Below are 46086 nucleotides of genomic sequence, written 5' to 3' on the forward strand. Positions count from 1 at the left end.
AGGAGTTTGGACCGTGTCTCAGTTCCAATGTGGGGGACCTTCCTCTCAGAACCCCTATCCATCGTTGGCTAGGTGGGCCGTTACCCCGCCTACTACCTAATGGAACGCATCCCCATCGTTTACCGATAAATCTTTAATGGTATTACCATGCAATCTTACCATACCATCGGGTATTAATCTTTCTTTCGAAAGGCTATCCCCGAGTAAACGGAAGGTTGGATACGCGTTACTCACCCGTGCGCCGGTCGCCGGCAATTGAAGCAAGCTTCAATCCCGCTGCCCCTCGACTTGCATGTGTTAAGCCTGTAGCTAGCGTTCATCCTGAGCCAGGATCAAACTCTTCATTGTAAAATATCTTGTACATCCCTTAAGGATGCGTTCTTGTCTCTGTTCAGGATACCGTATCTTTATTATATAATTGACGGTTTATTCTTATTTTTCATCACACCATATATATATGTGACGCTTGTACTACATTCTGTTTGTTTATTTAAAATCTTTCAAAGAACTTCTTGTTTAGCAACCGTATCATTTTCGATTGCGGGTGCAAAGGTACGCACTTTTTTCATTCCCGCAATACCTGACACAACTTTTTTTTCAAAAAAATCACTACATCATAGCTAACTTGCTGTTTTTCAGCATAAAATAAACATAATATTTTTTCATATATGTTTCACAATTGATAAAAACATTAATAATATACACATTATTCTATATTTATAGGGGAAACAGATGTAGTGAAGATTAATGAAATGAAATATCGTATATAAAAAAAGAATCGCTATCTATAATATGGTAATACAAACTTACAGTTACACGTTCGTGTAACGAGCGTAACACATACGTATAACGAGTGAAACACGAACGAGAAACGAGTGTAACACGAACGTGTTACGACAAATATATAAAGACGATCTGAAAATCATTACTGTTTTCTAATTTAATTTTCTTAAAATATTTTGAATAGTATTTTTTAACTCTATGTATATACAATTATCAATAGAAATACTTAATTTTGAAAATACGAACTTTAAAACTATAGACATTATGAATACTAATCCTGTTTTCAATCTGAACATTCCTACCAAACTGATGTTCGGATGTGGCGAAATAAAGAATCTTGCAACTGAGCAACTTCCAGGAAAGAAAGCCATGATTGTAATCTCAGCAGGTTCATCAATGCGCAAATACGGTTATTTAGACAAGGTCATAGAACTGCTTAAAGAAAACGATGTGGATTCAATAGTATATGACAAGATACTTCCAAATCCAATAAAAGATCACGTAATGGAAGGTGCAGCTATATGCCGCGAAATGAAATGTGACATGCTCATCGGACTTGGAGGCGGCAGTTCCATCGATTCAGCTAAAGCCATAGCAGTAATGGCATGCAACGACGGAGATTATTGGGACTACATTCATGGAGGCTCAGGTAAAGGGCGTCCGGTTAAAGGTGCTTTACCAATCATAGCTATACCTACAACTGCCGGTACAGGCACAGAAGTAGATCCATGGACAGTTATCACAAATACTGAAAAAACAGAAAAAATTGGTTTCGGATGCCAGTATACTTTCCCTAAATTATCAATTGTTGATCCGGAAATGATGCTTACAGTTCCCCCACAGCTGACTGCATATCAGGGATTTGACGCATTCTTCCATGCTTCAGAAGGATTCATTGCCAACTGCGCTACACCAATAAGCGATTTATTTGCACTCGAAGCAGTTAGACTTCTTTATAAATACTTGCCTGTAGCTGTTAAAGACGGCCGTAACCTGAAAGCAAGAGCTAAAGTTGCTTGGGGAAGTACACTTGCAGGACTTGTAGAAGCTACATCATGTTGCGTATCACAACATTCATTGGAACATGCCATGAGCGCAAAATATCCTGAACTGCCTCACGGAGCGGGACTTATCGCACTGAGCGAAGCTTACTTCGAAACATTCAAAAATGACTGTATGAAACGATACATGAAGATGTCAGAAGTTATGACACAGAAGAAGAGCAACAGACCTAGCGATTTCCTGGAAGCCCTTGCACTGATGAAAAAAGAATGCGGAATGGATAATCTCAAGCTTAGCGACTGGGGTATGAAAGAAGAAGACCTGCCGGAAATGGTCAGCAATGCCAGAGACATGGCCGGAGGATTTTACCGCTTCGATGTAAGACCTCTTACGGACGAAGAAGTCTTGGAAATCTACAAAAAGTCATATAAATAAAAACATTCATAATATCTCCAATACCAAATACGGAATTGGAGATATTTTTCATTATACAGGTAAAAAGATACATATCATAACATAAAATAATGGACTCACTAAAAATCAATAAAGTGCAGATCAGAAATCTGCAAATCGAAGATTATGACCAGTTGGCACAATCTTTCACACGCGTTTATACAGACGGTAGTGACGTTTTCTGGACACACAAACAGATTGAAAAACTTATAAAAATTTTTCCGGAAGGACAAATTGTAACTGTAGTGGACGAAAAGATTGTGGGATGTGCACTGTCTATCATAGTAAACTATGACGACGTGAAGAATGACCACACTTATGCTCAAGTAACTGGAAAAGAAACGTTCAACACCCACAATCCTAAAGGAAACATCCTTTATGGTATCGAAGTTTTCATACATCCACAATACAGAGGGTTGCGTCTGGCACGACGTATGTACGAATATCGCAAGGAATTGTGCGAGGAACTGAACCTGAAAGCCATCATGTTTGGCGGCAGAATACCTAACTATCACAAATATGCCGACAAGATGCGTCCTAAGGAATACATAGACAAGGTAAGACAAAAAGAAATCTATGACCCTGTACTGACATTCCAGTTATCAAACGATTTCCACGTACGCAAAGTTATGCGTAACTATCTTCCAAATGATGAGGAATCAAGACACTATGCATGTCTGCTGCAATGGGACAATATCTATTATCAGCCGCCTACACAGGAATATATCAGTCCAAAGACTTCAGTGCGTGTGGGACTGGTGCAATGGCAGATGCGTTCATACAACACACTTGACGATTTGTTCGAACAGGTAGAATTCTTTGTTGACGCTGTATCCGACTACAAGAGTGACTTCATTCTTTTCCCTGAATACTTCAACGCTCCATTAATGGCACATTTCAACAATGAGGCCGAATCGGAAGCAATACGTGGTCTTGCCGCTTATACCGACGAAATACGCGAACGCTTTATAAAACTGGCTATCAGCTATAATATCAATATCATCACAGGAAGTATGCCTCAGATAAAAGAGGACGGACGACTGTATAATGTAGGGTTTCTGTGCCGACGTGACGGTACGACAGAAATGTACGAAAAAATCCACGTCACTCCGGATGAGACAAAGAGCTGGGGACTTACCGGAGGACGTTCCATCAAGACATTTGAAACCGACTGTGCGAAAATCGGTGTACTGATATGTTACGATGTAGAATTCCCTGAACTATCGCGTATTATGGCAGATCAGGGTATGCAGATTCTATTCGTTCCTTTCATGACCGACACACAGAACGCATATAGCCGAGTTAAAGTATGTGCTCATGCCAGAGCAATAGAAAACGAATGTTTCGTCGTAATAGCGGGAAGCGTTGGAAACCTGCCGCGTGTGCATAACATGGACATACAGTATGCACAATCTGGAGTTTTCACTCCTTGTGACTTCACATTCCCTACCGACGGAAAACGTGCAGAAGCCACTCCAAACACAGAAATGATTCTCGTATCTGATGTAGATCTTGATCTATTGAATGAGCTACATACCTACGGTAGCGTAAGAAACCTGAAAGACAGACGAAATGATCTGTATGAAGTAAAAGTTAAGAAGTGAACTTAACAAAGAAACGTTATAATCGCCTGATTATAACGTTTCTTTATTTTTATTTTTGAGATAACTCTTCTAGAGTTTTACCCTCATAATTACAAATAGCTTTCTTATATACCATAGGAATAGGTATTGGCTCTTTAGTTGCAACGTCATAACCTACAAGCACTGTACGACACTGACATTTCATTACACCACTAGCCTTGTTCACAGCACGCTGTAGTAATGTCAGACTTTTATTTCCAAGATGAACCACCGTAGTTTCAATAATAAGTTCATCAGAGAAGAATACAGGTGCCATAAAATCAGCATTTATATTGGCCACTACTACTCCAAACTTGTTCCAATCATGCAAATCACCAAAGACATCCTTAAAATATGTAGTCTTTGCAAGATCGTACAAAGAAAAATACACCGAGTTGTTCATGTGTCCAAACTGATCAACATCACTAAACCGAATTTGAGCCGGTATTACATGCTTAAAAAAGACTTCATCTTCCATACAAATATTCTTATTTGGTTTATTGCTCAAATATAATTCTTTTTTTTGTCATTCGTCTACTAATTGACGGAAATATTAGTAATTTTGCCGTCAATAAAATAAATATGCAATAAAATAAAACAACATGGAAAATAAATTCAGTAGAGAAACTCTGTGCGTACAGGCCGGATGGCAGCCTAAAAAGGGTGAACCTAGAGTATTGCCTATATATCAGTCGACAACTTTCAAGTATGAAACAAGCGAGCAAATGGCCCGTCTTTTCGACCTCGAAGAATCAGGATATTTCTATACAAGACTTCAGAATCCAACAAACGACGCAGTGGCTTCGAAGATTGCAGCCCTAGAAGGAGGTGTAGGCGCCATGCTTACTTCTTCAGGACAGGCAGCCAACTTCTATGCCGTATTCAATATCTGCGAGGCTGGCGACCATTTTGTATGTTCGTCTACTATCTATGGCGGAACATTCAATCTTTTTGCCGTAACAATGAAGAAACTCGGTATAGAATGTACCTTCGTTGATGCCGATGCAAGCGAAGAAGAAATATCAAAAGCTTTCCGTCCTAACACGAAGTGTCTGTTCGGCGAGACTATATCGAATCCAAGTATCAATGTGCTGGATATTGAAAAATTTGCACGCATTGCCCATAGCCATGGGGTACCTTTGATAGTAGACAATACTTTTGCCACTCCTATCAACTGCCGCCCATTCGAATGGGGAGCAGACATAGTTACTCACTCCACCACCAAATACATGGACGGACACGCTACATGTGTGGGAGGAGCCGTAGTGGACAGCGGAAACTTCGACTGGGAAGCAAACGCCGACAAATTCCCTGGACTTACAAAACCAGACGAATCTTACCACGGACTTGTTTATACAAAAGCATTCGGTAAAATGGCATATATCACAAAGGCTACAGTTCAGCTGATGCGTGACCTGGGTTCAATACAATCACCAGAAAATGCATTCCTGCTTAATTTAGGATTGGAGACTCTGCATCTGCGTATGCCTCGCCACTGCGAGAACGCTCAGAAAATAGCTGAATGGCTTGAAGTTAACCCGAAGGTAAAATGGGTTAACTATTGCGGCCTGAAGAGTAGCAAATATTATGAATTAAGTCAGAAATATATGCCTAACGGTTCATGTGGAGTGATTGCTTTCGGGCTGAACGGCAGTCGTGAGGAAGCTATAGAATTCATGGACAACCTGAAGATGATCTGTATCGTTACACACGTGGCAGATGCACGTACATGTGTGCTTCATCCTGCAAGTCATACACACCGTCAGTTAAGCGATGAACAGCTGATTGAAGCTGGTGTGGCTCCTGACCTGATACGTCTTTCTGTCGGTATAGAAAATGTAAATGATATTATAGCCGACCTGGAACAGGCTATGGAAAAGGTAAAATAAACCATTTTTAAAAAGCACTTCCCTGTTTGTACAATCAAAAGTACCTACAGGGAAGTTATACATGATTAAGAGTATTACAAATTAACCGTATCAGAACATTTTCTTTTCCGCACAACAGATAAACTCATCTGCAGCCATATCCTTATAATAATAAACCTCAGTAACAGGCTGATAGATATAAGACGAGAACTGGTACAACTGTACCGCGGCAAACTTCCTGTCGTGAGAATACATATAATCCATCCTTATACCTCCGGTATTACCACTTTTAACAGTCTTCTCTCCGGAAAAATCAGAACTTTCCAAAACCGACTTCAAACTGCGGAAATCTGCAGCTTCATAAAACTCACTTTTCACAGATATACGGCTGTCGGTAGGTGTATAGAACCAACTGTGGCTTTTCCAAAACAAGCGGAATACTCCAAGCAAAAGACACGCTGCTCCAATCGTCATTACGAGCATACTTAATGAAGATGATTCGTTTTCTTCAATTATTGAAAAATAAAAAGCTATTCCCCCTATCAATATCAATATGACGGAAAGTATGATAGAACGTACATCAGTACGGCGGGAAACATGTTCGTGGAGATTTGTAAACAATGAATTTGAGTCCATAATTGTAATTTGTCTGTTTTTCTTTTAAATAAATACTAATGATAATAAAAAGCGATAAGGCAAAAGCCTGGCTATGGGATTGCGAGAAACATTCCCAAAAACTTAATAAAAAGACAAATTAGCGGACTAAATAACAATACGGCACAACTGATACAGATACCTGACGTGGCTACCGGTCATGCCCACTCGGAACTTGTTTGAATTTAAGAACTCATTTATAAAACTCTGATGCTGAATATATTCAGCTATCATGCGAACTGCATATCTTGCCCACAGTACAGAAATGTTGTATATCTGCCTGGCAGTCAGTTTCACCATCACACGGACATTCAATGCCAGACTTCCCAACTGGCTGACATCCGCAGCCAACATTTCCGACCGACTATCATCATAGTCGGACAACAGAAACGTATACATATCCTTATACTCTCTGGTATTATCACCTGCTTCATCTACAACAATACTTACTTCTGTATCGTTGGCAGATGTAAAACATGCCGCAATGGAGAAAATAATTCCCCAAAGAACCAGAACAGATATGTGTAAAAGATTTCTCAAAAAACCGTTTTTTTTAATTTTACCGCTGTAAAGGTAAGAAAAGATTGGATTCAAAACAAAAAAATCTCCATAACGACCTAAAAAGGTGAAATGGAGACCTATGTCTTTGGCGGATTATAATTATCAATCTTCTACAACCTGGAAATCTTCCTTACCAACTCCGCAAACCGGGCAAACCCAATCTTCAGGGATATCTTCGAATGCTGTTCCTGGAGCTATTCCGTTATCTGGATCACCTGTTTCTGGATCATAAACCCAATCACATACTGTGCAAATGTACTTTTTCATAATGCTTTCTAATTTTAAAATAAATGTTAGTCTATTGTTTCAATATTAATTACAGAACAAATGTAAATATAAAATTGTTCACATCATAATCTATCGAGCAATATTTTTCTCAAATTTTCCATACCCTCTGATGCTCCTTTTGATATTACATTGATTTTACGGTTAGAAGATATGTTGACAGGGTTCGGATCTATGAGATAAACAGGCACATTACCACCTACATAATTCAGCAGTCCTGCAGCCGGATATACATTCATCGAAGTTCCGATAATGACAAATATATCAGCCTTCTCCACATAATCGATAGCTGTTTCTATCATAGGTACAGCCTCACCAAACCATACGATAAAAGGTCGGAGCTGCGAACCATCGCCGGCCAGGTCGCCAATTTTCACATCATAACATTCAGGAGATAATTCCTTTATATATTTAGGGTTATTAGGCTCACGGCTTGATGTAACCTTGGTTAGCTCACCATGCAAGTGAATGACTTTTGTACTTCCAGCGCGTTCGTGCAGATTATCGACATTCTGCGTAACAACAGTAATATCGAAATATTTTTCCAATTCCGCCAGAATACGATGTCCCATGTTAGGTCCGACATTTAACAGTTGCTTACGCCTCTCATTATAAAAATCAATGACAAGCTTAGGATTGGCAGCATATCCTTCAGGGGTGGCTACCTGCTCCACAGGATATTTTTCCCACAAACCTCCGGAATCGCGGAAAGTACTTATACCGCTTTCCGCACTCATTCCTGCACCTGTCAATACTACTATTTTTTTCATACTTATATGTACTATTTATACGTTTCCGATACAAAAATAAGAAAAATTATCACTCAAAACACCTCTGTTTCAAAGAAAAAAGATACCTTTGCCATCCGAATAATCAATATAATAATATATAATAAAATTCATGGATAAATTCAGTTATGCCATTGGTCTAGGAATTGGCCAAAACTTGTGGAGCATGGGTGCCCGCAACATTCAGGTAGAAGATTTCGCACAGGCTATCAAAGATGTGCTTGAAGGAAACAAAACAGCCATCACTCACGATGAAGCACGCGAAATAGTAAACAAGTTTTTCACTGAACTTGAAGAAAAGGTAAATTCTGAAAATATAGAAAAAGGAAAAGCCTTCCTTGAAGAAAACAAGAAAAAAGAAAACATCGTCACTCTTCCTAGCGGACTTCAGTATGAAGTTATCACTGAAGGCAACGGAAAGAAACCTAAAGCTACTGACCGCGTACGCTGCCACTACGAAGGAACTCTTATTGACGGTACAATGTTCGACAGTTCTATCAAGCGCGGCGAACCTGCAGTATTCGGTGTAAACCAGGTTATCCAGGGATGGGTAGAAGCTTTGCAACTCATGTCTGAAGGTTCAAAATGGAGACTTTATATTCCTTCTGAACTAGGTTACGGCGCACACGGAGCAGGCGAAATGATTCCTCCTCACAGCACACTTATTTTCGAAGTGGAACTTATAGAGGTTCTTTAATGTTCTGAAACAAATAACTAAAATATTAATATCTTAAAATTATCAGAAAGAAAAAAAATGAAAAAAGGTACAGCTTTAATGGTATTGGCTGCTGCAGCAGGACTTGCTTCATGCGGTCAAAGCGGTACTCCTAAAGCAAACATGAAAAGTGACGTTGACACTCTTTCATATATGGTAGGAGTAAGTAATTCTCAAGGTTTAAAAGATTATGTCGTAGGTCGTCTTGGTGTTGACACTACTTATATGGCAGACTTCGTGAGAGGTATCAAAGAAGGTATGAAAAATACTTCTGCAAAAGAAAAAGCTTATATGGCAGGTATGCAGATCGGCCAGCAGGTTAGCGGCGATATGTACGAAGCTATCAACAACCAGTTGTTTGCTGGCGATTCTACAACAACAATGAGCAAAGAAAACTTCCTTGCAGGTTTCATTGCAGCAGTAGAAGAAAACAGCCTAGTAACTGCAGATTCAGCTTCAGTATACGTACGTACTAAATCTGAAGAAATAAAGACTAAAGCTCTTGAAGCTAAATATGGCGAATACAAGAAGGAAAACGAAGAATTCCTTGCAAACAACAAGAGCAAAGACGGTATCAAGGTTACTGAAAGCGGACTTCAGTACAGAATCATCAAAGAAGGTAAAGGTGAAATCCCTACTAAGACTTCACGCGTAAAGGTTCACTACAAAGGTACAATGATCGACGGAACTGAATTCGACAGCTCATACGAACGTAAAGAACCTACTACATTCCGTGCAGACCAGGTTATCAAGGGTTGGACAGAAGCTCTTACTATGATGCCTGTAGGTTCTAAATGGGAACTTTACATCCCACAGGAACTTGGATACGGTTCTCGTGAAGCTGGAAAAATCAAACCTTTCTCTACTTTGATTTTCGAAGTTGAACTTATCAGCATTGAGAAATAATTTATTTCTGTAACTGACATAAAAAATCCGGCAGATGATTTTTCTACCGGATTTTTTTATACTCAATTTTATCAGGCTTTCTTTTCCTTGATATCTGTGTGGGCTTCAACTACATTCACTACATAATCACCAAGTTTTTCGCACTCGGCAATAATATCCATGTAGTGAACTCCCATCTGATAGTCATATTCCTTATTATTCACATCTACAACATTCTGACCTTTCAGAGTATTGCGATAATTATTTATTTCATTCTCCAGATTGAATGAGCAGTTCACGTCAATAGTATGATGCGTATCTTCCACCAGCTTTATCATCTGTGTTAAAGCCTGGTCAGTAAGCTGCATCATCTGATGTATATGGTCGTATTGCGCACTGGTAAAATCGTCGTTTCCACGGTTCTTGCGGTTAATGGTACGGGCTATATTATAGCAACTGTCGCCAATACTTTCAATTTCCGTTACCTCACGAAGCATTCCACGTATCTGAACCTTACTTTCAGAACTCAATCTTCCTTCGGATACCTGATTAAGATATTTAGCAATCTCCAGCTCCATATTGTCACTGATATTCTCATACTTCTCTATTCGGCTGAAAAGTTTGTTGAATTCCGATTCATTCTTCACATGAAGCAAGTCGCGTACCATACCGAACATTCTCTGTATGCGTTCAGCAAAAAGATTGATTTCCTTTCTTGCCTGAAGAATTGAAAGTTCGGCTGTAGAAAGCATACCTCCTGAAATAAACTGCAGACGGTATTCTTCCTCCTGCTCTTTCTGAGGAATAATGCTGCATACTGTTTTCTCGATAAACTTGACAAACCATATAAGTATCAGAACATTACAGATATTGAAACAAGTATGGAATGCCGAAAGCTTGAACGAAACAGCCACTCCACCGGCTTCGGAGACATTCATTAAATCGGAAACAATCCATTCCACCATAGAAAGGAACGGTTTGAACAGGATAAGTACCCACACCACACCAAAAATATTAAACATAAGGTGAGCCATGGCAGCTCTTCTTGCCTGAGTATTTGCTGTCAGAGCGGCAAGATTGGCAGTTATGGTAGTTCCAATATTCTCTCCCAACACAAGCGCTGCACCAAGTTCAAAACTAATCCATCCGTTGGCACACATAATCAATGTTATTGCCATAGTGGCTGCCGATGCCTGGACTATCATTGTAAGTACGGTACCTATAAGCACAAACAATAATACTGACACGAATCCCATGTCGGTATAGTTCTGTACGAAAGCAAGCATGTCAGGATTATGACTTAAATCAGGTGCATTGGTCTTCAGCAGGTTAAGTCCCATAAAGAGGAAAGCGAAACCAAAAATAAACTCCCCTACCGACTTACGTGAACTTTTCTGAGAAAACAGCAAAGGAATACCGAAAGCTAGCAGAGGAAGTGAAAAGGCTGATATATCGACCTTGAAACCCAAAGCAGATATAATCCATGCAGTGACTGTAGTACCTATATTGGCACCCATAATGACACCAATAGACTGGGCCAGTTCAAGAAGACCCGCATTAACAAAACTGACAACCATGACCGTGGTAGCAGAGGATGACTGTATCAATGCCGTGATAAGCATACCAGTCAGGACTCCTGTAACACGATTGGTTGTCATCGCCGTTAAAATACTTCGCAGACGGTCGCCCGCAAACTTCTGTAAACCTTCGCTCATAATCTTCATTCCGTAAAGAAACAAAGCGAGAGAGCCAAGCAATTTTAAAAAATCATAAAAAGAATATTCCATCTGTTATTATTTAGGTAAGATATAGACAATCTGAATATAATTGAGTAAATTGACTGCCGGTTAATCCATTCAGTAATACATATTACAATTATGTTACAAATATATTGCAAAAACAATAAAGAAACAAGAGAATTTCCAGAAGGAACTTCTCTTATAGAGATTTATAATCAACTTGGATTGAATATGCCATACGGTCCGGTAAGCGCCAAAGTAAACAATAAAGTGGAAAATCTCAATTTCAGAGTATACTACAACAAGGATATAGAATTTCTCGACATCACCAGCGCCTCAGGAATGAGAACATACGTACGTTCACTGTGCTTCATACTGGTAAAAGCTGTCGACGACCTGTACCCGTGCGGAACAATTTCTCTTGAACATCCGGTATCAAAAGGCTATTTCTGCAAACTGCATATTGACAGGACAATCGGGCTGGACGATGTGTCACGCATTAAGAAAAGAATGCAGGAAATCATTAATGATGATTTACCTATAACACGATACGAACAACGTACAGAAGAGGTAATAAAGATATTCCAGGAAAGAGGTATGACGGACAAGGTAAAACTTCTGTCTACTTCAGGACAGCTGTATTCATTCTACTATAAGCTTGGTGAAACATTGGATTGCTATTACAGCAGCCTTGTACCAAGCACAGGATACATCAAAAAGTTCGATATAGTGAAATATTATGACGGGTTGCTGCTGCAGATACCAAATAGAAACAACCCTGATAAAATAGAAGAACTTATCAAACAGGAAAAGATGCTTGAAGTTTTCCAGGAACATCACCGATGGAATGAAATTCTTGGAATAAGCACAGTGGGAGATTTCAACATAGCCTGCAATGAAGGTCATGCAATAGACCTCATCAATGTGTCCGAAGCGCTTCAGGAAAGGAAAATCGTGAAAATAGCAGATGAAATATCTGCCCGCCAGACCGGAGATAACAGAATAAAGATAATTCTGATTTCAGGACCTTCGTCTTCCGGAAAGACCACATTCAGCAAGCGACTGAGCATACAGCTGATGACAAACGGACTGAAACCATATCCTATATCACTGGATGATTATTTCGTGAACAGAGACAACACTCCGCTTGACGAAAACGGTAACCATGATTTTGAATCTCTTTACGCTGTCGACCTTCCTTTCTTCAAGAAACAGCTTGACACACTGCTCCAGGGGGGCGAAGTGGAACTTCCCAAATTCAATTTCACAAGCGGAATGAGGGAAAGCAGCGGTACGAAATTCAGATTGGAGGACAATATGATTCTAATCCTTGAGGGAATACATGCCTTAAACCCTGAACTGACACCTAATATTCCTGCCGACAATAAATATAAGATTTACGTATCGGCACTTACCACAATATTACTGGACAAACATAATTATATACCGACAACAGACAACAGACTCTTACGCCGAATAATACGCGACTATAAATACAGAGGAAGTTCCGCAGAAGCCACAATATCCCGCTGGCCTAGCGTGCGGGCAGGCGAGGAAAAATGGATTTTCCCATATCAGGAGAATGCAGATGCCATGTTCAACTCTGCACTGCTGTTTGAACTCGCGGTAATCAAAGACCATATTGAACCTATTCTGAGAAAAGTACCGAACAGTAGTCCGGAATATTCGGAAGCCCACAGACTACTGCACTTCCTGAGCTACTTTGTATCTATACGTGACACAGAGTTACCTCCTACATCATTGTTAAGAGAATTCCTTGGAGGAAGTAGTTTTGAATACTAAAAGAAGAAACTGACACAAACACATATTTTATAAATAATATAGAAACTCATAATATATGACAAATTATATATACTTGATATTCTTAATTATTTTGTTACCGGCGCATGGTGCAGCCCAGAATAATGAGACAGAGCCAATAAGTATAAAAAATGATTCGGCTTACAACGCCAAACCTGAAAATTTCTCAAGCCGTACCGATTCATTAAGTACCCCACTCGTAGCGCCAATAATGCAAGCCGGAATGTATCCATCATTCAGCATGTACGGAATCAGTCCGTTTTCTTACAGTTATGCCAATTGGGAACTCCACAAAGGGTTCAACGCTTCTCTGGGCATGCACGTTACGTTCAGTCCGTCAAAATACGCCCCATCAGGAGTAGGATTCGGACAGGATGCGGCATTCATGTATGCTGTGCCTGTAAACAACAGATTCAGCGTAGCTGCAGGACTATACGCTACAAACATGGACTGGGGATTCATCAACTATAAAAATGTAGGAATAGCCGGAGTTGCCGCATTCAAACTCAACGACAGAATTACACTCTATGGATATGGAAACAAGTCGCTCATGCCTCAACGTTCCCCACTCTATTATCCGCTACCAAACTTCTCGCCTGACAAACTGGGAGGAATGATAAATTTCAAAATAGGCGAAAGCTCATCTATCAGTTTTGGAGTGGAAGGCATAAAAGGTTACGGACCATACTATTGGTAACACTGTACGAACATATTTTCTGGTGCTGACCATAGTCGGCACCACTGCCGACCATGGTGGGAAGCATTGCCGACTATGGTCGGCAGCTCTGCCTACTACAGTCAGCACCAAAGAATGTCAGAGCTTCTGCACAATTCTATTGACAAACCTTGTCACAGGATAGGATAAAAAATCCTAACTTTGCACCCGGTAAAGAAATTTCGAAAATATATGTCACAAAAAGTAACTGCTACTGAACTAGGAACCGAACCTATCGGTAAACTTCTTATGCAATATGCCGTACCGGCAATTATTGCAATGACTGCATCATCACTCTACAACATGGTGGACAGTATCTTCATCGGCCACGGTGTAGGTCCGATGGCCATCTCCGGTCTTGCCATAACATTTCCACTGATGAACCTTGCTGCAGCATTCGGCTCATTAGTTGGTGTAGGTGCCTCAACACTAGTCTCCGTCAAATTGGGACAGAAAGATTACTCATCTGCACAACACATTCTGGGAAACGTTGTTTCGCTTAACGTAATCATGGGTATATTGTTTACGATAATCACACTGATATTCCTCGACCCTATATTGTATTTCTTCGGAGCAAGTGAAGCCACTATTCCATACGCACGCGATTATATGGTGATAATCCTCCTGGGAAATGCCATCACACATCTTTATCTCGGACTGAACTCAGTTCTCCGCTCGGCAGGTCATCCGCAAAAAGCTATGCTGGCAACCATACTGACCGTTATCATCAACACCATACTGGACCCTCTGTTCATTTATGGTTTCAACATGGGTATAAAAGGAGCCGCAATAGCAACAATACTGGCTCAGATTATCTCATTGATATGGCTTATAAAGATATTCAGCAACAAGAATGAACTGCTGCATTTCAAAAGAGGTATCTACCGCCTTCATGGCAATCTGGTATCCAATATAATAGGAATAGGCATGGCTCCGTTCCTTATGAATCTTGCATCATGTTTCATTGTCATCCTTATCAACAAAGGACTGAAACTATATGACGGCGACCTTGCCATAGGAGCATTCGGAATAGTGAACAGAATAGTCTTCCTGTTCGTAATGATTGTCATGGGCCTCAATCAGGGAATGCAACCTATAGCCGGATATAACTTCGGCGCACAACAGTACCACCGTGTAAACCACGTCATGAAACTGACCGTCATTGCAGCCACCATAATAACAACTTCCGGATTTATTGTAGGCGAATTCATTCCAAAACTTGCCGTATCAGCCTTCACTACAGACGAGACTCTGATAAACCTTTCTGCAAACGGATTAAGAATAGTGGTTATGTTCTTCCCTATCATAGGTTTCCAGATGGTTACATCCAATTTCTTCCAGAGTATCGGTATGGCACGCAAGGCTATCATTCTGTCATTGAGCCGTCAGGTTCTGATACTTATACCATGTCTGTTCATACTGCCTCTGTTCTTCGGCTCGCACGGAGTGTGGATAAGCATGCCGATATCCGACCTTGCAGCAAGTGTACTGGCTGCAATAATGCTTTACAGGCAGTTCAACAAATTCAGGAAGCACAGTGCTTAAGTTAACGTAAATACATTTTGAATTTTGATTCATAAGAATTATATTTGTGGAAAGAGTGCGACAAATTTAAAATCTTACAACCATGAAAGATAATTTTGTAATAAACCTCGGACGTCAGCTAGGTAGCGGCGGAAGGGAAATAGGCGAAAAACTGGCAAAAGAACTAAATATAGCTTTCTACGACAAGGAACTGATAAATCTGGCATCAAAAGAGAGCGGACTGTGTCGCGAATTCTTCGAACAGGCAGACGAGAAAGCATCCAAGACCATACTTGGAGGATTATTCGGCTCAAGATTTCCTTTCCTTACTGAAGGGGCTTATCCATATAATTCATACCTCAGCAATGATTCTCTGTTCAAGATTCAAAGTGATGTGATAAGAGACCTGGCAGAAAAGCAGTCATGTCTTTTCGTAGGACGTTGTGCCGACTACATTCTGCGCGACCATCCACGATGTGCAAATGTCTTTATATCATCATCTCCAGAAGCACGAATAGAACGCCTTATGGCAACTTTGGAAATATCTGCCGAAGAAGCAGAAGAGCTTATGGAAAAAGCAGACAAGAAGCGTTCTTCATATTATAACTACTACAGCTACAAGACATGGGGTGCTGCAGCAACCTATCATCTCTGCGTCGATTCTTCCGTACTTGGTATAGACGGTACAGTAGAATTTGTAAAAGGATTCGTCACAAAAAAATTAGGCCTATAATACAAACTCCAAGACGATACACGGATAATTTTCAGATATACATTCACAGTCAGCCATAAAGTATTTATTGCTCTATGGCTGATTTTTTATTGTCCGCCACTCCTTTCTCATACAGGTTTGGCGAAGTTCCGGTAATCTGTCTGAACACACGGTTGAAATTATTAGGTGTACTGAATCCTGTCTCGTATGCAATCTGCTGCATTGTTTTTCCGCCATCCGAAAACAATTCTATCGCCCTGTTTACCCTATGCCTGTTAATAAACGAATTAAATCTGATACCTGAATCATGAAGCAAACGGCTCAAATTCCTAACAGAAATATTGAATTCAGCCGCCACATGCTCAATCTTCAGATTCCTGAAAGCGTGTTCCCTCATATAGCATAATACGGGATATAGCCTATGGTCATTAGGTATAGACATTGTTTTCAACAGAAAATCCACTTTATAGCTCAATATCGGCAGAAGATTGAAAAAACTGATTGCAAAATCAAACATTATCTGGAAATATCAAAACTCAGCAATCAGAAATACGTTTATGAAAACAATATCAGCCAGACCAAACTCCTGGTAAAGGATATGCAGGCAGCATATAAGCAGGGAACAGCACTGAAAAGCGACATTACACGCTATGAGCTGCAACACTGTATAACATCGACTGGCTTGGAGCTGCACTATGGGTAGTATTTCTATTCTCAGTGGTATTTATATGTATATACGGTGAATACTATGACTGGTTCGACAGCTCTGAAATTCGTGCATGTGCCGTGATTGCAGTAATATGTCTGCTGATGAACTTCAACCGCATGCAGACTCTGAAGCGTCCATACATAGAGCCGGAGGTGTTTACATATTCCAAGTTCCCTATCATACTGTTGTTGTTCCTGGTGCTCTGTATATATCTTACTACGTCTACCGTATTACAAACACTCTTCATGAGTTCTATTCTGAAATACGATACACTTAATTCCGTATCGCTCAAATAGAAAGTCTATACTTCCCTAATTTCATCCGTGGTATAGGATATGGAATGCTTTACATCTCATTGACCATATTTATAGCTGTCAGTGTTCCGTTCAAGCACTTCTTCCAGGCACTATGCGTACTCAGTTTCATAAGAACAAGTATAGCTACCCCACTAGGGACAGCACTCCTGAATAGAGCAATGAGATATCTTGAGCAAGACAATATAGCCACAATAAGCCGAAACATGGACCAGGTACGCGCATGGTCAGAAAGCATTCCGATGAATACCCTCTATAATCTGATAAAGACACAGACTACACTGACCAGCCTTAAGGAACTTTTCGGATGGGTATGTATACAGGGCACAATTTTCCTGATTATAATAATGAGCTACCGTCTGTGGCGCGACCGCGAAGAGACATTCCGTCATCCGGTACACAAAGCTATGAATTTCCACAGAAAGGTTAAGACCAGAATGCGGAAAGGATACAAGACAGTTGAAAACCAATAACCATAAATTTTAAACAGTGTTTAAATAGTATTTAAACACTGTTTAAACGATATTAAAAAAGGTTGCCTAAGAAAAAATCTTAAACAACCTTACAGAATTATTTATAAGTTATGAATCATTGTTTCATCAAATACTCCTTGAAAGAAGCGAAATCCTTGCTCATAGGCACGCTGAGTTTCTTTCCGCGCATAAACTCCTGAAGTTTCTCAGGAATCTTCACTTCTGCACCAATAATGTTCTGCACAGTTTGAAGAAATTTTGCAGGATGGGCAGTTTCCAGGAATACACCTGTTTCACCCGGCTGCAAGTCTTCTGCCAATGCACGATATCCGCATGCTCCATGAGGGTCGAGCAGATAGCCTGTTTCCTCATAAACCTTCTGCACAGTCTCACTTATCTGTTCGTCAGTATAAGTTTCGCCAGAGATTTCTGCAGCTATCGCATCATGACTTCCACCGTATAGGTCAAGAATACGTGCAAAGTTACTTGGATCGCCAACATCCATCGCATTTGCGATAGTAGCTATGGAAGGACGTGGATTATATTCTCCTGTCTTCAGATATTGATAGAAGATGTCGTTACGGTTATTGGCTGCAATGAAACGTTTGATAGGCAATCCCATCTTCTTTCCGAACAGTCCGGCTGTGATGTTTCCGAAATTACCGCTTGGAACACAAACAACAAGATTGTCAGCCAGTCCCTGTTTCTTCATCTGTGCGTATGCATAGAAATAATAGAATGACTGAGGAAGGAAGCGTGCCACATTGATAGAGTTGGCAGAAGTGAGCTGCATGTGAGCATTAAGTTCCTTGTCCATAAATGCATTCTTCACCAAAGCCTGACAGTCATCGAATGTACCGTCCACCTCGATTGCAGTAATATTCTTTCCGAGGGTAGTGAACTGTTTTTCCTGAATTTCGCTCACTTTACCTTTAGGATACAGTACATAAACATGGATACCTTCTACTCCTAGGAAACCATTTGCCACAGCACTACCTGTATCACCTGATGTAGCTACAAGCACGTTTACCTCCTTCTTGCCTTCCTTACGGATGAAATATCCCAAAAGTCGTGCCATGAAACGTCCGCCAACATCCTTGAATGCCAAAGTAGGACCATGGAAAAGTTCCAGTGAATAAATATTGTCTTTAACCTTTACGGCAGGAACATCAAAGTTCAATGTATCATAAACAATGTGTTTCAAAGTCTCTGCAGGAACATCCTCACCGAAGAAAGCGTCAGCCACACGGTAGGCTATTTCCTGAAACGAAAGGTTTTCTATCTCGTCAAAGAATGATTTTGGCAAAGGCTTTATCTCGTAAGGCATGTACAGACCTTTGTCCGATGCCAGACCTTTTACCACTGCTTCTTCCAGCGATGCGTCCGAAGCCTGTTTGTTTGTACTGTAATATTTCATAACACTAACTTGTTTTTCATTTATCATTATTCATAAATTCATTCATAAACTCGTCCCTTTCCATTGTACCATACACTCCGGATTTGCAGGAAATCTCATCGTATGTCTGTACGCTGTCAGGCTCAATGCCCGGATAATAGATCAGGAAAGGAACAGGCTCATTGGTATGAGTGCGATGCTCGCATGGTGTAGGATGGTCAGGAAGTACGGCAATAGCGACAGGCTCATCCCAGTCCTTTACAGCCTCATATATCGGACCTACCGCACGTTTATCCAGATTTTCTATAGTCTGAAGTTTTAAATTCACATCTCCTTCATGTCCGGCTTCATCGCTTGCCTCAATATGCAGATAAACAAAATCATCCGTCTTCAAGGCCTCGATTGCAGCAGCTGCCTTTCCTTCATAATTAGTATTATAAAGTCCTGTAGCACCTTCCACATCTATACATCTCAATCCGGCATAACGTCCGATACCACGAATAAGATCTACAGCGGTTATCACAGAACCTTTCTTTATCTGAGGATATTTCTGTGACAATGGTTCCATCTTAGGTCTGTAGCCAGGACTCCATGGCCAGATACTGTTGGCAGGATCCTTGCCTTCAGCTATACGTTTCAGATTAACCGGATGAGATGCCAGCAGTTCCTGAGATTTAAGAATAAGTGCATTCAGCAAATCTGCTGTTTCCTGAGCCTCCGGACATTCAGCCTTAATCATATTAGGGCGGAACGGCTGCATAGGAATGTCATGAGGCGGAACGCAATGAAGATGCTTGTTACCGCCTTTTATTACCAGAAGATGACGGTACTGAACACCTGTATAGAAATGTATCCTGTCAGTACCAAGTCGTTCTTCAAGGAATTTAATAAGTTCGTCAGCCTCTTCCGTCGTGATATGTCCTGCCGAATGATTTTTAAGAGTTTCTCCTTCCACACATATAATATTGCAACGCATAGCCATATCTCCCGGCTCAAGGTCAACACCGATGCTTGCAGCTTCAAGCACTCCGCGTCCCTCATACACCGTAGGCAAGTCATATCCCATTACCGACATGTTTGCAACCTCGCTGCCGGGATGAAAACCGTCGGCTACTGTCTTCAGCATACCGGTACGTCCCATAGCTGCAAGCTTATCCATATATGGAGTCTTTGCGTATTGCAATAAAGTCTTATCCCCAAGGGCAGGTACGGACCAGTCCGCCATACCATCACCCAGAATTATTATGTGTTTCATATTGTCCAGTTGTATTTATATATTCGCTATACTCATGATGTCGGCAAATACACCCGCTGCCGTAACACTTGCTCCGGCACCATATCCCTGAATGAGCATAGGATATTCATTATATCGTTCAGTAGTAATAAGTATAATATTGTTTGTTCCCTCAAGATTATAGAAAGGATGATTAGCGCCAACTTCCTGAAGAGAAACACTACCCTTTCCGTTTTCAAGTTTGGCAACAAATCTCCATCTCTTGTTGTTTGCTTCAAGCTCTTTACGTTTAGCCTCGAAATCAGCATCCAGCTTGCTGATGTTCTTCCAGAAATCATCAATAGTGCCTTCGAAGAACTCATCAGGTATAAAAAGATTTTTCTCCACATCTTCCTGATTGAGTCTATATCCAGCCTCGCGTGCAAGAATAACCAGCTTTCTGATAACATCTTTTCCGCTAAGGTCTATTCTTGGATCAGGTTCTGAATATCCGCCTTCCTTGGCCAGACGTATAGTCTCGCTCAAAGGAACGTCACTGCTCAACTTATTGAAAATGAAATTCAATGTACCGCTCACTACAGCTTCGATTCTCAGAATCTTGTCACCGCTATTGATAAGGTCATTTATGGTATTGATTACCGGAAGACCTGCTCCCACATTTGTCTCAAACAGGAATTTAACACCACGCTGACGGGCTATCTGCTTCAGTTCTTCATAAATTTCATATTCAGAAGATGCCGCAATCTTATTGGCAGCCACAACAGCTATATTATGACTAAGGAAATCCTTATACAGACCAGCTATGGCAGGGCTTGCAGTACAATCGACAAACACCGAATTGAATATATTCATACCTATAATCTCATCGTGAAGCACCTGCGGTGATGAAGGAATACCATTCTCCTCAAGTTCCTTACGGTAATTCTCAAGGTCTATACCTCGACGTGTGAAATATGCCTGATGTCCGTTTGCTATACCTACAACTCTCAGACGCAAACCACGTTCCTTCATAAGTTTTTCCTGCTGACCGTGAATCTGCTCAATCAGACTGTTTCCTACCGTACCAATACCGCATATGAAAAGATTCAGTACCTGGTACTCAGACAAGAAAAAAGAATCATGGATTACGTTAAGCGTCTTACGTAATGACTCAGCCTCTACAACAAAAGATATATTGGTTTCCGAAGCACCCTGAGCACAAGCTATCACGTTGATACCGTTACGTCCCAGAGTACCGAACAGCTTACCGGCGATACCAGGAGTATGTTTCATGTTCTCACCGACAATAGCAACTGTCGCCAGATTGCCTTCTGCCATCATAGGCGAAATCTCACCCATTTCTATTTCCTTGGCAAACTCGGCATTAAGCACTTCGCAAGCCAACGCAGCATCCTCATTTCGTACACCAATTGAAGTAGAGTTTTCAGACGATGCCTGTGACACAAGGAACACACTGATACCGTTTTCGGCCAAAGTCTTGAATATACGGTGGTTAACACCAATCACGCCCACCATACCAAGACCTGTCATTGTTATAAGACAAGTATCATTGATAGACGAAATACCCTTGATAGGTTTTGATGAATGATCAGAGTCCTGTTTGATGATAGTACCAGGAGCTTGCGGATTGAAAGTATTCTTAATAAGTACCGGTATATTCTTATGACACACAGGATATATTGTAGGAGGATATACAACCTTTGCACCAAAGTTACAAAGCTCCATAGCTTCGACATAACTCAGTTCATTTATAGGATATGCAGTACTGATTACACGTGGGTCGGCAGTCATAAATCCGTCAACGTCTGTCCATATTTCCAGAATATCGGCATCAAGCGCTGCGGCAATAATGGCAGCTGTATAGTCCGAACCGCCACGGCCCAAGTTAGTTACTTCACCGGTATTCTTGTCAGTAGAAATAAATCCGGGAACAAGCGAAACTTTTGGAAGCTCCACGAAAGCCTCCCTTACCAGACTGTTTGTAAGTTCGGAATCAAGGATATGTTTGTTATGCTTTTTCTCTGTCTTGATAAATTTACGAGAATCAAACCATACGGCACCTTCAATCAGAGTGGCAACTATTATGGATGACAAACGTTCGCCATAGCTTACAATGGTAGCCGAAGTCTTTGGAGACAAATCTCTGATAAGGAAAATACCCTGGAATATGTCTTTCAGTTCGCTCAACAATTCGTTCACCCTGTCAAGGAGGATTTCCCTGTCTTTTCCAGCAGGAATAACAGTGTAAACCATTTCAATATGACGGTTCACTATTTCCTTCATTTCCCTTTCGTATGCCGAATCTCCTTCCGATGCCATTTGAGATGTTTTTATCAGCTTGTCGGTTATACCTCCCAATGCCGATACAACAACTATGACTTTATCATCTATAGCCTCGACAATCTTTTTAACACTTAACATGCTATTGACAGAACCTACAGATGTTCCGCCGAATTTCAATACTTTCATACCTTTGAGATTATTGAATAGGTTTCATTGTACGCCTCCAGGCAGTACAAAAAAAATAAATGATTAAAACTTGAATAAAAAAAGAAGAAAATGCTTACGTCCGTAAGCGTGTATCACGTAGAAACACATTATATATATACTCAACCCCGAGGGGTCATCCCAGTACCACATGATGTGACGATCATACGCCCCATTCCTGATGTTGTGATATTGTTATAATGTGTAGTCATTTAGATTGAAATGTTTGTTAAAAGTTTTATCGTTGGCAAATATAAGAACATTTTTCTACAATCAAACACTAAAAGAGATTTTTTTTGCATAAAATCCCCATTTTTTGTGACAAAATAGATAAACAAACATCTTTATATACAAAAAAGGAAGATATACATAACTCATAAATCTTCCCAACTGTTATATTTTTTGTTTAAAATAATATCACAAAAAAAATGACAGTTCATTTTAATCAAAGCAACAAAGCGTTTCGATTAAAACGAACTGTCATTTTTTTATGTATGAATTATTGTTTAGAATGCGTATTCTATGCCAATAGAAATAGCTTCACCATCAACAAATGCTCCAAATCCATTGTTTGAACTATAGCCACGATAATCCTGACGGAATCCGGCGAAACCAACCTTAGTTATAAAGCTGAAATTGTCATTAAGCTTTACAGCCAAACCCGGTTTTACTCCAAGCTCAAAACCTGCATCAGCATCTCTATGAGCAACTTTATTTACAGAAACACCAAACCCCATATCGAGGAACAAACGTACCATATTGTTTTCATAATAAGAGAAACGTGCATATGGTGCGATTGCAAAAGCTGTTGTTGAAGGGCCTTCGCCTCCAGCAACATCAAGTATCAACTGTCCGCCAACAGCCCACCTTTCATTAAGTTCGTATCCGAAGTCAGGACTGATAGAGAATGATGTTCTCTCTGTATCAGTATTTCTCCACAAACTGATTCCACCACCGATGTACATTTCCTGTGCGTATGCAGTAAGCACTGCAAACATCACGAATAAAGTCATTAATACTTTTTTCATAACTCTCATTTTTTAGTTGTTAAACCATTCAGTTTTTATTTTAAGGTCAAATTTCGGAAATTTATGTTATAACCAACACTTATTTCCAAAGAAATTTAACCATAACCTTAATAATAGAACAGTTTATCCGTTTTTATGACGGTTTGCTCTGCGTCGGCGTATTTCTGCCTTCATCTTTGCTGCACCGGAATTATGAAGTCCGGTGATATATGTTTTCTTCTTTGCCTTAGTCTTTACCTTCTCTTCCTTTTTGGGTCCAGGTGACTTGGCTCCTTTGAAAACAATTCCTTCTGTCAATATCTTTTCTATATCCATAACCTAATATTTATAAAATATATAACCAGTAAAAAGTATTAAATGTTCATTATTAGCTAAAATAAATAATTTCAATATCAGTAGCATCAGCAAATTCTTTCATGAGGTCTACCATAAATCCTACAGCGTCATCAAGTCCCTCTCTGCCGCTATAGGCATTCATTATAGTTAGCAGATGTGTCGTTTCGGCTGTTATTTTTGTACGCTCATTATCACTAGTAGGGGTTCCAACTCCTCCTACAGAATCACGATAAACAGGCATTCCTTCTATATTTAACTCACCACGACCTATACCTTCGTAAGGCTCGCCTGCCTTACCTATGCCCAGAACGAGTTCATCACCATGAATTTTATCCAAATCGAATCCCCCGATGGAGTGTCCGCAGTTTATGGATGCCAGATTGATAAGATCCACCAATGTATCTATCTGATACAATGGTATGCCACGAAGTATACGGCGGCACAAAGCCTCTGACGAAGGCCTATATCGGCTGGGATCTTTTCCACATTTCTTGTATGCCTGACGGGTGGCCTGTATTGACGGCATATCCTTTATGGAATCGGTAGTATACTTTGAACGGTAAAGCTCTGTAAACTCATCAATACGTTTCCATAACTCTTCATTATACCCTGAATTCTTTACATTGGCAAATACAGCAGCGCCCTGAAATTCGGGCCAAGCCTGCCTAAGATCATCGGAAACTGATATTTTAATTTTTCTATTTTCCATAATTACTTTAGATACTGTTTAATTTTACCTGTTAAACGTTATACTGAAAGTGTATTCCGCCTTAATCAACCCTTCAGCATTATCCCCGAGATTATTCTTCCAGAATTTATACCCAATCGACGTGCAGAAAAAAAGTCTTCACATTCTGTGTATGTACATATTCCACTAACTTCGATTTTGTCAGGGTTTACTCCGACAGATACAAGCTGCTGCCTGTTAGCCTCCCAAAGATCAATATGCCATTTTGAATATCTGCGGGCAATAATATCCATATTAAAACCTGCATCCTTGAAAGTCTGGTATACCTCGTCGCCTACTTCGAAAGACTGTAGCGAAATTCCAGGGCCAATGACAGCCACTACATCCTGCATCCTGGTTCCGTATGCAGACCGCATCTGTTTCAGAGTTTTCTCTACGATACGTGCCACAGTACCGCGCCAACCGGCATGTATGGCAGCTACTGCCTTATTACGCACATCATAGCAAAGCACTGGAATACAATCGGCTGTGGAAACACAGACACATACTCCTGGAATATTTGTCATTACAGCATCTACACCTTCAAGCAAATCCTTTCGTACGACCTCATCAGCATGAAGGAATACATCGTTTATCATGCGGATTTCAGTGGAATGTATCTGATGCGGAACAACCAATAACTTAGGTCGGAACGGCATTATCTCAGCCAGCAATTCCCTGTTTCTTTCCACATTTTCCGGACAGTCTCCACAATAATGGTTACAGTTGAACGATGAATATTGTCCTGAACTGTATCCGCCATGGCGTGTGGTAGAGAAACAAAAAATGTCAGCATACGATTTGTTTAAACCGTACACCAACATTCTATTATCTTTTGAAAATAAGTTATTCATTATTTTTCCGGTTCTTCATCCCAGTCGTCTTCTTCGTATTCATACTCGAAATCATCTTCGTCCACTTCCTCATATTCGTATTCGAAGTCTTCATCCTCACCCATATCCTGAAGCTCCTGCTGAAGTTTTGAAACATCTTTCGAACGGTGTACAATGGCATCACGTCTCACAGACTCAAGCTGATTGCTTTCCTTATTGAGTTCAGCCCAAAGAATGTCCTTAAGCTGCTGTATTCCCATATTTGCAACGGAAGATATAAATATGTGCGGAATACCTTCAGGCAATGTAGGTTCAAGCATACTGATAAGCTCATCGTCAAGCATATCGCATTTGGTAATAGCCAGTACACGCTGCTTGTCAAGCATCTCAGGATTAAACGTAGCCAGCTCGTTGAGCAGGATCTCGTATTCCTTGCGGATATCGTCTGTATCGCCCGGAACCATAAACAGCAACAGTGAATTGCGCTCTATGTGACGAAGGAAACGTAGTCCGAGTCCCTTACCCTCACTTGCTCCTTCTATAATACCCGGAATGTCTGCCATTACGAATGACTTTCCATCGCGATATGACACGATTCCCAGGTTAGGTTCAAGTGTAGTAAACGGATAGTTGGCTATTTTAGGACGTGCAGCCGAAACTGTAGAAAGCAAAGTAGACTTACCCGCATTAGGGAAACCTACAAGACCTACGTCTGCCAACAGTTTAAGTTCGAGTATGACTGTCATTTCCTGCATAGGTTCACCAGGCTGTGCAAATCGCGGTGCCTGACGTGTAGCGGTACGGAAGTGCCAGTTGCCCAAGCCTCCGCGTCCACCCTTAAGCAGGATTACTTCCTGACCGTGGTCTGTTATGTCGCATACATACTCTCCGGTCTCAGCATTGTAGACCACTGTACCGCACGGCACTTCTATCACTTTATCTGCACCGTCCTTACCGAAACTCTTGTTTTTCGAGCCATTTCCTCCATGTTCGGCAAACACGTGGCGTTCATACTTAAGGTGAAGCAACGTCCAGTAATTGCGGTTACCACGCAGAATTACATGACCTCCTCTACCACCGTCGCCCCCGTCCGGACCACCGTTTGGAATGTATTTCTCACGGCGCATGTGTACCGAGCCACGACCTCCCTTACCGGAGCGGCAGTAGATTTTTACATAATCAACAAAATTCGATTCAGCCATAATTTCTTTAAGAAGTTATAGAAAGTTTGATTGGGAAGTTAGAAAAGTTGGGAATTTAAGAAGTTAAAGGAGCCTGACTGTGAATTGACTCCTTTAACTTTCCATATAATTAAAGTTTATCTATTGCAGAGCAGATGTCAGCAAAGATACTGTCCATAGTACCAAGACCGTTGATGTGCTGATATTTGCCATCGTTCTTGTACCAATCGATAAGTGGAGCTGTCTGAGAGTGATAAACCACAAGACGTTTCTTGATTGTTTCTTCATTGTCATCAGCACGTCCTGATTCCTGACCACGCTTGATAAGACGAGTCATAAGTTCATCTTCCGGAACTTCAAGGTCTAGCATGATAGAAACTTCCTGGCCACGAACCTTAAGCATTTCCTTAAGAGCTTCTGCCTGAGCGATAGTACGTGGGAAACCGTCGAAGATTACACCTTTGCTGTCCTTAAAGCTGTCGAATACGCTTGCAAGGATGTCTATCATCAATGCGTCAGGAATAAGCTGACCATTGTCAATATAACCTTTTGCAGTTTTACCAAGTTCAGTACCGTTCTTGATTTCGGCACGCAAAACGTCGCCTGTTGAGATGTGGTTCAAACCATACTTTTCTACTATACGTGCACTCTGAGTTCCTTTACCTGAACCCGGTGCTCCAAAAATTACGATGTTCAACATTTTTATTCTAGTTTTTGAGTTTATAAGTTTTCTAAGTTAGTTCACTATTCATTCACCACTGTGTATATGTCACGGTAGTTACGTCCTTTTCCGTCGTAATCCAGACCATATCCCACGATAAAATCGTTTGGAATATTCATGGCAACATAGTCAATATCTAGTTTAACCTGGAGTTTGTCAGGCTTTACAAGCAATGTGGCGATACGTATTTCTTTAGGATTGCGTGCACGAAGTGTCTCTACAAGACGTTCCATTGTAAAACCGGTATCTATTATGTCTTCCACTATCACAACTGTCCTACCCGTAATATCCTCATTCAGACCGACCAGTTCCTTTACTTTTCCTGTTGAAGATGTCCCCTGATAAGAAGCAAGCTTTACGAAAGATATTTCGCATGGCATATTGATGCGCTTCATCAAATCGGCCGTAAACATAAACGATCCATTCAGTACACTGAGAAACAATGGATTGGTTCCTGCCAAATCACGGTTTATTTCATCGGCCACACGCGATACTTCTTTCAATATCTTATCCTCTGTAATAAATGTAGTAAACGACTTGTCTTTTATCTGAATAGTACTCATACAATTATGCAAGTTTAAATTGCGGGCAAATTTACGCAATTTCTGACAAATGACAACACTACGTTTTAAGTATTTAAGTATATTTTGAAGATTAAATAGCGAAAAGTTCATATGTTTTTACTACTTTTACCAACAAAATTCCATTTTAAGAAGTAATGAAAATTTTAAGTTGCGCACAACAAAAAGAAGCCGATGCTTATACGATAGAGCACGATTCAATATTATCCATCAATCTTATGGAAAAAGCTGCAAGCATGATTACAGATGCGATATGCAGAAGATGGAACAAATCACACAGAATAGTAGTTTTTGCAGGTCCCGGGAACAATGGAGGTGATGCAGTGGCAGTGGCACGTATGCTTCACCTGAAAAATTATCAGGTCCAGGTAATACTGTTCAACATTAAAGGAAATCTTTCGGATGATTGCCTTACCAACATCAAGCGCCTGCAGGAATGCGGATTCACAAACTACACAGAAGTCAGCACACAATTCGATCCTCCCAAACTTACTGCCGACGATATTGTAATAGACGGACTATTCGGTACAGGACTAAACAATCCATTAAGTGGTGGTTTCGCAGCCGTAGTACAATATATCAATGCTTCGGCAGCAAAGGTTGTCTCCATAGATATACCTTCAGGAATGATGGGTGAAGACAATACAAGAAACATCCGTCAGAATATCATAAAAGCCGATCTGACACTTACAATCAATCTTCCTAAACTATCTTTTCTTTTTGCAGAAAACGAAGACCTTGTCGGAGAAATAGAAGTGCTTGATATTGGTATCAGCAAAGAATTCGAAAAAGAGGCAGAAAGCAAAAATTTCATAACAGAGGAGAATGAAATTACAGGAATTATAAAACCAAGAAAGAAATTTTCTCACAAAGGCAATTACGGACACTCTCTAATTATAGCAGGTTCATATGGAATGGGAGGAGCTGCTGTACTGGCAGCCAAAAGCTGCATAAGAAGCGGAGTCGGACTGCTTACATTACACACACCAGTGTGCAATCATAATTTACTTCAGACATGCGTACCGGAGGCTATGACCCAGGACGACATGGATGACAGATACTTTGCCGAAGTTACAGATCTTGACAACTATCAGGCACTTGGAATAGGTCCTGGACTTGGACAGGAAGAATTTACTGCCCAGGCTATCATCAACCAATTGAGGGAATGCTATATTCCTGCAGTAATAGATGCAGATGCCATAAACGCATTGAGTACATACAGAAATCAGCTGAACTGCGTTCCGAAGGGATCTATAATTACACCTCACGTTAAGGAACTGGAAAGACTTGTAGGAAGATGCAGTAACAGTTATGAAAGAATACAGAAAGCAAAAGACCTTGCGTCATACATGCAGATATATATAGTACTGAAAGGAGCATGGACTGTGATTATAACTCCGGACGGAGAATGCCATTTCAATCCTACAGGCAATCCAGGTATGGCTACAGGCGGAAGCGGTGACGTACTTACCGGTATTCTTACTTCACTACTGGCACAAGGATATGCCACTAAGGACGCATGTCTGCTTGGAGTTTATCTTCACGGACTGGCAGGTGACATTGCAGCAGAGAATATCGGAGAAATAAGTATGAATGCTTCGGACATCATAACTGCCCTACCGGAGGCTTGGAAACAACTAACGAACAAGAAACAAACAAAATAATACTTTAAAGCTTATGAGCAAAAAAGGAATTATAGCTATGGCTATGCTGGCAGCAACTTATTGGACAGCAAACGCACAGAGTGTAGATTATTACATACCGGGAGAAGGTGAAGGTATAGCATACTTCCTGCCTAAAACAGCTGTAGAAGTTAATGTAATCGCTACGAGAGTAAAATATACTCCGGGAGACTTCTGTCAATATGCCAACAGATATTTAAGAATCAATAATGTGACGTCAGAGCCATCCACAGACTGGGAAATTAAAAAGATAGAGGTACGTACAATTGGAGTTCCAGACTCAACAAAAGCCTACATTATTAAATTAAGCGACAAAAGCGTAATGTCCGACATCGAAGTGAATGATAACGGTATAATAAAAGCTATCAACACTTCTGCTCCCAAAACAGTCAGTGCCGATTATATATTGGAGAAATCACAACCATCGGAAGACGGAAGGAAATACATGACAGAAGAAATTCTTTCTGCCGGTTCTACTGCAAAAATGGCTGAACTTACAGCTAAGGAAATTTACAACATCAGAGAAAGCAAAAACCTTATATTGCGAGGACAAGCGGACACAATGCCTAAGGACGGAGCTTCGTTGAAGCTTATTATGGACAATCTTGACAAACAGGAAAAGGCTCTTACAGAAATGTTCACAGGTAAAAAAGTTACAGAAGACAAGCTCTTCACAGCTGTAATAACCCCTGAAAATAATATAACAGAAGGTACGGTTCTAAGATTTTCAAAAAAACTCGGCATATTATCCTCCGATAATCTTGCAGGCGAACCTATATATATAAAGGTAGAAAGTCTGTCTCCAATGCAAATAACAGCACAAAGTGAAGATAACGACAAGAAAAAGAAAAAGGCACCAAAAGGGATACTATACAATATTCCTGGCAAGGGTAGTGTAACAATAACATTTAAAGGAAAATCCATTTTTGAAGACAATAATCTGATGTTTGCACAATTCGGTAATACAGAACTTCTGGTTGATGACCTTTTCAATAAGAAAGTAAGTACACGTGTTATTTTCGATACTGTTACAGGAGGTATAAAAAAGATAGACAAAGATTAATATAAAAGAGAAAATATTTGTTTTTTAGAAAAAAAACTATAACTTTGTCAAAGTATGATTGATTAAAACAAACTCTTTTATTAATTATGAAAAAGCTGAAAATTAAAGTGGCATGTGCTTTACTAGGTGGAAGCCTGCTATTCTCTTCTTGCATCGGTTCTTTTGCTTTATGGAACAATTTAAAAGACTGGAATCAAGGAATTGGAAACAAATTTGTTAACGAGTTAGTATTTTTGGCATTTAACATAATCCCTGTTTATGGTGTGGCATACTTTGCTGACGTTGTAGTTCTCAACTCCATCGAATTCTGGAGTGGTTCAAATCCTCTGGCTGATGTAGGAACCACAAAAACCGTAAAAGGCGAAAATGGCGAATACCTAATCAGAACGAACGAAAACGGATACAGCATCACAAAAAAAGGAGATGATGTTTCTATAGATTTGGTTTATAATCAGGAAAACCGTACATGGAACGCTTCTTGCGACGGTGAGTCATACGAACTTATGACTATGAACGAAGATGGAACAATAACAGTGAAACTGCAGGATGGAAATACTGTAACAGTTCTTCCTGACCAGCAGGGTTTGGCTTCAATTCGCGCTATCAGCGGCTCACAAACAGGTCTGTTTACAGCTGCTAGATAATATATAACCTGATTGATACACAAAAACATTCAGGCATCATAAAAAAAGTGTTTTTTATGATGCCTTTTTTATGTTTAGGCACAATTTAAATAGTGTTTAAACGGTTTTTAAATTGTGTTTAAACGGTTTTGCAAAAGCGTTGCAAAATGCAGTTCTTCGTATCTTTATCTGATTGTGTATACAAAGCTGACCATTGCGTATGGCTTAAGCACATTGCTGTTTATATAGTCGTAATAGTTGCTTCCGGTGCTGTGTGTGAAAGCCTGGTTCTGCTTCAGAATATCGAAGGCCTCAACCTTTATTTCCGCCGCATTGTTCTTCAGGAACTTCTTTCCCAATGATACGTTCCATAGGAAATAATCTTCATTGCCTGTATCAAGTCCCGTATAACCTATATAATTGAATGTACTGCGGAGTGTAAGTCCCCAGAAGAATGTCCAACCCAACTTGGCTGCGGCATTATGCGTGATATAATCACCCGTTCCGCTTGCTGTATTGAGAGAGCTGAATATCTTGTTTATCCCCGCCGAATAGGAAGCCGTAAAGTCGAGATTCTGACTTATATTACTACCTATAATCACTTTCGGAATGATGTTCAGTTCATTTGTCTTACTCTTCTCACCATTGAAGATAGTCGGTACATTAGAGTAGTTTGCCGATACACTGAAATTGATGTTACTGCGAATCAGGTCGAACGGGAAACCGTATGTGAGCATCGACTGCAGACTGTAATATCCGTCCATATTGACAGGCTTGGTAAATTGCGAGCCTTTATTCAGAGTAACATTGTCTGAAATCTGTATATCCTCTTTAGCGATAAATGTACTGTCCGCCACATAGCCTAATTTAGCTGTTCCTCCAATCATTGCAATAAATGTCTGTCCTGATTTCGTTGTACGGATGTATCTGAGGTTCGCTGTATGGGATATCTGCTGGTCCAAATCCGGATTACCTGTTGAAAGGAATAAAGGATTTGAGTTATCTATTACACTCTGAAGATCTGTAACCGATGGTGACGATGAGCTGCTTCTGTATCTCAGCATAAACGAATTGGTTCTGTCGAGCGAATATCTTAAATTGAAAGAAGGCAGGAATGAAAAATAGTTATTGTTCATTCTGTCTGGATTAGGGTATACAAGGTCACCCGACAATTCAGACCACTGTACATCTGCACCAATCATTGCATTCAGCTTTCCGGCATGATAACGAAGTCCTACATTTCCGGCATGAGTTGTATATCCCGTCTGGTAAACACTTGACAGACTCTCATCCAGCTGGTCATACAGATCTGTTACTGATGATTTCATATATGTTTTCTTGTCAGAATCTGAATCAGAATATGAGAACTTGTATCCCAACTGCAACTGCATATTATCAGTCAGTTTTTCAGTATAACTGAGGTTTGAGCGCAAACTGTACTGCTTGCTCATTGTATTCTTGTACTGGCTGTACTCCTCTGTCTGCGGTGTACCGGACAGCATGTTCAAAGTATTCAGATAGTCTGTATAAGTACCTCCGTCTGTATTACTCATCTTACCGTTCAGCATGAGCGACAATGTTCTTCCATCCGTCGGGAAACGGTGACGCAATATGATGTCTGCGCCCAGGTTATATGCATCTGTAGCGCTATTCGAGCTTGTATGTGTCTCGGCATCAGTCTGTCCGCTAACCATATTCTGTCCGTCCAGCAATGATATATTGTCATTATTCTGGAAGCTCACTGTAGGGCGGAACTGGAGTGATGTCCTGTCCGAAATCTTGTAATCAAGTTTCATATTGAAACGGTGGTTCCAGTTCTCCATTGTCCGTTCCTGATATTCGTCGTATGTCATACCCGGAAGCACAGATTCAAAATATTCGCGCTCGGTCTGTTGCGTATGTCACCCCGATGACATAACTGTCGTACGAAACAGATGTGAATGTAAATTTACCGTCCATGTCTGTTGAAGTGTATTTCTTCGCATCCTTATCCGAAGAAGGTGCTATACTTACCGTAGCCGAAGGCAGCGGTTCGCCGGTATTCTTGTCCGTCACGGTTCCGCTCACCGTAACCCTCCCCTGTGCCACCAACATAAGCGGCAATAACAATAAAGCAATAGATGTAAAAAGTTTCAGTTTCATATAATGTTAAATTTTTCGTTTCTGAGACAAAGCTACTCAAACTTTTAACACAAAAATCAGCTCCAGAAGCATGTAGTGGCGAACGACACACTTCAAGTGGCAAACGACAAAAAGCGTTTTTTTAACATTTCATTTATTCGCTTTTTCGGCTTATTTATTTTACATTTGCACTATAACTCTATACGATATGAACAACAAGTACTTACCCATAGGCATAGACCTATTCTTCTGTATCATTCTGCTGCCTGCCATGATGATGATGCTCCCGGTTGATAAATGGCTGGAAAGCAATTCACTCTTCGTTATCACTCTGATAGTATGGCTTTACGCCGTATATTTCTGCATCAAGCAAATCAGTGTCCCCATGGCACTGAAAGACAGAAAACATCTGCTCATAGCAATAGCCGTCCTTCTAGGTACGATATTCATAACATGGCTCATCACCCAGTATCAGATGGATTTCCCATTCCGTGGTCACAAGCCCAAAATGGAAAAGATAATTCGAAAGACTATGAGCCTAAGCAGAATAAAGCAACATCAGCAAGCCACATGGTTCATGTATCTCGTAACGATATGCTTCAGTATAGCAGTCGGTCTCCTTACAGAACTGTACAAGCAGATTATGGCACGACAGGCCAGTGAGTTCGAGAAGAAGAAAGCCGAACTGGCACTATACAAGGCTCAGATAAATCCGCATTTCCTTTTCAACACTCTGAACACCCTCTACGGACTGATGATAACCCAAAGCCAGAAGGCAGAAAGTGCTTTCATACAGTTCATAGAACTGATAAAATATATGTACACCAAGGCAACGAAAGATACCGTAAGCATTGACGAGGAGGCAGAATATATCAGTCAGTACATAGAACTCCAAAAGAACCGTATAGACGAAAACCGTACCCACATCTACTATTCGTATTCAGCCGACGAGTCAGCAAAGAATACCAAGATAGCACCGATGATACTTATATCGTTCATCGAAAACGCACTTAAATACGGTGCGTCGTCACACATAGAAAGCGATATCATAATAAGCCTTAAGGTAAACAACGACACACTGACGCTATTCACAGAAAACCATACAGTGAACCCCAAACCAGAAAACAAAGAACCGGGAATTGGTATCGCCAACTGCAAGAAAAGGCTTGAACTCCTGTATCCCGGAAAACATAACCTTGAGATAAGTAATACTAACGGTATTTTCACCGTAAACCTTATCATAAAACTGAAATGACAATGAAGTGTATAGCAATAGACGACGAGCCTGTAGCTCTTAGCATCATAGAACAGTTCTGCAAGCGTTGCTCTGACCTTGATGTAGCGACATATACAGACCCTGTGATAGGACTGGAAAAAGTAAAATCACAAAAGCCGGACATCGTTTTTCTGGATATAGAAATGGGAGGAATAAACGGCATCGACATAGCACGCGAACTTCCGGCAGGCATATATCTGATATTCACCACCGCATACGCCGAATATGCCGTTGACGGATTCGAGCTGAACGCCATCGACTACCTGCACAAGCCATTTTCATACTCACGCTTCGAGAAGGCTATAGAACGGGTACGCAGGATGAAGAAACTGGAAAGTCTTTCCGCCACGCCCGTACTTACGGAAGAGGAAGAAATAACCCTGAAAGTGGAATACAAGAACGTGAAAATAAAAATAGCCTCGATAGAATATATCGAAGCTATGGACAATTATATCAAAATCTATCTTACAGACGATGACAAGCCAGTACTATCGCAAACGAGCATGAAATCCATCATGGAAATGCTGCCTGATGACAGATTCATGCGCGTGCACAAATCATATATCATACCGCTGCACAAAGTGGCAAACTACACCCGCCGCCAGCTGACCCTCTATCATAGTGCCGTAGAGATTCCTATAGGCCGTGTGTATGCCGACGAGTTCATAAACCGATTGGGGGAAATGAAAGAATAGCATCATTTCTTTCGTGCGGCAATAGAAAGTATCACTCCAAGCAGTACTCCCAAAAGTGCGGCAAAGAGTACACGCATCTCGCCCGGAAGAAGAAAAGTTATTGTATGCGCAGGAAACCAGAACAGCGGTATCGTCTTCTTAAATACAAATCCCCACTGGACCTTCCAGTTCAGGTTCTGCATTATCTCGCCCATCTTTATCGGAGTGAACAGCCCACTCAAAGTCCCGCCATTGTTCATTATATGCGTATCGGTTATTTTATGAAGTGTCATAAACACCGGCGCGAATATGGAATTAAGTACCACGGAAATAGAAAATGCCAAAGCTACCTTTTGCCATGAAAGAGCACCTGAAAGTATAGCTGCGGTATCCTTCACCCCAAGATATTCGGCAAATGCGGGAACTCCGGTTGAGAATACAATGAAAGCCATGTTTATGCCCATTCCCAATATTCCCCAGACTATGGCACGCGGCAATACTCCGAAACCTTTGAAATAATACACTCCCCTGCTGATACGAAGTCCCAACAGCTCGCCCATTGTAGCCAATATACCGAACTTCAGGAAACTCATAACCATACCATGTTCTGCATTGAAAGAAAGATACCAATCATAAAAAGTATCAGATATAATGAAAGGAAGGAACACCGCAATGACAATCAGAATAAAAATAAGGTCTTTTGTTCTCATAATAATACGATTTTAAGTTGTTTTGCGACAAATATAGAATAAAAACGTGTAAATCACAAAACAAAAGTGCAATCATATTCTATTTTTTTGAGAACTTCTTTGTAAAATTATTTCTCCTTTGCCAGTTCTGCTCTTATACGGCTTAACGACTGAGGAGTAATGAACAGATAGGATGCTATATATTTAAGCGGCACATGTTTCAGAAGCAAAGGGTCGCGTTTCAGCAGGTCGAGGTATCTTTCCTTGGCCTGGGTGATTGAGCCGGTGGCGACAATACGCTCCTCAGCCACAAGGAAATCCTGCTCTACCAACTTTCTTCCTAAGTTAGCACTTTCTATCGAGGAATTCAGAAACACTTCCATCTTTGATTTGCTTATCACATACAGTGTACTGTCCGTCATAGCCTCAATATATATCGGCGACGGACGACCGGCCATATATCCCCAACTGGAGAAAACCGTCTCGCCGGTTATTGCAAACCAGACAGACAGTTCCTCACCGTCACGAAGTATATACCCACGCCATATACCTTCCTTAATCAGATAATACGAACTGTTCGTCTCTCCCTCACGCACCAGGAAATCACCTTTCCTGAAACAGACCTCGTCCATATTATCAACGAGCTTCATACACTCCTTCTCGGTAGCACTGTATCTCTTGCAAAATGCATCAACAAACTGCCTCATGAAATATCAATATTTAGTTCACTGATACAAAAATACACATTAGTTTTCAAGACTGTCTCTTTCTTCTGCAATAAATGGTAATGACAAACAGAAAAGTGACAAATTCAGCCGCAGGAACAGACAGCCATATTCCGGGAACTCCCAATAACTTAGGCATAATCCAAAAACATGCCAGAATTAGGATATATCCGCGAAGCAATGTCACGGCCATGGCAGGACGGTCGCGCTCCACACTCTGGAAGTATCCAATGGAAACCATATTTATCCCGAAAAATATAAATCCGGAAGCAAACAGCGGAAGACCGCTTTCGGCAATATTATATGCGGGATATGCCGGATCTATAAACATAGATACAATCTGCGGCGAGAATACCTCCGTCAGAACAATAACCACCGCACCAAAACCTACGGCAGAGAAAAGAGCCAATCTGAACGCACGGTTAACTCTGGAACTGTTGCCCTGACCGAAATTATAACTCAGAATAGGCTGTGCCGACTGTGCTATGGCATTATAAACCATAAATATTATCGGAAAGAAATAACATGCAATACTGTATGCCGCCACACCGTCCTCGCCAGTGTAATGCATAAACACGTAGTTGCCCACAAACATCATCGTAGCAATAGCTCCTTCACACAGGAATGTAGATACACCAAGACGACACATATACCCTACATTCCGCGCGGTAAGCATCAGACTCTTCCGGCTCAGTTTCACTCTCACCATGTGTATCACATGCTTTCTGTCGATAAGATAAACCAGTATCATGGCGGCACCTACTATATATCCAAGACTCGTAGCAAGGGCAGCCCCGAACATTCCCCATCCGAATTCAAAGATAAAGACATAGTCGAGCACTATGTTTATTACGGCAGGTATGATATTGCAGTACATCGCATAATTGGGCGATCCGTCCAGACGGACGAAGAACATTCCGGAACTAAGCAGTGCGCTGAACACCAGAAATGGGATAAACCAGTTCATATACTCCACAGCCAAAGGCAGAAGCCGTTCCGAACTGCCAAGCAGCAGTGCCACCTTCTCTACATTCAGCATTATCAGCAGCGCATATAGTATGAGCAGCAGCGACGATACCACCACAGCCTGCGTCACGTTTATGCGTGCCACCTTGATTTTCCCGTGCGACAGGTGTATAGACGCCACTACCGAGGCACCGATACCGAACATCAGAGCCACGCCGGTGTTGATAAGAAACAGCGGAGCTGTGATATTGACAGCGGCAAGCGCGTCGCTGCCTATCCCCTTGCCCACAAATATTCCGTCGGTTATTATGAATATAGCCGAAAACACCATTCCCATAACCGTAGGTATCAGAAGCTTGACGAACAACTTCGATACCTCCATCTTTCCAAAGTCGATACTATCCTTCATACTGTCATTTTTTTCAGGGCGCAAAGTTAGGTCAAAGACTCGTCATGAAAATTAACATATGGTAAAAAGAGTATCTTTAAATATAAATGAGTAAAGAATTTTTCCGGTCTTCGATGAATAAATGTATATTTGCATTCGGATAAAAAAGGAAATAATATGCAAAACAGCGACAATATGGCAAATTCCCTTCCCGACTTAAGAGGCTCGATGGGCGAGCATCTGGGTATAAAGTTCATAACGATGGAAGAAGGAAAGGTAGTTGCCACCATGCCTGTTGACCACCGCACATGCCAGCCGTTCGGTCTCCTGAACGGAGGAGCGTCGCTCGCCCTGGCTGAAATGGTTGCAGGACACGGCTCTGTTCCGCTTTGCTCAACTGGAGAAATGCCATGCGGCATTCAGGTAAGCGCAAACCACGTGGGAATGGTCAGAGTGGAAGAAGGAGCATTCGTTACAGCCACAGGCACAATAGTGCACCGTGGCAGGACAACACACATTTGGAACATAGACATAACGAGCCAGACAGGAAAACTCATTTCCACAGCAAGAGTTGTTAATCAAATAGTGAAAAAACGGATATGAACAAGCCCGATTCACACATACATAAGCTTATTGACAGGATGACGTGCAGCAACACGTCGTTTGCCATTTACCGTCTTCCATGGACTGATATACCTCTTCTGGTAATGCAGGACGGAGGCGAGCCGCAGACATTCAGCAGTCTGAAGGAACTGAACGGACAGAAAGGATTTGTGATATCTCCTTTCAGTTTCACAAGCAGTCATCCCGGAGTAATAATCCGCCCGGACATTACAGCTAACGGATGGGAAGAAATATCGGAAAAGATTTCATCAATTACAATATCCGACACCGAACAGGAATGCACATCCACCGCTATCGACATAAAGCCTGAGACAGAGCTTAAAGAAAGATACATGGAAGTGTTCGCCAATTTCATAAGCCCGCTGAAAAGCAAAAAAATAGGGAAACTTGTCTTATCGCGCAATGCTTCGTACAAACTGGATGAGAATTTCTCTCCGCTTGAAGCATTCGTCACTGCATGCAACAGTTATCCGCGAATGATGATTTCGCTGTCGCATACTCCCGTGAGCGGAACATGGATAGGCAGTACTCCGGAAATAATCCTCAGCGGTGAGGGCGATACATGGAACACTGTGGCACTGGCAGGAACCATGCCTATGCAGGGCGAGGTGATGCCTACCGAATGGCACAAGAAGGAAAAGGACGAACAGGCTTTCGTAAGCGAATATATCAGCAAGGTGATAAAGAAATTCAGCAGCAAGATTGCCGTAAAGGGACCATATACAGCACGTGCCGGACAGCTGGTACACCTGAGAACCGACTTCCAGTTCGGACTAAAAAAGACTTCCGAGCTCGGCAACCTGCTCGATGCACTCCACCCCACTCCTGCCGTATGCGGAATGCCGAAAGACAAGGCATACGATTTCATTATCGAAAACGAAGGCTACGACAGGAAATACTATTCCGGAATAATAGGATGGCTCAACCCTGAAGGACATACCACACTATACGTCAATCTCCGATGTCTGAACATAGACGGCAACTACGCTACACTATATGCCGGAGGAGGTATCCTCCCTTCATCTGATGCCAATTCGGAATGGGAAGAGACGCAGCATAAGATGAAGACTATAAAGTTAGTTATCAGTTGATAGAACCAACAACTTTCATTTTTAATTATTAATTTTTAATTCCCCAAAGTGTACACCGATAAGAAAAGCATACTACAACTGGCTGCCCTGCTTAAAGCACATGGGATAAGGAAGATAGTACTTTGCCCCGGTAGCCGCAACATACCTATTGTGCAGACACTTGCCAATATACCGGAATTCACATGTTATCCCGTAACGGACGAACGCAGTGCAGGATTCTTCGCGCTCGGACTTGCTCTCCATGGAGGAAGCCCGGCAGCTATCTGTTGTACTTCGGGTACAGCCCTGCTGAACATTCATCCGGCTGTGGCAGAAGCGTTCTATCAGCAAGTGCCTCTTGTGGTAATATCCGCCGACCGCCCTGCTGCATGGATAGGTCAGATGGACGGACAGACACTGCCTCAACCGGGAGTTTTCGGAAGCCTGGTAAAGAAATCCGTAAATCTGCCGGAAGTAAATACCGACGAGGACGAGTGGTACTGCAACCGCCTCATCAACGAGGTCCTTCTCGAACTTAACCATCACGGGAAAGGTCCTGTTCATATCAACGTGCCTGTAAGCGAGCCTTTCTTCCTGCTGCCGGTGAACGAACTGCCAGAAGCAAGAGTCATCACCCGCTATCAGGGACTGAGCGTTTACGACAAGGACTACGAACCGCTTATCGAACGCCTTAACAAATACCAGCGACGGATGATGGTAGTAGGTCAGATGAACCTGATTTACCTGTTCGACAAGAAATATACCAAATCGCTTTACAAGCATTTCGCATGGTTCTCCGAGAATATAAGCAACCGCACCATACCGGGACTGCCCATCAAGAACATAGAGCCGCTTCTCTGCTCGATGGACTTCGAGGCACAGAAGAAGATGCGTCCGGAACTGCTCATCACTTACGGTGGGCACGTCATATCAAAGCGTCTGAAGAAATTCCTCCGCCGCCATCCGCCTGTAGAACACTGGCATGTATCTCCCGACGGTGAAGTGATGGACCTCTACGGTTCTCTTACCACTATAATAGAGATGGACCCGTTCGAGTTCCTCGAAAAGATTTCATCGCGCATGGAGAACCGCACTCCGGAATATCCGCGCCAGTGGGAAGCTCTGTCGAAAGCCATACCTCAGGCAGAGTTCGAATATTCGGAAATGAGCGCCATAGGAAAGGTTATAACCGGACTTCCTGCACCATGCTCGTTGCATCTTGCCAACAGCTCGGCTGTGAGATACGCACAACTTTTCGATGTTCCTCAGGAAGTTGAGATACTATCAAACAGAGGAACGAACGGTATAGAAGGCTCCCTGTCAACAGCCATAGGTTATGCAACCGCATCGGACAAACTGAACTTCATCATCATAGGCGACCTGAGTTTCTTCTACGATATGAACGCCCTCTGGAACAATAACTACGGTTCGAACATCCGTATCCTACTCCTCAACAACAGCGGTGGAGAGATTTTCCACGCACTGCCCGGACTTGAACTTCACGACAACGCACGCCGTTTCGTGACAGCCACCCACACAGCATCGGCAAAGGCATGGGCTGAAGACCGCGGACTGGAATATCTGTCGGCTCATAACGAAGAAGAGTTGGACAATGCCACTGCACGTTTCCTCGAGCCGTCTGTAACAAATCGTCCTATGCTGCTCGAAGTGTTCACAGAAAAAGACAAGGACATAGAATTGCTTAAGAAGTATTATCACAATCTGAAAAAATAATTACATCAATGGAAAAAAGAGAATGGAAAACCATAAAGGAATATCAGGATATTCTTTTCGACTTCTATAACGGAATAGCGAAAATCACTATCAACCGTCCGCGATACAGAAACGCATTCACTCCTACCACTACATCAGAAATCAGTGACGCACTACTTATCTGCCGCGAATGTCAGGACATCAATGTAGTAGTTCTTACTGGTGCCGGCGACAAGGCATTCTGTTCAGGCGGCGACATGCATGTGAAAGGTCACGGAGGATACATCGGAACAGACGGTGTGCCACGCCTCAACGTGCTTGACGTACAGAAGCAGATACGTTCCATTCCTAAACCTGTGATAGCGATGGTAAACGGATATGCTATCGGTGGCGGACACGTTCTTCACGTAGTTTGCGACTTGTCAATAGCATCAGAAAATGCAATCTTCGGACAGACAGGTCCGCGTGTGGGCAGTTTCGATGCGGGATTCGGCTCTTCATATCTGGCCCGCGTGGTAGGTCAGAAAAAGGCCCGTGAGATATGGTTCCTCTGCCGTCAGTACTCTGCACAGGAAGCTCTCGAAATGGGACTTGTAAACAAGGTTGTTCCTTTCGACCGTCTGGAAGACGAAGTTGTGGAATGGGCAGAAACAATGATGCAGCACAGTCCGCTTGCACTTCGCATGATTAAGGCAGGCCTGAATGCCGAACTCGACGGTCAGGCTGGTATTCAGGAACTGGCCGGCGATGCCACAATGCTGTACTACATGACAGAAGAAGCCCAGGAAGGCGGAAAGGCATTCCTTGAAAAACGTAAACCGGACTGGAGTAAATTCCCTAAAATGCCTTAATTCAAGAAAAAAAGAAGAGACATCATCATCTCCACACGAACGTGTGGAGAGCTTGACACGGCCGTGTGGAGCACTCGACACGAGCGTGTGGAGCACTCGACACGAACGTGTGGAGAACAAAATATATACTTGTTTCTCCAAATTAAACAGCCCTTTTATATAGAAATCTATGATTAAATCAGAAATAATTCCTTACGAACTTCACTTCAAGCAGCCTGCAGGCACATCACGCGGTGTTTATACAACCCGCAAGGTATGGTATGTCCGACTTACGGATACAGAAACCGGAAAATCCGGAACAGGCGAGTGTGCACCACTTCCCAACCTGAGTTGCGACGACATTCCCGAATACGAAGATGTGTTGCATTGCCATTGCCTGCAAGTAGAGAAGACCGGTTCAATTGATTATAAGAGCCTGCGTCCATACCCGTCGATGCTGTTCGGCCTGGAAACTGCCTTTTATCATCTCCATGCCGGCAGTCTTGCTTTTTGGGACACACCGTTCTCGCGTGGAGAAGAGGGAATTACCATCAACGGTCTGATTTGGATGGGCAGTTTCGATGAAATGTATGCCCGTATCCGCGAAAAGATGAGTGCCGGATTCCGCTGCATCAAACTGAAGATTGGTGCCATAGATTTTGAAAAGGAATTACAGCTGCTTGAGTTTATCCGCAGCCATTTCGACAAGGATGAGATAGAACTACGCGTGGATGCCAACGGAGCATTCAAACCGTCTGACACTATGTCCAGACTTGAAGCACTGAGCAAGTTCGACCTTCATTCCATAGAACAGCCAATACGTCAGGGACAATGGGAAGAGATGGCAAGACTCTGCGCCACCACTCCACTCCCTATAGCTCTCGACGAAGAACTGATAGGTGTGAATAAAGAAATCGAAAAGATTCGCCTTCTGGAAACTATCCGTCCGCAATACATTATCCTGAAACCATCTCTGCATGGCGGAATTGCCGGTTCTGAGGAATGGATACGTCTGGCAAAGGAAAGAAACATCGGCTACTGGATAACCTCCGCACTGGAATCAAACATCGGACTTAATGCCATAGCACAATGGACAGCCACTCAGGAACATACATTTCCACAAGGACTTGGCACAGGGCAGCTGTTTACTGACAATATTGAGTCTCCGCTGTGTATTAAGGGAGAAAGGTTGTGGTTTGATGCGGAGAAGAATGTTGATATATTATTGTAATTAAATATTTTTCTTGCATATCACGTCTATATTTCTTACTTTTGAGAAAATGAGTTTATATATGAAAGATAAAATTGAATATATCGTTATATGTATTTCTGAGTTTGCCAAGCGACATAAACTGACGATGCAGCAATCTTTCAATTACCTAAAACGATGTAAAGGCATTGAATTTCTCAATAATGGATATGAGGTAGAACATCTGTTTTCAATAGAAGATGCCATAGACGACTTAACATTATACTGCCAAAAATACGGAGGTAATATAAGATGATATTGTATCACGGTTCAAACCAAGAAATATTAACAATTGATTTATCCAAGTCACGACCACACAAAGACTTCGGACAAGGTTTTTATTTGACTGAGAATAAAGACCAGGCACAAAAGATGGCAGAACAAAAAGTCATTCAGTATGGAGGTATACCTACAGTAAATACTTACGAATTTGACGAAGTCAATCTAAATAATCCAGCGTTAAGAATTAAAATATTTGAAGGATATACGCAGGAATGGGCCGAATTTATACTTGCAAACAGAAACCGGGAAAATATCGACAAAGTACATGATTATGATATTGTTATAGGTCCTATAGCCGATGACAAAGTTGGAGTTCAACTATTTAGGTACATGAAAGAATACATTGATCTTCCAACATTAGTTAAAAAACTCCAATATATCAATCTAACTGTACAATATTATTTTGGTACTGATAATGCTATTAAATTACTTAAAAAGTTATGACAAACGATGAGCAATTCATGATAGAATGCATTACTACCGAACTTATATCTTATGTAATGAGAGACTTCCATAAAGATATGGAAGAGGCCATGGACATGGTTTACAATTCCAATACTTACACCAAACTGTTAAATACAAAAAGCGGATTATATTATCAAAGCCCACTTTATGTATATGACTTATTCAAAGAAGAATTCCCTCTATAATTCCACTCACAAAAATGCATTCAAACATCACCATAAACGGAAAGACTTATAATGCCGAAGAAGCATCACAACTTAAAGACCTATTCACATCAGAATACGGCGAAGACAGCTTCATGGCATCACTTGGCGGATTCCTTGCAGAATGGTACAACGAAAGTCCACTACTGAAAGTACACACTTCAGGCTCTACCGGCACTCCAAAAGAACTGTGGGTGGAGAAGGAAAGGATGATGAACAGCGCACGCCTCACCGTTTCATTCCTGGGACTAAAGGCCGGCGACAGCGCATTACTGTGTATGCCCCTCCCCTACATAGCCGGAAAAATGGTGGTAGTGCGCAGCATAATAGCAGGCCTCAACCTTATGGTGGTTACTCCATGCGGACGCCCTTTGCAGGACATAACAGAAATACCTGACTTCGCAGCCATGATACCGATGCAGGTGTTCAACTCACTGCAACATCCTGAAGACAGAGAGAAACTGATGCAGATCCGTCATCTCATAATCGGAGGAGGAGCCATAGACAAGAATATGGCAGAGGAACTGAAATCTTTCCCCAACGCAGTATGGAGCACATACGGAATGACAGAAACACTCTCGCACATCGCACTCCGCCGACTGAACGGCAGCGATGCGTCGGAATTGTACACACCTTTCGACAATGTATCCCTTAGCCTATCGGATGAAGGGACACTTATCATCTCCGCTCCTTCCGTAAACCCCGAAACTTTAATCACAAACGATATAGTAGAATTCAACGGCAAAGGACAGTTCCGAATACTCGGACGCAAGGATAATACCATCAACACCGGAGGGGTGAAAGTACAGATAGAACAAGTGGAAGAAAAACTTAGTCACTACCTGCCGGAAGGTTCGTATATGATTACCTCCGTACCGGACGCAAAGTTTGGCGAAAAGATAGTAATGTTAGTATCACGCGAAATGGATACGGACGGTGCGATAAACAACCTTCCGCATTACTGGCGTCCGAAACACACCATCCTTATCCCGGAACTTCCGCTTACAGGAACAGGAAAGCCGGACAGAGCTAAGGCGAAGGCTATTGCGGCGGGAATGATTTTCTTATAGACAAGACAATAATGGGTATTTTTTGTCTTATCCATAAGACAAAAACATAACTTATATCACATTTTTTTCCCAAAACATCATTCTATATTCATAATTTACTACCTTTCCTCTAAAATGATTTACGGTAGAATGATTCCAAAGGCTTCCATTGGTATATTCATATGAATAAAGGCAATAAAATATTTACCGGCAGCATATTGTTGTCGGTAATAATTTTTTATAAGTT

Annotated in this window: 47 protein-coding genes and 1 rRNA gene; 25 read left to right on the plus strand and 23 right to left on the minus strand. The window is 41.5% G+C overall.

Annotated elements, in window-relative coordinates; genetic code table 11:
- A 16S ribosomal RNA gene (locus I6E24_RS03350) occupies window positions 1-348 on the minus strand; the annotation flags it as partial.
- 699 nt (window positions 349-1047) lie between these two features.
- On the opposite strand from I6E24_RS03350, the gene I6E24_RS03355 reads away from it, so the two are divergent.
- Together I6E24_RS03355 and I6E24_RS03360 are read left to right on the plus strand one after the other, a co-directional pair.
- Window positions 1048-2220: an iron-containing alcohol dehydrogenase gene (locus I6E24_RS03355; protein ID WP_235326214.1), complete on the plus strand. Its 1173-nt coding sequence runs from the start codon at window positions 1048-1050 to the stop codon at window positions 2218-2220.
- A gap of 89 nt (window positions 2221-2309) precedes the next feature.
- Window positions 2310-3842 (plus strand): carbon-nitrogen hydrolase family protein, encoded by a 1533-nt coding sequence (locus tag I6E24_RS03360; RefSeq protein WP_235326216.1) that lies wholly within the window; start codon window positions 2310-2312, stop codon window positions 3840-3842.
- A gap of 49 nt (window positions 3843-3891) precedes the next feature.
- Here the strand turns inward: I6E24_RS03360 and I6E24_RS03365 are convergent, their stop codons facing one another.
- Window positions 3892-4338 carry an acyl-CoA thioesterase gene (locus I6E24_RS03365; RefSeq protein WP_235326218.1) on the minus strand — a complete coding sequence of 149 codons (447 nt, stop codon included), beginning with the start codon at window positions 4336-4338 and terminating at the stop codon, window positions 3892-3894.
- A gap of 124 nt (window positions 4339-4462) precedes the next feature.
- Between I6E24_RS03365 and I6E24_RS03370 the strand changes: the two genes are divergently transcribed.
- Complete coding sequence (locus I6E24_RS03370; RefSeq protein WP_235326220.1) at window positions 4463-5749, plus strand: O-acetylhomoserine aminocarboxypropyltransferase/cysteine synthase family protein; 1287 nt, start codon at window positions 4463-4465, stop codon at window positions 5747-5749.
- A gap of 90 nt (window positions 5750-5839) precedes the next feature.
- Here I6E24_RS03370 and I6E24_RS03375 read toward each other — a convergent pair whose 3' ends face one another.
- From I6E24_RS03375 to I6E24_RS03390, 4 genes are all read right to left on the minus strand, one after another.
- Window positions 5840-6364 carry a hypothetical protein gene (locus tag I6E24_RS03375; RefSeq protein WP_235326222.1) on the minus strand — a complete coding sequence of 175 codons (525 nt, stop codon included), beginning with the start codon at window positions 6362-6364 and terminating at the stop codon, window positions 5840-5842.
- 126 nt (window positions 6365-6490) lie between these two features.
- Window positions 6491-6922, minus strand: a complete 432-nt coding sequence (locus I6E24_RS03380; protein ID WP_235326224.1) for a hypothetical protein — start codon at window positions 6920-6922, stop codon at window positions 6491-6493.
- A 123-nt stretch (window positions 6923-7045) separates the two neighbouring features.
- Window positions 7046-7210: a rubredoxin gene (gene rd / locus I6E24_RS03385; protein ID WP_154043317.1), complete on the minus strand. Its 165-nt coding sequence runs from the start codon at window positions 7208-7210 to the stop codon at window positions 7046-7048.
- Between the two features lie 83 nt (window positions 7211-7293).
- Window positions 7294-7998: an SIR2 family NAD-dependent protein deacylase gene (locus I6E24_RS03390; RefSeq protein WP_235326226.1), complete on the minus strand. Its 705-nt coding sequence runs from the start codon at window positions 7996-7998 to the stop codon at window positions 7294-7296.
- A 130-nt stretch (window positions 7999-8128) separates the two neighbouring features.
- Between I6E24_RS03390 and I6E24_RS03395 the strand changes: the two genes are divergently transcribed.
- Both I6E24_RS03395 and I6E24_RS03400 read left to right on the plus strand, forming a co-directional pair.
- Window positions 8129-8713 (plus strand): FKBP-type peptidyl-prolyl cis-trans isomerase, encoded by a 585-nt coding sequence (locus I6E24_RS03395; RefSeq protein WP_235326228.1) that lies wholly within the window; start codon window positions 8129-8131, stop codon window positions 8711-8713.
- A 57-nt stretch (window positions 8714-8770) separates the two neighbouring features.
- A complete protein-coding gene (locus I6E24_RS03400) occupies window positions 8771-9637 on the plus strand; it encodes an FKBP-type peptidyl-prolyl cis-trans isomerase (protein WP_204402053.1) in 867 nt (288 codons plus the stop codon).
- 71 nt (window positions 9638-9708) lie between these two features.
- Here I6E24_RS03400 and I6E24_RS03405 read toward each other — a convergent pair whose 3' ends face one another.
- Window positions 9709-11403, minus strand: coding sequence for a Na/Pi cotransporter family protein (locus I6E24_RS03405; protein ID WP_235326230.1), 1695 nt, complete (start codon window positions 11401-11403; stop codon window positions 9709-9711).
- Between the two features lie 81 nt (window positions 11404-11484).
- Between I6E24_RS03405 and I6E24_RS03410 the strand changes: the two genes are divergently transcribed.
- The 4 genes from I6E24_RS03410 (at window position 11485) to I6E24_RS03425 (ending at window position 16148) form a co-directional block, all read left to right on the plus strand.
- Window positions 11485-13158 (plus strand): nucleoside kinase, encoded by a 1674-nt coding sequence (locus I6E24_RS03410; RefSeq protein ID WP_235326296.1) that lies wholly within the window; start codon window positions 11485-11487, stop codon window positions 13156-13158.
- A gap of 55 nt (window positions 13159-13213) precedes the next feature.
- The gene (locus I6E24_RS03415) at window positions 13214-13873 is read left to right on the plus strand and encodes a hypothetical protein (RefSeq protein ID WP_235326232.1); all 660 of its coding nucleotides are present in this window, start codon (window positions 13214-13216) and stop codon (window positions 13871-13873) included.
- 210 nt (window positions 13874-14083) lie between these two features.
- Window positions 14084-15436, plus strand: a complete 1353-nt coding sequence (locus I6E24_RS03420) for an MATE family efflux transporter (RefSeq protein ID WP_235326234.1) — start codon at window positions 14084-14086, stop codon at window positions 15434-15436.
- 82 nt (window positions 15437-15518) lie between these two features.
- Window positions 15519-16148, plus strand: a complete 630-nt coding sequence (locus I6E24_RS03425) for a cytidylate kinase-like family protein (RefSeq protein WP_235326236.1) — start codon at window positions 15519-15521, stop codon at window positions 16146-16148.
- A gap of 64 nt (window positions 16149-16212) precedes the next feature.
- Here I6E24_RS03425 and I6E24_RS03430 read toward each other — a convergent pair whose 3' ends face one another.
- Window positions 16213-16644: a helix-turn-helix transcriptional regulator gene (locus I6E24_RS03430; RefSeq protein ID WP_235326238.1), complete on the minus strand. Its 432-nt coding sequence runs from the start codon at window positions 16642-16644 to the stop codon at window positions 16213-16215.
- 200 nt (window positions 16645-16844) lie between these two features.
- On the opposite strand from I6E24_RS03430, the gene I6E24_RS03435 reads away from it, so the two are divergent.
- Window positions 16845-17132, plus strand: a complete 288-nt coding sequence (locus I6E24_RS03435) for a hypothetical protein (RefSeq protein ID WP_235326240.1) — start codon at window positions 16845-16847, stop codon at window positions 17130-17132.
- Between the two features lie 44 nt (window positions 17133-17176).
- Window positions 17177-17623: a hypothetical protein gene (locus I6E24_RS03440; protein WP_235326242.1), complete on the plus strand. Its 447-nt coding sequence runs from the start codon at window positions 17177-17179 to the stop codon at window positions 17621-17623.
- 115 nt (window positions 17624-17738) lie between these two features.
- Here I6E24_RS03440 and thrC read toward each other — a convergent pair whose 3' ends face one another.
- The 10 genes from thrC to hpt form a co-directional block, all read right to left on the minus strand.
- Window positions 17739-19040, minus strand: coding sequence for a threonine synthase (thrC, locus tag I6E24_RS03445; protein ID WP_235326244.1), 1302 nt, complete (start codon window positions 19038-19040; stop codon window positions 17739-17741).
- Between the two features lie 16 nt (window positions 19041-19056).
- Window positions 19057-20274 (minus strand): cofactor-independent phosphoglycerate mutase, encoded by a 1218-nt coding sequence (locus I6E24_RS03450; protein WP_235326246.1) that lies wholly within the window; start codon window positions 20272-20274, stop codon window positions 19057-19059.
- 15 nt (window positions 20275-20289) lie between these two features.
- Window positions 20290-22722, minus strand: a complete 2433-nt coding sequence (gene thrA / locus I6E24_RS03455) for a bifunctional aspartate kinase/homoserine dehydrogenase I (protein WP_235326248.1) — start codon at window positions 22720-22722, stop codon at window positions 20290-20292.
- A gap of 524 nt (window positions 22723-23246) precedes the next feature.
- Window positions 23247-23768 carry a porin family protein gene (locus I6E24_RS03460; protein ID WP_235326250.1) on the minus strand — a complete coding sequence of 174 codons (522 nt, stop codon included), beginning with the start codon at window positions 23766-23768 and terminating at the stop codon, window positions 23247-23249.
- 123 nt (window positions 23769-23891) lie between these two features.
- The gene (locus I6E24_RS03465; RefSeq protein ID WP_235326252.1) at window positions 23892-24083 is read right to left on the minus strand and encodes a hypothetical protein; all 192 of its coding nucleotides are present in this window, start codon (window positions 24081-24083) and stop codon (window positions 23892-23894) included.
- Window positions 24084-24135: 52 nt separating this feature from the next.
- Window positions 24136-24798, minus strand: a complete 663-nt coding sequence (locus tag I6E24_RS03470; protein WP_235326298.1) for a B3/B4 domain-containing protein — start codon at window positions 24796-24798, stop codon at window positions 24136-24138.
- An 80-nt stretch (window positions 24799-24878) separates the two neighbouring features.
- Complete coding sequence (gene pgeF / locus I6E24_RS03475) at window positions 24879-25685, minus strand: peptidoglycan editing factor PgeF (RefSeq protein WP_235326254.1); 807 nt, start codon at window positions 25683-25685, stop codon at window positions 24879-24881.
- The gene (obgE, locus tag I6E24_RS03480) at window positions 25685-26866 is read right to left on the minus strand and encodes a GTPase ObgE (protein WP_235326256.1); all 1182 of its coding nucleotides are present in this window, start codon (window positions 26864-26866) and stop codon (window positions 25685-25687) included. The genes pgeF and obgE overlap by 1 nt, the downstream gene beginning before the upstream one ends.
- Window positions 26867-26975: 109 nt before the next feature.
- Entirely contained in the window at window positions 26976-27545 is a 570-nt protein-coding gene (locus I6E24_RS03485; RefSeq protein WP_235326258.1) for an adenylate kinase, read from the minus strand.
- Window positions 27546-27589: 44 nt separating this feature from the next.
- Window positions 27590-28129 (minus strand): hypoxanthine phosphoribosyltransferase, encoded by a 540-nt coding sequence (gene hpt / locus I6E24_RS03490; RefSeq protein WP_235326260.1) that lies wholly within the window; start codon window positions 28127-28129, stop codon window positions 27590-27592.
- A 155-nt stretch (window positions 28130-28284) separates the two neighbouring features.
- On the opposite strand from hpt, the gene I6E24_RS03495 reads away from it, so the two are divergent.
- The 3 genes from I6E24_RS03495 to I6E24_RS03505 all read left to right on the plus strand — a co-directional run bounded on the left by I6E24_RS03495 (window position 28285) and on the right by I6E24_RS03505 (window position 31536).
- Entirely contained in the window at window positions 28285-29811 is a 1527-nt protein-coding gene (locus tag I6E24_RS03495; RefSeq protein ID WP_235326262.1) for an NAD(P)H-hydrate dehydratase, read from the plus strand.
- Window positions 29812-29824: 13 nt separating this feature from the next.
- Entirely contained in the window at window positions 29825-30892 is a 1068-nt protein-coding gene (locus tag I6E24_RS03500; RefSeq protein ID WP_235326264.1) for a DUF4831 family protein, read from the plus strand.
- Window positions 30893-30978: 86 nt separating this feature from the next.
- Window positions 30979-31536, plus strand: a complete 558-nt coding sequence (locus tag I6E24_RS03505) for a DUF3332 domain-containing protein (RefSeq protein WP_235326266.1) — start codon at window positions 30979-30981, stop codon at window positions 31534-31536.
- Window positions 31537-31700: 164 nt separating this feature from the next.
- On the opposite strand, the gene I6E24_RS03510 is transcribed toward I6E24_RS03505, so the two are convergent.
- A complete protein-coding gene (locus I6E24_RS03510; RefSeq protein WP_235326268.1) occupies window positions 31701-33368 on the minus strand; it encodes an outer membrane beta-barrel protein in 1668 nt (555 codons plus the stop codon).
- A 16-nt stretch (window positions 33369-33384) separates the two neighbouring features.
- The gene (locus I6E24_RS03515) at window positions 33385-33657 is read right to left on the minus strand and encodes a carboxypeptidase regulatory-like domain-containing protein (protein WP_235326270.1); all 273 of its coding nucleotides are present in this window, start codon (window positions 33655-33657) and stop codon (window positions 33385-33387) included.
- A gap of 187 nt (window positions 33658-33844) precedes the next feature.
- On the opposite strand from I6E24_RS03515, the gene I6E24_RS03520 reads away from it, so the two are divergent.
- Entirely contained in the window at window positions 33845-34891 is a 1047-nt protein-coding gene (locus tag I6E24_RS03520; RefSeq protein ID WP_235326272.1) for a sensor histidine kinase, read from the plus strand.
- Between the two features lie 2 nt (window positions 34892-34893).
- Window positions 34894-35607, plus strand: a complete 714-nt coding sequence (locus I6E24_RS03525) for a LytR/AlgR family response regulator transcription factor (protein WP_235326274.1) — start codon at window positions 34894-34896, stop codon at window positions 35605-35607.
- A 2-nt stretch (window positions 35608-35609) separates the two neighbouring features.
- Here the strand turns inward: I6E24_RS03525 and I6E24_RS03530 are convergent, their stop codons facing one another.
- From I6E24_RS03530 to I6E24_RS03540, 3 genes are all read right to left on the minus strand, one after another.
- Window positions 35610-36296 (minus strand): hypothetical protein, encoded by a 687-nt coding sequence (locus I6E24_RS03530; RefSeq protein WP_235326276.1) that lies wholly within the window; start codon window positions 36294-36296, stop codon window positions 35610-35612.
- Between the two features lie 107 nt (window positions 36297-36403).
- Window positions 36404-36982 carry a Crp/Fnr family transcriptional regulator gene (locus I6E24_RS03535; protein WP_235326278.1) on the minus strand — a complete coding sequence of 193 codons (579 nt, stop codon included), beginning with the start codon at window positions 36980-36982 and terminating at the stop codon, window positions 36404-36406.
- Window positions 36983-37028: 46 nt separating this feature from the next.
- The gene (locus I6E24_RS03540; protein ID WP_235326280.1) at window positions 37029-38375 is read right to left on the minus strand and encodes an MATE family efflux transporter; all 1347 of its coding nucleotides are present in this window, start codon (window positions 38373-38375) and stop codon (window positions 37029-37031) included.
- Window positions 38376-38531: 156 nt separating this feature from the next.
- On the opposite strand from I6E24_RS03540, the gene I6E24_RS03545 reads away from it, so the two are divergent.
- From I6E24_RS03545 to I6E24_RS03585, 9 genes are all read left to right on the plus strand, one after another.
- Complete coding sequence (locus I6E24_RS03545; protein ID WP_235326282.1) at window positions 38532-38957, plus strand: PaaI family thioesterase; 426 nt, start codon at window positions 38532-38534, stop codon at window positions 38955-38957.
- Complete coding sequence (locus tag I6E24_RS03550) at window positions 38954-40069, plus strand: isochorismate synthase (protein ID WP_235326284.1); 1116 nt, start codon at window positions 38954-38956, stop codon at window positions 40067-40069. Before I6E24_RS03545 ends, I6E24_RS03550 begins: the two co-directional genes overlap by 4 nt.
- A 48-nt stretch (window positions 40070-40117) precedes the next feature.
- The gene (menD, locus tag I6E24_RS03555; RefSeq protein WP_235326286.1) at window positions 40118-41782 is read left to right on the plus strand and encodes a 2-succinyl-5-enolpyruvyl-6-hydroxy-3-cyclohexene-1-carboxylic-acid synthase; all 1665 of its coding nucleotides are present in this window, start codon (window positions 40118-40120) and stop codon (window positions 41780-41782) included.
- Window positions 41783-41790: 8 nt separating this feature from the next.
- Window positions 41791-42612: a 1,4-dihydroxy-2-naphthoyl-CoA synthase gene (gene menB, locus I6E24_RS03560; RefSeq protein ID WP_154043278.1), complete on the plus strand. Its 822-nt coding sequence runs from the start codon at window positions 41791-41793 to the stop codon at window positions 42610-42612.
- 169 nt (window positions 42613-42781) lie between these two features.
- Window positions 42782-43822 carry an o-succinylbenzoate synthase gene (locus tag I6E24_RS03565; RefSeq protein ID WP_235326288.1) on the plus strand — a complete coding sequence of 347 codons (1041 nt, stop codon included), beginning with the start codon at window positions 42782-42784 and terminating at the stop codon, window positions 43820-43822.
- 61 nt (window positions 43823-43883) lie between these two features.
- A complete protein-coding gene (locus I6E24_RS03570; protein WP_262911879.1) occupies window positions 43884-44096 on the plus strand; it encodes a DUF3791 domain-containing protein in 213 nt (70 codons plus the stop codon).
- Window positions 44093-44566: a DUF3990 domain-containing protein gene (locus I6E24_RS03575; RefSeq protein WP_235326290.1), complete on the plus strand. Its 474-nt coding sequence runs from the start codon at window positions 44093-44095 to the stop codon at window positions 44564-44566. Before I6E24_RS03570 ends, I6E24_RS03575 begins: the two co-directional genes overlap by 4 nt.
- 17 nt (window positions 44567-44583) lie before the next feature.
- On the plus strand, window positions 44584-44772 hold the full coding sequence (locus I6E24_RS03580) for a hypothetical protein (protein ID WP_235326292.1): 189 nt from the start codon (window positions 44584-44586) through the stop codon (window positions 44770-44772).
- A gap of 14 nt (window positions 44773-44786) precedes the next feature.
- Window positions 44787-45860: an AMP-binding protein gene (locus I6E24_RS03585; RefSeq protein ID WP_235326294.1), complete on the plus strand. Its 1074-nt coding sequence runs from the start codon at window positions 44787-44789 to the stop codon at window positions 45858-45860.
- Window positions 45861-46086 lie beyond the last annotated feature (226 nt).

The organism is Bacteroides caecigallinarum (genome assembly GCF_021530995.1).
Taxonomy (GTDB): domain Bacteria; phylum Bacteroidota; class Bacteroidia; order Bacteroidales; family Bacteroidaceae; genus Phocaeicola; species Phocaeicola faecigallinarum.

What these genes read in the sequence shown, in the direction of transcription:
- hpt (WP_235326260.1), bottom strand. Translation starts at nt 28,129, where the DNA reads ATGAGTACTATTCAGATAAAAGACAAGTCGTTTACTACATTTATTACA.
- I6E24_RS03375 (WP_235326222.1), bottom strand. Translation starts at nt 6,364, where the DNA reads ATGGACTCAAATTCATTGTTTACAAATCTCCACGAACATGTTTCCCGC.
- I6E24_RS03405 (WP_235326230.1), bottom strand. Translation starts at nt 11,403, where the DNA reads ATGGAATATTCTTTTTATGATTTTTTAAAATTGCTTGGCTCTCTCGCT.
- I6E24_RS03575 (WP_235326290.1), top strand. Translation starts at nt 44,093, where the DNA reads ATGATATTGTATCACGGTTCAAACCAAGAAATATTAACAATTGATTTA.
- I6E24_RS03425 (WP_235326236.1), top strand. Translation starts at nt 15,519, where the DNA reads ATGAAAGATAATTTTGTAATAAACCTCGGACGTCAGCTAGGTAGCGGC.
- I6E24_RS03360 (WP_235326216.1), top strand. Translation starts at nt 2,310, where the DNA reads ATGGACTCACTAAAAATCAATAAAGTGCAGATCAGAAATCTGCAAATC.
- menB (WP_154043278.1), top strand. Translation starts at nt 41,791, where the DNA reads ATGGAAAAAAGAGAATGGAAAACCATAAAGGAATATCAGGATATTCTT.
- I6E24_RS03545 (WP_235326282.1), top strand. Translation starts at nt 38,532, where the DNA reads ATGCAAAACAGCGACAATATGGCAAATTCCCTTCCCGACTTAAGAGGC.
- obgE (WP_235326256.1), bottom strand. Translation starts at nt 26,866, where the DNA reads ATGGCTGAATCGAATTTTGTTGATTATGTAAAAATCTACTGCCGCTCC.
- I6E24_RS03450 (WP_235326246.1), bottom strand. Translation starts at nt 20,274, where the DNA reads ATGAAACACATAATAATTCTGGGTGATGGTATGGCGGACTGGTCCGTA.
- I6E24_RS03390 (WP_235326226.1), bottom strand. Translation starts at nt 7,998, where the DNA reads ATGAAAAAAATAGTAGTATTGACAGGTGCAGGAATGAGTGCGGAAAGC.
- I6E24_RS03355 (WP_235326214.1), top strand. Translation starts at nt 1,048, where the DNA reads ATGAATACTAATCCTGTTTTCAATCTGAACATTCCTACCAAACTGATG.
- I6E24_RS03550 (WP_235326284.1), top strand. Translation starts at nt 38,954, where the DNA reads ATGAACAAGCCCGATTCACACATACATAAGCTTATTGACAGGATGACG.
- I6E24_RS03520 (WP_235326272.1), top strand. Translation starts at nt 33,845, where the DNA reads ATGAACAACAAGTACTTACCCATAGGCATAGACCTATTCTTCTGTATC.
- I6E24_RS03420 (WP_235326234.1), top strand. Translation starts at nt 14,084, where the DNA reads ATGTCACAAAAAGTAACTGCTACTGAACTAGGAACCGAACCTATCGGT.
- I6E24_RS03460 (WP_235326250.1), bottom strand. Translation starts at nt 23,768, where the DNA reads ATGAAAAAAGTATTAATGACTTTATTCGTGATGTTTGCAGTGCTTACT.
- I6E24_RS03400 (WP_204402053.1), top strand. Translation starts at nt 8,771, where the DNA reads ATGAAAAAAGGTACAGCTTTAATGGTATTGGCTGCTGCAGCAGGACTT.
- thrA (WP_235326248.1), bottom strand. Translation starts at nt 22,722, where the DNA reads ATGAAAGTATTGAAATTCGGCGGAACATCTGTAGGTTCTGTCAATAGC.
- I6E24_RS03505 (WP_235326266.1), top strand. Translation starts at nt 30,979, where the DNA reads ATGAAAAAGCTGAAAATTAAAGTGGCATGTGCTTTACTAGGTGGAAGC.
- I6E24_RS03580 (WP_235326292.1), top strand. Translation starts at nt 44,584, where the DNA reads ATGATAGAATGCATTACTACCGAACTTATATCTTATGTAATGAGAGAC.
- I6E24_RS03430 (WP_235326238.1), bottom strand. Translation starts at nt 16,644, where the DNA reads ATGTTTGATTTTGCAATCAGTTTTTTCAATCTTCTGCCGATATTGAGC.
- pgeF (WP_235326254.1), bottom strand. Translation starts at nt 25,685, where the DNA reads ATGAATAACTTATTTTCAAAAGATAATAGAATGTTGGTGTACGGTTTA.
- I6E24_RS03485 (WP_235326258.1), bottom strand. Translation starts at nt 27,545, where the DNA reads ATGTTGAACATCGTAATTTTTGGAGCACCGGGTTCAGGTAAAGGAACT.
- I6E24_RS03515 (WP_235326270.1), bottom strand. Translation starts at nt 33,657, where the DNA reads ATGAAACTGAAACTTTTTACATCTATTGCTTTATTGTTATTGCCGCTT.
- I6E24_RS03510 (WP_235326268.1), bottom strand. Translation starts at nt 33,368, where the DNA reads ATGACATACGACGAATATCAGGAACGGACAATGGAGAACTGGAACCAC.
- thrC (WP_235326244.1), bottom strand. Translation starts at nt 19,040, where the DNA reads ATGAAATATTACAGTACAAACAAACAGGCTTCGGACGCATCGCTGGAA.
- I6E24_RS03465 (WP_235326252.1), bottom strand. Translation starts at nt 24,083, where the DNA reads ATGGATATAGAAAAGATATTGACAGAAGGAATTGTTTTCAAAGGAGCC.
- I6E24_RS03565 (WP_235326288.1), top strand. Translation starts at nt 42,782, where the DNA reads ATGATTAAATCAGAAATAATTCCTTACGAACTTCACTTCAAGCAGCCT.
- I6E24_RS03370 (WP_235326220.1), top strand. Translation starts at nt 4,463, where the DNA reads ATGGAAAATAAATTCAGTAGAGAAACTCTGTGCGTACAGGCCGGATGG.
- I6E24_RS03585 (WP_235326294.1), top strand. Translation starts at nt 44,787, where the DNA reads ATGCATTCAAACATCACCATAAACGGAAAGACTTATAATGCCGAAGAA.
- I6E24_RS03500 (WP_235326264.1), top strand. Translation starts at nt 29,825, where the DNA reads ATGAGCAAAAAAGGAATTATAGCTATGGCTATGCTGGCAGCAACTTAT.
- I6E24_RS03440 (WP_235326242.1), top strand. Translation starts at nt 17,177, where the DNA reads ATGCTTTACATCTCATTGACCATATTTATAGCTGTCAGTGTTCCGTTC.
- I6E24_RS03530 (WP_235326276.1), bottom strand. Translation starts at nt 36,296, where the DNA reads ATGAGAACAAAAGACCTTATTTTTATTCTGATTGTCATTGCGGTGTTC.
- I6E24_RS03540 (WP_235326280.1), bottom strand. Translation starts at nt 38,375, where the DNA reads ATGAAGGATAGTATCGACTTTGGAAAGATGGAGGTATCGAAGTTGTTC.
- I6E24_RS03535 (WP_235326278.1), bottom strand. Translation starts at nt 36,982, where the DNA reads ATGAGGCAGTTTGTTGATGCATTTTGCAAGAGATACAGTGCTACCGAG.
- rd (WP_154043317.1), bottom strand. Translation starts at nt 7,210, where the DNA reads ATGAAAAAGTACATTTGCACAGTATGTGATTGGGTTTATGATCCAGAA.
- I6E24_RS03570 (WP_262911879.1), top strand. Translation starts at nt 43,884, where the DNA reads ATGAAAGATAAAATTGAATATATCGTTATATGTATTTCTGAGTTTGCC.
- I6E24_RS03495 (WP_235326262.1), top strand. Translation starts at nt 28,285, where the DNA reads ATGAAAATTTTAAGTTGCGCACAACAAAAAGAAGCCGATGCTTATACG.
- I6E24_RS03365 (WP_235326218.1), bottom strand. Translation starts at nt 4,338, where the DNA reads ATGGAAGATGAAGTCTTTTTTAAGCATGTAATACCGGCTCAAATTCGG.
- I6E24_RS03525 (WP_235326274.1), top strand. Translation starts at nt 34,894, where the DNA reads ATGAAGTGTATAGCAATAGACGACGAGCCTGTAGCTCTTAGCATCATA.
- I6E24_RS03395 (WP_235326228.1), top strand. Translation starts at nt 8,129, where the DNA reads ATGGATAAATTCAGTTATGCCATTGGTCTAGGAATTGGCCAAAACTTG.
- I6E24_RS03415 (WP_235326232.1), top strand. Translation starts at nt 13,214, where the DNA reads ATGACAAATTATATATACTTGATATTCTTAATTATTTTGTTACCGGCG.